The organism is Campylobacter sp. W0014, from assembly GCF_020135975.1.
Lineage (GTDB): Bacteria > Campylobacterota > Campylobacteria > Campylobacterales > Campylobacteraceae > Campylobacter_D.
On record NZ_JACHTR010000009.1, the window covers coordinates 1 to 56,443 of the forward strand.

The window sequence follows — 56,443 nt, forward strand, 5'->3', positions numbered from 1 at the left end:
ATTTTCTAGATTGATTTGACCGAGTTCGATTTCCCCACCATATTGATCAATGGTAAAGAAGCTGATACCATATAAACCAGCTTCTATAGTGCCTTTATTTGTTAAAGTTTCTATTTTATTACCTGCTTCGATTAAAATACCACTAGCATTATCGGCTTTAATTGTTCCAGAGTTGGTAAGAGTTTTAATAACACTTGCTTGCCCACTCAAATTTGAAACTGAAATTGCCGCTCCAAATTTATGCTTAGATGTTGATTCGATTAATCCTGCATTCTCAAATTTATCAATGCTTGTACCTGCCATCTTTATACCAAATTTTCCATAAATAGAGCCTGTATTTTCAAAGGTTTTTACACAAGTATCTTTTAATTTTATTCCTGCTGACACGTCAAGCGTACCAGTATCCGTTGGCTCTTTACTTCCACTACTTTGTATTACTCCACTATTTTCGAATTTATCTATAATAGCCTTGCCGCTAATATTGATTCCTTGATATTGATCTGAACTTATAGTTCCACTATTTTCAAATGTACTTATGGTAGTACCACTGCTAATATTTATTCCCTGACCTTGAGTAGAACTTATAGTTCCACTATTTTCAAATGTACTTATGGTAGTACCACTGCTAATATTTATTCCCTGACCTTGAGTAGAACTTATAGTTCCATTATTAGTAAAATTATCTATAGTAGTGTTTTTTATAAAAATACTTTCCTTATCGTTTGAACTTATGATTCCACTATTGTTAAAGTTTGTTATAGTTGATTTAGTGCTATCATCTTTTGCCCAGATTACCACACCAAATTTAGAAGATCCATTACCTATAGTTCCACTATTTTTAAAATTAGTGATGGTGGCACCATTGCCTTTGCTATCACCTATAACAATACTTCCGTAATTATTTCCTCCTACTACTGTTCCTTTATTTTCGAAAGTTGTGGTTGAAGAATCTTTTTGAAAGTCAATAGCGATATTATTGCTTACATTAACTGAGCCACCGCTTTCAATGGTTAAAGTATTACCTGTTCCGCTTACAGTGATTTTATCTGTTTTGCTGCCATTTATGGTGCAATTCCCATTACTACAATCTCCACCACTAATTGTAGCATTAGCGCAAGTTGCTAAAACAGAAACTGCTGCTAAAGAAAATAGGAATTTTTTAGAAAGAGATTTAGAATTTAAATTTTCTTTTGAATTTAAAAAACGGTTTAAAGAATTGAAATTTTCTAAATCCCCCCCCCCGGTTGTTGATTAGATAAATTTTTATTTTTCATATAAATCCTTTCTTAGATTAAAAATCATTTCTAAATATTTAAGAAATAATTTATGCTATTAAAAAGCAATATAATCATTGCAACTTGATTTGATTTTGGAAAAGTTAAAGCTAAAATTATAGGGATTGCTTGTTAGCTTTAACCTATGGTTTAAAAGTTTAAAAAATAATTGGGATTATAATAAAATATAACTAAAATTGTCAAATTAAAATTTTTTATTATTATTGATAAATAAATTTTATTATTTTTTAGTAAGTGATTTTGCTTAGATAAAGACCATTGGATGGAGCTAAGAAGTGATTGTGTTTTTTTATAGCTTTTATTTGCTCGATCAGTTCTTCTTGAGTCATTTTTTGTTCCAAAACTTTTAAAACACTCGCGACAATAAGACGAATTTGACCTCTTAAAAAGCCATTGGCTTTAAAATGAAAAATCGTCATATCCTTATAAACATAAGCATGAGATTTAAACATATTTCTAATCGTGCTTTTAACATCACTTCCGCTTTTGTAAAAATACTTAAAATCATGCTCTCCGATAAAGTGTTTTAAAATTTCATTGGCTTTTTTAATGTCTATTTTTGGATAAAAATACACGTATTGTGACATAAAGGGATTAAATTTGCCATGATGAAAAATATAGCGGTATTCTCTACTTTTAACATCGTATCTCACCTCAAAATTTAAAGGCATGAATTCTAATTTTTTGATGTGTATGTGAGGATGAGAAAATTTGTTGATCTGCTTTGTAAGATAATTTAGATCTTTAAAATGATCCCCACACTCAACACAAGCCACCGCAAAACTTGCATGCACTCCTTTATCTGTCCTTGAAGCCATATAGGTTTTAGAAAAAATTCCAAGATGGCTTAAAGCATTTTCCAAGGCATCTTGAACGCTTTTTTTATGTGGCTGCGTAGCAGAGCCTAAAAAAGCTGATCCATCGTAAGAAAAAACAAGTTTTAATTTCATTAATAACGACTCAAAATCATTTTCTTAAAACAAATAATCGAAGCGATGAAACTAAACACAAAGACACTAAAACACGCTAATAAAGGTGGTTTATAAAACAAGCTTAAAAGTCCAAAATATACCACAATAACACCGAACATCCCTACATATACGAAGCCTTTTTCATAGCGATAAGTGACAATACCAAATGAAAGTGCAAAAAGTGTGCTTGCCAATGGGAAAAGCGCTATGGTAGTATATATCACAAATTCTTTAGCACGTTTTGCATCGGTATTAATATCTAGCCAATATTCATAAAATTTTTTGATTTTAAAGTTATTGTTGTTAAATTTAGTATTTAAGGTGAGATTTTCAAATTCTCCTGTAAAAAGCATACTAGATTGCTCGAAATTATACATCCTACCCTTAGAAAGTTTAAAGGCAAAACCTGTGCTTTCTTTTTGTACAGTGGCTTCTTTAGCGATGATGAGTTGCTCTTTATCGCTTTGTACTCTTTTTGGATGATACATGATGATATTTTCATACTTATCGCCATCTTGTTTTTCTATAAAAATCATCCAATCTAAAAATTTTTGTCCAAATTCTCCTGTTTTATAGTTAAATTTCACCTGTGTTTTTTTATAATCAATAAAATTATCTTGAAGTTCAAGCACCAAAGGTATCATTACTAAAGATGTAAACAACATCAAAGCACTCATTAAAGCAGAAATTTTTAAAAACAATGAAGCCAAGGTTTTTGGGGAAAACCCTAAGGTAAAAAGAACTATACTTTCATTTTCTCTAGAAAGTCTAAATAAAGTCAAAGTTAGCGCTATAAAAAAAGATATAGGCAAGGTAAAAATCAAAATTCTAGGCAACATAAAGCCATAAAGTTCGAGTAAATCTAAAAAGCTGATTTCTATACTTGAGGTTAATTTAGCAAGTTGGATAAAAAACACCATAGAAACAATACTAAAAAGCACAAAAAAAATGGAAAGATTAGTGCTTAAAAATTGGTTTAAAATATATCTTGAAACAAGCTTCATGTTAAGTCCTGATTAAAAATTAAAAAAATGATATAACCGATAAAAGCAGTATTGATAAAAGGTAAAAATGCTAATTCTCTTTTTTTACCAAAAATAAAAAATGGTAAAGTCAATAAAGCCCCGAAAAAAAGAATGATAAAACTTGCTTTAAATCCAAAAATTCCAGCTATACTAGCACACACGATTATATCCGCATCTCCTAAATTTTCTTGTATATTTTTTGATTTGAAATTCTTGATATAGGCTGTCAAATTTTTAAGCAAAAACAAAAAACCCGCAAAAGAAAAGGCTTGCACTAAAAAGCCATTTTTAAAATCTTCAAAAATAAGAAAATAAAAAATTTCATTTATATCTAGCTTTGAAATCAAAGCTAAAAAAAATAAAGCCCAAAGCAAAACTTGCGGAACTGCTTTAAATTTGATATCTATATAAGAAAGCATCCAAAAAACAAATAAATATAATGAAAAAACTAGGAATTCTAATAAATTTTTACTAAAAAAATAAGCAATAAAAACAAAAAACACGCCTAAAATTTCAGCTAAAAATAGTTCGATGGGAATTTTTTCCTTGCAAAATCTACATCTAGCTTTTAAAAATAAGTATGAAAAAAAAGGTATAAGATCTAAAATACTAAGTTTTTTGCCACAAGAAAAACAATAAGATCTTATACTTAAAAAGGATTTATTTTTACAAAAACGACTTAAAAAACACATGCAAAATGAGCCTAAACTCAAACCAAAAATAATCAAAAAAGTAAATTTTAGAAAGCTTTGTGTAAAAATTTCACTTTCCAAATGTTCTCTCTCTTTTTCTGTATTCTTTTATGATTTTTTTAAATTCTCTTTTTGTAAGCCCAGGAAATAAAGTTTCACTAAAATAAATTTCTGCATAAGCGCATTGCCAAAGTAAAAAATTTGAAAGTCTTTTTGCGTTACCCACGCGAAGCATCAAATCCACATCCAAAGGAAGATCTAAATTTTCACTGATATTTTTTTCATTGATTTCTAATCCTTTTTCTACAACGCGACGCGTAGCGCGAACGATTTCATCTTTTGCGCCATAGCTAATAGCTAGATTAACACAAAGCCCTTTGCAATGCTTGGTCTTTTCTTCCACTAGAGCGATTTTATCCCTTAAAGTTTTATCCAGTCTTGTTAGGTCGCCGATAGCTCTTAAGCGGACATTATTTTTTTCAAATTTTTCCAAAGCTTCGTTTAGACAACGATCTAAAAGTTCAAAAATGAATTCAATTTCATCTTTAGGTCTATTCCAATTTTCAGTGCTAAAAGCAAATAAGCTCAAATTAGAAATTCCTTCTTCAACGCAAGTCTCCATAAGCTTTTGCATAGTCTTTACTCCTTGAGAATAACCCAATTTTGCCAAAAAGCCCTTAGCCCTTGCCCAGCGTCTATTACCATCCATAACTATGGCAAGATGTTTTAAATCGTTCATTTTCACCCCTTAAAATCAGATAATTTTTTAAATACAAATAAAGGAGCAATTTTATTATCTTGTGTGACGTTAAAATTCAAATGCTCATTTAAAAATTTTTGCACTTTAAAAAAAGGAGTAAAAATTGAAATTCCGTGATTGTCGATGAGTATTTTTAAAGCACCAAAAACACTAAAATAAAGATAAATTTCTAAAAATTTAGTCCTCTTTTTCATCTGAAATAAACAAGCTTTGTTTTCAAAAATAAAAGGAATATGATAAATATTTTCAAAACTTGCAAAAAGCATTTCTTTTAAAATTTGATATTTTTCTCTATTTTTACATTCCATAAGATTTGAAATGATGTATTCTTTATAATTGATCTTATTTTCTAAGATCGCCACTATCAAAGGCAAACCTTCTTCAAAAGGTGTAAAAACCGGTCTTTTTGATAAATGTTTAAACTGTATCGCTCCACCTTTTTCTTTATAAATTTCAGCCAAATATTCCGCACCAATTTCTAGATCAATCATGCTTTTAGTTTGAATTTTTTTATGATTTAAAAGCAAGGTATAATGACCATATCCTGTTTTTCCTAAAACTTTCATTTGGATGGGTAAAGTAGCATTAATCATAATTTTTCACACCAAGTAATCAAATCAAAAGCTAAATCTTTTTTATCTTTTAAGCCGCTTTTTTCACAAGCGTCTTTACTTATAAAATAAAATTCGTTTTGATCACTTCCAAAAGTATTTTTTTCATTTAGGATATTTAAGCATACTAAATTTAAGTTTTTCTCCACTAAAGATTTTTTAGCGTTTTCTATGGCATTTTCTGTATCAAATTCCATTTTAAAGCCTATTTTTTTGCCTTTAAAATCGATATTTTTTAGCAAATCTTCATTAAGGTTTAAGTGAAGATCTAAGCCTTTTGAAAATTGATTTTTCTTGATTTTTCCTTTTTGAAATTGTGGGATAAAATCACTCACAGCAGCCGCCATAATCAAAAAATCATTTTCGCAAAATCTTTGCAATAACTCCTTTAAGTCTTTTGAATCTTCAAATTTGTAAATTTCATAAGGGGTTTTAAAATCTATAGAACTTAAAAATATAACCTTAGCTCCTAGAAAATAAAAGGCATCAGCGATTGATTTTGCCATTTTTCCGCTTGAAAAATTACTGATGCAACGCACATCGTCTATTTTTTCTCTTGTGCCTCCACCGCTGATCACCACACTTTTATCAAGCCAAAATTTCTTTTTAAAAAGCTCTCTTTTGGTAATATTAAATATATCCTCAACCTCCGCTAAAGCTCCTACTCCTTCATCCTTACAAGCTAAAACTTTAGAAATTGGAGGGATGATTAAGGCTTTATTTTTTTGAAGTAATTTTAAAGAATTTTGTGTGCTAAAATGATGATACATGTTTGTATTAGCCGCTGGAGCGATGATTAAAGGTTTAGTGCAAGCGATTAAAGTTTGGATAAAAAGATTATCCGCTATACCAAGGGCTAATTTATTGATCGAATTGACACTCGCGGGCGCAAAAAGAACAAGATCGCAATCTTTGCTAAAATCTATATGATTTTTTTTATTTTCCCAACTTTCATTTTCTTCGCACAAAATTTCATCTGCCAAAGCTTCAAAGCTTAGTTTATTTGCAAATTTTAAAGCTCCTTGGCTAAGTAAGACTTTAACTCTAATCTTCTCTTTTTTAAATAAAGAAATAAGCTCATAAGCTTTATAAAAAGCTATACTACCACTAACCGCTAAAAGTATGGTTTTCATTTTTTAAATTTTTTATAAAAATAATCTTTAATTACTTTTCTATTAGCTCTATTGATAAACAAAGAACCACTAGAAACATTACAATCAACTGAACTTCCAGCCGCGATAATAACATCATTTTCTATATTGACAGGAGCGATAAATTGCGTGTCTGATCCCACAAAAACATTCTTGCCGATAATAGTTTTATGTTTTTTAATCCCATCATAATTACAAGTGATAGTCCCACAGCCTATATTGGTACCGCTATCGATTTCGCAATCGCCTAGATAGCTTAAGTGCCCTGCTTTTACGGTATTTAATTTTGCATTTTTGCATTCTACAAAATTACCTATATGGGTATTTTTTATTTCACAATTTGGACGCAAATGTGCCAAAGGCCCTACATCGCTATTTTCAACGATAGAATTTTCAATCACACTAGAACTTTTGATGATGGAATTAACGATCTTGCTTTTTCCTTCAATTCTCACATTTTCATAAACTTCACATTCTCCTACAAATTCAACATCCAAGCCTATAAAAGTGCTATGAGGTAAATGAAAAATCACTCCTTGTTTCATCCAATGCTTTTTGATTTTTTCTTGCATTAAATTTTCAGCTATACTTAACTCGGATTTATCATTGATGCCCATAAATTCATTTTCATCCACATAGATAGCTTTAATGATTTTATTTTTATCCTTAGCTAAAGCTATCATATCGGTTAGATAGTATTCTTTAGCGGCATTATTGTTATCAATTAAAGGCAATATTTCTGATAAAAGTTCTGATTTTATCGCATAAACTCCGGCATTACAAATATCGATTGATCTTTCTTTTTCATTGGCATCTTTAAATTCTATGATTTTTTCCACTCTATTATTTTCTATCAAGACTCGCCCATAAGTTTTTGCATCCTTAGCGCAAAACACCGCTAAGCTTAAATCGGCATCATTTTGCAATAACTGCTTTAAGCTTTCACTTTCAACTAAGGGCATATCTCCACAAAGAATTAAAACTTTTTCTTTATCTGATTTGAAATTTTTTAAAGCGCCTGCAGTTCCAGGGTAATTTTGCAAATCTTGTTCTAAAATTTTTGTTTTTGGAAAAGAAGAGAGAATTTCTTTTTCAACAAGCTCTTTTTGATGAGACAAAACCACACTTACATCATTACTTAATTCATAGGCTTTTTCTAAAATATGCAAAATCATGCTTTTTCGGCAAAGTTCTTGCAGAACTTTTGGTTTTTGTGATTTCATCCGAGTACCGAGTCCTGCTGCTAAAATTAAAATTGAATTTTTCATAATCTTTAAAGCCTTTATTTTATGATAAATAATTTTATTCTATTTTAACATTTTAAAGTTAAGTTTTGGATATTTTAAACAAAAGTTTTAAACTCTTTTTTAGTCATCAAAAGTTAAAATAAAGCCTATTTTTAAAATCAATAATCTAAGGTTAGCATTTGAAAAAAATATTTTTTTTATTGATAATGAGTGCCTGTTTTAGCACTCTTTTTGCAGCACCTGAAGCAACAATTCCTACGGTAAATTTAAGTCTTAGTGCTCCAAATACTCCCAATCAGCTTGTTACAACTTTAAACATAGTCATAGTATTAACGATCTTAGTGCTTGCTCCGAGTATAGTTTTTGTTATGACTTCTTTTTTACGCTTGATCGTTGTTTTTTCTTTTTTACGTCAAGCTATGGGAACGCAAAGTATGCCACCAAATACTATATTAGTAACCCTTGCTTTAATTTTAACCTTTTTCATCATGGAGCCTGTGGCTACAAAATCTTATAATCAAGGTATCAAGCCTTATTTAGCAGAAAAAATTGGCTATGAAGAAGCCTTTAATAAAAGCATCAAGCCCTTTAAAGATTTTATGTTAAAAAATACTCGCGAAAAAGATCTAGCTTTATTTTATCGCATACGCCATTTGCCAAATCCTAAAACGATTGATGATGTTTCTCTAACCGTTTTGGTACCTGCATTTATGATTTCAGAACTTAAAACAGCTTTTGAAATAGGCTTTTTAATCTACTTGCCTTTTTTAGTTATAGATATGGTTGTGAGTTCTGTTTTAATGGCTATGGGTATGATGATGCTTCCGCCTGTAATGATTTCTTTACCTTTTAAACTTTTAATTTTTGTTCTTGTTGATGGTTGGAATTTATTGATTCAAAGATTAGTAGAAAGTTTTGTAACGTGATAAAGAAAAGACTAAAAAGTCTTTTCTTAAAACTTAAAAGAAGAATTGTAAATGATTCTTTTTAAAAGTGTCTTTAACATCTTTTAAATATTTTTCTCCAAGCGAGTCAAAAAATCCGTCTTTTTTACTTTTGCTGATAAAATCATCTAGTTCTTTTTTAAGCTCCATATCGCCTTTTCTTATAGCTATACCCCAAAATTCTGGACTTTTTTGAAAAGGCGCTAAAATAGTTCTTGTAGTGTCTTGATGTTTTTGCCAAGTTCTATAAATAGTCAGTTGATCATAAAAAAATCCATCTGCTTTGCCTTGTATGACTTCCAAAATCGCCGCACTTTCTTTATCGAAAAGATGCATAGTTGCATTTTTAAGATTTTTACTTGCATATAAATGCCCTGTAGATCCACGTTTTAAAGCTAAAATTTCTCCTTTTTTATCCAAATCTTTTATGCTTTTGATCTTTGAGTTAATAGGAGTTAAAATTGCCAAATTAGCCTGTGCATAAGGGATAGTAAAATCCACAACCTTTTTACGTTCATCAGTAATCGTCATAGAAGACATAATAAGATCTATTTTTCCAGTTTTAAGGGCAGGTATCAAACCATCCCAAGCTATATTTTTAACTACGAGTTTATAGCCGTGTTCTTTAGCGAATTGATCCAAAAAATCAACACTGATCCCACTTGCTTTTCCGTTTTTATCGCTCATTTCAAAAGGTGGATAACCCAGTTCCATACCCACAACCAGATCTTTTGCCATCAAATGCAAGGCAAAAAACATTGTTAAAAAACAAACAATTTTTTTCATTGTCTCTCCTTAATTAAAATTAAAAATATGTATTAAAATACATAAAATTTTACTCATTTATTTAAGTAAAATTTTACAAATTTTTATAAAATTTCAAAGCCTTTTCATAATCTTCTTGAGTATCAATTCCCATACTTTGAGTACTAATTTTCAGCATTTTGATTTTCTTTCCATTTTCAATCGCCCTTAATTGTTCTAGTTTTTCAGTTTTTTCAAGCATTGAATTTTTTAAAGCGCAAAACTCTCTTAAAGCTTCTACACTATAAGCATAAATTCCCAAATGTCCTTTAAAATCATCTTGATAATCTTCTCTTTCATAAGGAATTTTTGATCTTGAAAAATATAAGGCAAAATTATCTTTATCGCAAACCACTTTAACTAAATTAGGATCATCGGCTTGTTTTTTATCTATGCTTTTATAGCAACTTGCCATAAAAGCTTCTTTATTTAAGCAAGAATGTGCAAATTCTTTAAATAAAAGCAAATTTTTACTTTCTATAAAAGGTTCATCCGCTTGTACATTGATGATAATTTCATCATCCTTTAAAGCAAGTTTTTGACAAGCTTCATTGATTCTATCTGTACCGCTCTCATGTTCTTTACTCGTTAAAACCGCTTTAAAATGATACTTTGTAGCAAGTTCTAAAATTTCTTCATCATCAACAGCTATACACACCTCATCGACTTCTTGTACTTGTTTAGCAGTCGCTATAAACATAGGAACGCCACCTATATCACAAAGAATTTTTTTAGGAAAACGCGTTGAGTTTAATCTTGTAGGTATAATAATCATTTTTTCATCCATTCTAAAATTTCATTTTCAACTTCTTCGCTTTTGTATACTCTTTTATCTTGCAAATTTAAATCAAAAAGTTTAGAAATTTCTTCCTTTACCTCTAGATTAAAATTTTTAGCTAAAAGTTTAAAATCTTCTTTTTCATCTTTACAATCTCTATTAAAGATCGCCTTAATCATACTTGGAGTAAATTTTGTCCATTCAGCTGTTGAAGTGATAATGCTTGGTTTTGAAGTATCTAGCATTTTAAAGCAAGTTGCAGTGTGTGGATCGATTAAAGTTTTATTTTCTTTGATAAATCTCATGCACTCATTATCTTCGCAAAAATCAGCTTCAAAATCTTCTTGTAAGCTTTGCAATTCTTTTTGATCAAGAATAAAATAATTTTGATTTTTAAGCGAATTCATTAACTCATTAGTTCTTAAATCGCCCAATTTATCAAAAAGCAGTCTTTCTATATTGGAAGAAATAAGAATATCCATAGCTGGAGATATAGTTTTTTTAAGAGTTTTACCTCGCAAATCATAAATGCCTTTATTAAAAAATTCACTTAAAATATTATTTGCATTGGATGCGATTTTTATTTTTGCAACTTTAGCACCCATTTTTTTCGCATAATAAGCCCCCAAAGCATTTCCAAAATTTCCACTAGGAACAATAATTTCAATCTTTTCTTTAAATTCGTTCCATAATTTTAAACTCGCATAATAATGATAGATTATTTGAAACAAAATGCGTCCAAAATTGACAGAATTTGCAGCACAAAGCTCATAATCTTGCATTTTTAATTTTTCTCTAAACTCTGCTTTTGCTAATAGATTTTTTAAAATACGTTGCGTATCATCAAAATTGCCTTCAATCGCCAAAACTTTTAAATTATTTTTATCCAAAGCTCTCATTTGAAGTTCTTGTAAAGAACTTGTTCCACCATTTGGATACATACAAGTAACTTTAATATTTTCTAAATTTTCAAAGCTTTTAAGCGTAGCTGGGCCTGTGTCTCCACTTGTGGCACACATGATTAGAATTTTTTTATCTTTTGAAAATTCATTTAAAAGCACTCCAAAAGGTTGCAAAGCCATATCTTTAAAAGCTCTTGTAGGTCCATGCCAAAGCTCGTTAATATAAACCCTATCTTCGATTTTTTTTAAATTTATTGCAAAACCATGATCAAATTTTTCATAGCTTTTCAGGGCTTTTTTAAATAATTCTTCATAGCCAAATTCAAAGCTTTCTATCAATTTTAAAGCAAAATCATTATAAGAAAGTTCGCTGTATTTTTCCCCATCAAAATAAGGTAAATTTAAAGGTGAATAAAGCCCACCTTGCGGTGCATTTGGATTAATCAGTGCTTCTTTAAAATCTGCTTTATTGTGAATATTTCTACTTTCAACTAAAATCAATCAAAACTCCTTACATATTGATGCAATTTCTCTTTAAAATTTTCTTTTAATTCTATATTTAATTCTATAATTTGACACTTAAAACCAAAATCTTTCACTTTAACATAATCCTTAAAAGTAAGCATCAAAGTATCACAATTATGCTTTTTAAGTAATTTTTCAAGCTCGTCTTTTTTAAATTCATAATGATCCTTAAAAAAATAACAAGCCCTAGCCTTTATAAAATGCTCATAAAGTCTAAAAGGTTTAGCAATAGCCGTAACCAATATAGCCTTAGGATTTTCTTTAGTATAAGAATAACGGATAAAATCCCTATTTTCAAGTGCTATAAAATCAGCTTTTTTGCTATAAAATTTTGGCAAACGATACGCCCCGCTAGGTAAAGTAAAGTTAAAATAAGGCTTTACTTCACTCTCTAATAAAATATCGAATTTTTGAATATAAAATTTAGAAAAAGCATCATCTAATAAAACTATCTTAGCGCCCAAATCAAAAGCTTTTTTGATCCCTTCTGCCCTATTTTCACTGACAATTACGCCTGAAATTTTATCCTCAAAGGCATATTCCATCGCTTCATCACCACTTTGCACAACATCGGCTAAAATTTTATGATTGTATTTAATAACAAGCAAGCCTTTGCTTTTTCTTTTATAGCCTCTAAGTACGATAAAAACACCTTCAAATTCCCTTGCTATTGCCTTACAAAGGGGTGTTTTTCCATTACCTCCAAAACTTAAATTTCCAACACTGATTACAGGCTTTTTAAAATCTATTTTTTTAAACAACCAAGTATTTATGATGGCTAATAATGTATAAATAAAACTCAAAGGTAGTAACGCATACGCTAAACATTTTTGAAAAGAGCTAGGTTTGAAAAAATAATGATCTAGCCAAAGTTGATATTTTTTATCTTCACTCACTTAAATTCCATTAAATTTGCGATTTTAGGCATAGATCTTTTAAAGGCATTGTTTCTAATACGAGTTTTTAGCATTTTGAGTAAATTTTCATCTAATTTATCCATAGTTTGCTTATCATTATTTTCTATGGCTTTTAAACCTAAGTCTATTTGCTCATAAGTAAAACCCAATTCCTTTTCATCGCTTTGTTTTTCCCAAAGATCTGCACTCGGACTTTTTTTAATAAAATTTTTATGAATCTTTAAAAATTTAGCCATTTCGTACACTTGCGTTTTATAAAGATCACCTATAGGATTAAAAGCACAAGCTAAGTCTCCATAAATTGTTCCATAACCCAAAAGCAACTCGCTTTTATTGGAAGTGCCAATTACAAGGGCATTTTTAAGCGCAGAATAATCATAAAGCAAACTCATTCTAATGCGTGCTGCATAATTACCTATACGAATTTTATCTATGTTTTGACTTTGTTCAATAAAGGTATTAAGAATTGTCTCAATAGAAATAATTTTATGTTCTATATTTAAATCATGGCAAAGCATCAAAGCATCATTTAAATGCTCTTTGCTTGAATATTGTGTAGGCATTAAAAGCGCAAAAACATTTTTATCTAAAGCTTTTTTGCAAAGTGTAGCTACCAAAGCAGAGTCAATCCCTCCGCTAAGTCCTAAAATAACATTATTTTTACCACTTTTTAAAAGTTCCTCTTTTATAAAAATACACAAATTTTCTAAAATTTGTTCACAATTCATAACTTACCTTTACAATAATTCGCTAATATAATTATATATAAAAATTCAAAAAAAAGGCTAAAAAATGCAAATTACTCAACAAGCTTGTGGTCCTTATATGACCAATTGTTATATTCTATCAACACAAAAAGGCGAGATCATCATAGATCCAGGTTTTGAAGCTTTAAAATTCATCAAAGAGCATGTTAAAAATCCTTTGGCTATTTTAAACACTCACGGACATTGTGATCATGTTTGGGATAATGCAAAAGTCAAAAGAGAATACAACATCCCTATTTACATACACAAAAATGATGAATTTATGTTAGATGATCCTATGGATAGAGGATTTGAACCAAGCAAAGCAGATTTTTTAGTCGAGGATGAAAATATTCTTAATATTTGTGGGACTGATTTTAAATTTCATTTTTTACCAGGACATACCCCAGGATGCACCATGATAGAACTTGTAGGACAAAATTTAATGTTTAGCGGAGACTTTTTATTTTATAGAAGTATAGGAAGATGGGATTTTCCTTTTTCTGATCCAAAACTTATGAAAGAAAGTTTGCAAAGAGTATTGGCTTATGAAAATGATTATAGACTTTTACCTGGACATGGAAAAGAAACAACGCTAAAGGATGAACAAGCACATATTCCTTCTTGGTTAAGATATTTCTAGGAATAAATTTTGGATAACTTAGATCTATTTTTAGTTTATTTTTTTATATTTTTAAATATTTTTGCCCTACTGGGTTTGTTTTTTGGAAAAGGCAAAAAAAATCAATTCAATGAAAAAAAATTTTCTAGAATTTGTCCTTGTAGGAAAATGGCTGAAAATGGCTCTTTAAGCACAATTTGTATTTATTGTGCTGTAGGTGGGCTTTTTTATAGCGTTCTTTCTATAGGGTTTATAGGATTTAAAAACTGGGCTTTAGATCTTATCTTAATTCTTTCTATTTCAATGGCATTTTTAGGTTGGAAATTAAAAATCGATTAAGCATATGCTAAATTTTGCTCCGTCGTTTTCATTGCTTGCCAATAAACTGCCTTTGAAATTTTTCTCAATAATCACCTTACTCATATACAAACCTATACCTGTTCCTATATTGGCATGTTTGCTGCTGATATAGGGTTCAAAAATTTTTTCTATAGGCGATATAGTAATACCTTGTGCATTATCGCAAATTTCAATAATAATATTTCGTCCTCTTTTAAAAGCTACTATTTTTATATAAGGATTTTTTATCCTTCTTTCTATAAAAATATCTTTGGCATTGCAAAGTATATTTAAGACTGCTTGGCAAAATTGAGTTTCAAAACCATAAAATTGGATCTTTTTTTCAAAATTTTCTTCTATTTTTATAAAATTAAAAGAACTTTCTAGCAACTTTAAGGTTTTACTCAAAGCTTGATCTATGTAAAAATAATTTTTAGAAACATTGGGTTTGAAAAAATTTCTAAAATCATCTATAGTTTTTGACATATAAGAGATTAGACTCTCGGCATTCTTTTCAAGTCTTTTAAAATTTTGATAATCTATTTTTTCAAATTCTAACATAAGGCTTATGTGTGTTAAAATGGTATTTAGCTCGGTTAGAGGTTGTCTCCATTGATGCGCGATATTTCCTATCATTTCACCCATGCTAGCCAAACGACCTTGATGCATTAAAATTCTTTCGTGCTCTCTTCTTTTTTGAAGCTCGAGTTGAATTTTTTGTTCTAAATTCGCATTTAAATTTTTTAAAGAATTTTCACTAAGCTCAAGCCTTTTAATAAGCACCTTAAAACCATAATGCAAGATGATAAAAATCACACAAAATAAAACTAAAGACAATAATAAAGCCTCATGAAAAGATTTTGTAATAATCTCTTCTTGCTTTGTGATGTCTTGATAAAAAACCATTTTTGCTTCATTAGTTAAATTAAAAGAATGTATGATAAAAAATTTACTATCCTTTTTAATTGTATCTTTATTTTTATAATTTTTATCAAAAATAATCCTGCCTTTTAATTTTGAAAAAGCTTCTATCTCCTTTAAAAAATATTCAGCTCCAAAACAAAATTCAATCCAAGCTAATAATTTACCATTTTCATAAAAAGGGGTTAAGATATGGTAGGTTAATCTGTTTTTATCAAGAAGAAAATATTCGCTTTGGTTTAAATTTAAAGACAGGCTTTCTTCGCCTAAATAGGTTAAAAGTTTTCCTTGATGATCAAAAAATTTCATACTGATTAAATAAGGATTTTCTTCTTTTAAAACTTGAAATCTTACTAGGGTTAATTTGTTGATTTTTTCTATATCTTGTTTTTTGATATAGGTTTTTATATTATCAGATTTAACATTTGCCTTTGCCCTATTCATGTAAAATTCTTTAGTACGTTTTAGGGTTGTATTGTAAATATTTTCAATTTCATTTCTAAAATCTTCTTTGGAAAGATTGATTAAATTTCTAATATCAAATTGCCTTAAAAGACTAAAAACCAAACAAGTTAAAATAAATAAGGCTATAACCAAAATCATTGTTTTGGTTTTGGTTGAAAAATTTAAAGACAAACGCATTGATAACCAAAACCAAAAACATTTTCTATAATTTTACAAGGAATTTTCTTGCGTAATTGTTTAACAATCGCCTTTAAGGCTTCTTTGTGATCATTAACATCATTATAAAGCTTGATTTCGAGTTCATCAAAACTTATCGCCCTGTTTTTATTTCTTAAAAGATATTCAAACACTTGTTTTTCTTTTTTTGTTAAAGTAAAGACATTTTGATGGTGAAAAATCTTTGATGTATTGGGCTCATAAAAAACATCTTCTTGTAATTTTATTCTATAATTATCTGTATATTCATACATCCACTGGGCTATATGTTTAAGCGTATTAATAAATTCGTCCCGACTAAAAGGCTTAATTAAAAATTTACAAATGTGAAGCTCTATAGCCTTTAAAAAATATTCTTGCTCACTATAAGCACTTACAATTACAATAGGAATTTTCTTGTGCAAATCTTTTATTTTTTTAAGCACTTCAAGACCATCAAATTTAGGAATGCAAATATCCATAAAAATAACATCAGGATTTTTTTCAAAAAATAAATTTAATGCCTCTTCTCCATCTTTTGCTTCATAAACTTCTTTAAAGAAAAAGGATAAATTAGCACTCAATGATTTTCTAACGCCTTCTTCATCCTCGACATTTAAAACAGTTAAATTGCTAAATAAATTCAAAATTTCTTGCATACGTTATTATAAATTATTTTATTTTAAATTTTTCATTAATTTGATAAATATTTAAAAAATATAGATAAATTAATAATACATTTAAAAATATCCCTATTTTCTCCCTATTTTTTTCTAAAATAACCCTATTTAATCATTAAGGAAAATTTATGAACAAAAGACGTTTTTTTCTTAAGCAAGGTGCTGCTAGCATAGCCTTACTTTCCAGCGCTAAGGCTTTTAGCTTAAAAAATCCTAGCAGAAATGCCAAAAATCCAGAAGCTTTAGGTCAAAAAGATAAAAAATTTGCAATGCTAATTGATCTTAGAAAATGTGTGGGGTGTCATGCTTGTACTGCAAGTTGTAAGGTTGAAAATCAAGTTCCCAAAGATCAATTTAGAACCAATGTTGCTGAATTTGAAATAGGAACTTTTCCTAATGTTAGAAAGGCTTTTTTACCACAACTTTGCAATCATTGTGAAAATCCACCTTGCGTAAGCGTTTGTCCAACGGGTGCAACCTTTAAAAGATTAGATGGTATTGTTGTTGTAGATAATCAAACATGCTGGGGATGCGGATACTGTGTTAATGCTTGTCCTTATGATAAAAGATTTATCAATTCTCAAACTAAGGTGGTAGATAAATGTACCTTTTGTGCACATAGACTTGATGCGGGGTTACTTCCAGCTTGTGTTGAAACTTGCGTTGGAGGCGCAAGAATCATAGGAAATTTAAACGATAAAAATTCTTTAATCTATCAACTTTTAAACCAATTTCCAAATTTTGTTTTAAAACAAAAAAGCGGAACCAAACCTCAAGTTTTTTACATAGGTTTAAATGGAGAATTACTAGACAATGTTGTCTCAATGGATGATTTAGACGATGCATTAAAATCAAAAAATGAAAAATTATTATGGCAAAGCGAAGGAGTTTAATATGGATTTAAGTGTTATTCACTCATTAGTCAGTATAACCCCTGAAAGGCCTTGGGGTTTAAATATAGCCAATTATTTATTTTTAACAGGAATTTCAGCAGCTAATTTTATTTTTGCTAATCTTTATTTTATCTTCAAACAAGAAAAATTAAAAAATATAGCCTTCTTAGCTCTTATAATTTCTTTTGTTTTTTTAATGGTAGCACCCTTAAATTTGATTGATGATTTAAGCCAACCTGGAAGAATGATTAATGTCTTTTTATACGGATGGGAAAATTTCTTCACTAGTCCTATGAAATGGGGAGTTTTGTTATTGATTTCTTTCTTTATTGTTACATTTTTTGAGCTCTATTTAGCCTATCAAGTGCTTTTTAAAAATCAATCCAAAAAACAAAAAATGCTTTTTTATTTTGGAGTTTTAGGACTTATTTTAGCTTTTGGGATCGAATTTTATACTGCGTATTTGATTGCGATTTTAAGCTCATTTGTGTTTTTACACACTCCTTTAATGCCGCTTTTGTTCTTAGCGTCTGCTTTTGTAAGCGGAATAGGAATATTAATACTTATAACACAACTTTATCTTAAATTTTTCACTGATGAAAAATTAAACACTTCTTTATTTTCAACCTTGGCAAAATGTTTAGCCTTTTTTGCTATGCTTGATATTATTTTAAGAATTTTTTGGTTTAGCTTTTTACTAGTCTTTAATACAGATGATAGATTTGTAGCTCAAATTTTCTTCCAAAAAGAAGGATTTTTTATCATTTTCATAGATATGGGACTCTGTCTTCTTTTACCTTTAATCATAGGTTTTTCAAAATTAAACCAAAAACTACCTTTTGTGATTTTAGCAGGATGTTTGGGTGTGCTTGGAAGTTTAATGTTTAGATATACTCTAGTGATCAAAGGTCAATCTTTTCCAAAAACTACACCTTCTTTTTTAGAATATCACATAGATTTTTCAAATCTTATAGGCATAATTTGCAATTATGGACTTTTAATCGCACTTTTTTGCTTTGCTTTAGCATTTTTTAATAAAAATATATTGATAAAAGGAAAATAAAACAATGAAAAGAAGAAAATTTTTAATCGGATCGGGATTAAGCATTGGTGCAATTTCAGCGCTTGGATATTCTGATACTTTAAAACATACATTGACTTTTTCAGATAAAGGGAGTAAAGTAAAAAATACCATCTATGCAAACGCACAAGAATGTGAAGCATCCTTGGATAAAAATGAGATTAAATTTAATGATAAATTTAGCATCATGCCAAGTGTTTGCAATGGTTGTGTAACCTTTTGTTCTGTGCGTGCTAAAATTGATAAAAAAAGCCAAAAAGTACTTAGAGTAAGTGGGAATCCTTATAGTTTGCTTTCAAGCGATCCTTATCTTGATATGAATACACCTTTAAAAGAAAGTTTTATCGCTTTATCAAATCATAATGAAAATGGCTTAAATATGCGTTCTACATGTTGTGTTAGAGGTAATTTTATCCATCATAAACTTGATGATGAATTTAGGATTACAAAGCCTTTAAAAAGAGTAGGAAAACGCGGAGAAAATAAATGGAAAAGTATTAGCATCGAAGAATTGATCTCTGAAATTGTAAATGGTGGCGATCTATTTAATGAAGGACATATTGAAGGGCTTAAAACATTTTGTGATACAAAAACTTTAATTGATGAAAAAAATCCAGATTATGGTCCTTTGGCAAATAAATTATGTATTTTAGGCACAGGAGATGAAGGAAGGCAAAATTTTATCACCCACAGATTTGCTCAAAGTTTTGGAACGATAAATTATTTAGGACATACTGCAATCTGTGGTCTTTCTATGCGTGCGGGTGAGGCTGCTTATTTAAATGATTTTCAAAAATATCCCCATTTAAAACCTGATTTTGAACACTGTAAATTTCTTCTTAATATAGCAACCGCACCCGCACAAGCTGGAAATCCTTTTAAAAGACAAGCGCATTTACTCGCAAAAGCTAGAAGTGAAGGAGAAATGAAATACGTCACTATAACTCCAAATTTAACCAACGCCGATACCTTTGCAGTGGAAAATAAATCAAGATGGATACCTATAAAACCAGGGAGTGATCTTGCTTTTGTCATGGGGATGTTAAGAGTGATCATAGAAAACAAACTTTATAATCTTTCTTATTTAAAAATTCCAAGTTTAAAATCTCAAATAGCTCTTAATGATGTTAGTTTTACTAATGCAACCCATCTTGTCTTGCAAGATGAAACAAACTATGGTACTTTTTTAAGAGATGAAAATAATCAAATTTTAGTCCTTGAAAATGGCATTCTTAAAAATGCTGATGAAGTCAAACAGGCTGATCTTGAATTTAGTGGAAGCATAGAATATAAAGGTCAAACGTATCAAGTAAAAACTAGCTTTGAAATTTTAAAAGAAAATGTTTTTGAGTATAGTTTGGAAGAATATGCACAAAAATGTGAAATTGAACCAAATATTATTGCTGATTTAGCAAAAGAATTCACTTCATATGGTAGAGCTGTGGCAACTGATTGCCACGGAGGAACCATGCATACAACGGGATTTTATACCGCTTATGCGATCATGATGCTAGGAAGTATGGTGGGAAATTTAAATCATAAAGGAGGTATGAGCATAGGAGGTGGAAAATTCAATAGTTTCAATGGAAAAATGTATAATCTTTTAGCCTACGAAGGTAAAAAGAAACCTTATGGAACAAGGATAGATCGTGCAAGAAAAGCCTATGAAACAAGTACAGAGTTTCAAGAAAAAATCAAAAACAATCAAAATCCGTACCCTGCCAAAGATCAATGGTATCCACTAAGCAATGCTTTAGAAAATGAAGTTTTAACAAGCAGTGCTAATGCTTATCCATATAAACTTGGCGCCTTAATAACTTGGGGAGCTAGTCTCGTTTATGGACAAAATTTAAATTCAAAAACTATTGAACTTTTAAAAGATCCTAAAAAATCAATTCCATTATTTATAGCTATAGATCCTTTTATCAATGAAACAAGTTTATATGCTGATTATATTATTCCTGATAGTGTGCTTTTTGAAACTTGGGGAGTGTTGTCTCCTTGGGCTGGATACACCACAAAAACAACCCATTTAAGGTTTCCTATTATCCAAAGTCCAAATGAAAAATTTAAAAACGGTCAAAGTATATGTATGGATAGTTTTTTAATTGAACTCGGAAAAGCTTTAAATTTACCTTCTTTTGGAAAAGATGGTATTAAAGATAAAGATGGAAATTATTATCCTTTAGACAAACCGGAGGATTTTTATTTAAGAGCTTTTTTAAACGTTGCGTTAGATACCCAAAATCCTGCAAATGATATCAGCGATGAAGAATTTAAAATAAGCGGTTTGCAAAAATATGAGAAAATCTTAAAAGAAATTTGCAAAGAGCATTGGAGAAAAGTAGCTTTCATAATGAGTCGCGGAGGAAGATTTTCAAGTAAAGAAAGTGCTTACAAGGATAATGCTTTAAGCAATTCTTATAAAAAAGCTATCGCAATTTATAATGAAAAACTAGCAACAACCAAAAATGCACTCAGCGGAGAAAGACACAGTGGAACTATAAAATATTATGATGCAAGATACGCCAATGGAGAAAAAATTATCAAAAAAGAAGGTTTTGATCTTTTAGCATTTAATTATAAATCCAATGTTTTCTCTTCTTATTCTGCTATCCTTGAGCCTTTAAAAGAGATCAAATATAGCACCTATATAGATATTAATTCACAAAGTGCAAAAAAATACAATATCAAAAATGGCGATAAAGTAAAATTAAGCACTTACGAAACTTCGATTATAGGTTATGCAAGAGTTAAAGAAGGCATTCATCCATGTGCAATTGGCCTAGAACACGGAGGCGGAAGGGATGCAGAAGGAGCAAAAGATCTTAGTATAGATGGAAAAACACTTAAGGCAAAAATCAGACGAAAAACTGGAATTGCTTATAGTCAATTAGGCTTAAGGGATATTACAAGACCAAATAGTCCTAATTTAGGCGATTTTGTTATAGGATCTAATGCAAGACAAGCATTTATAGTAAAAATAGAAAAGATTTAACCTTTATCATCTTGAATATTCAAGATGATTAATTTTATTTAAAAGTAGTTCCACCATCCACAATGAAAGTATGTCCAGTTACCCAACTTGCCTTTGAAGAGCAAAGAAAAAGACAAGCACCTGCTAAATCTTCAGGCTGCCCCATACGATTAAGTGGACTTAAATCAATGGTAGCTTGTTTAACTTCCTCATAATTTGTAAAAGCCCTTAAAGCATCTGTTTCAATAGGACCACCGCTGACAACATTCACACGGATATTTTTTTCTCCAAGTTCAGTGGCTGCATATCTTGCCATAGCTTCTACAGCTGCTTTTGCTGTTCCATGGCCTGCATAATTTTCTATATAAACTAAATTTCCAGTAGAAGAAATAGAAATAATACTTCCTCCCCCTACTTTTTCCATTCTCTTAGCCGCCTCTTGAGCGCCAACAACAAAAGCATTGACCGTTGCAGTAAAGATATTATTAATTCCTTTAGGTTTTAATTTCATAAATTTAGTGTATCCACCAACTACCGCACGGCCAGAAATAATCGCATTTGAAATAAAATAATCTATACGATCAAAATCTTGATCGATTTTTTCAAAAAGTTCTTTATAGGTTTCTGGTTCTAAAATATTAAATTCATAGGCTTTTGCTTTAATTTTATAGTTTGTTTCTAAATCTTTTATCATTTCTTCTGCGATTTGTGCATTAGAATTATATGTAAAAGCTACGTTGGCACCCGCTTTAGCAAATTCATATACAATAGCTTTGCCAATTCCACGCGTTCCGCCGCTAATCACTAAAGTTTTTCCTTGAAATTCTTGATTCATCAAAATCCTTTAATATTATATTGTTTCATCACTTCTTGTATTTTAGCATAGTTTTCTTTACTAGGAGGACAAAGTGGAAGTCTAAATTCTAAATTTTCTATCAAACCAGCTATATGCATCGCTGTTTTTATAGGAATTGGATTACTTTCGCAAAATAAAATTTTATTGATATTATAAAGCTCATCATTGATTTGCTTGGCTTCTTTGTAATTTTCTTCCAAAGCTCTATGTGTTAGCATACTGATTCTATCAGGCAATAAATTTGAAGTTACTGAAATTACCCCTTTTCCACCATTTGAAAGTATAGGATAATTAATCGCATCTTCACCGCTGATTAAAACCATTTTAGGTTCATGTGCAAGCAAATCCACGCACTTATCGATACTTCCACTCGCTTCTTTAATCCCATAAATATTTTCACAAGTTCTAAAAAGTTCAATAGCAGTTTCAGTAGCGATATCACAACCGGTTCTTCCTGGAACATTGTATAAAAGAACAGGAATATCCACACTCATTGCGATTGCTTTATAATGTTCATAAAGTCCTTTTTGGGTTGGTTTATTATAATATGGAGTCACACTTAAAATACCATCAGCTCCACAATCTCTTGCAAATTGCGCCAAATCAACAGCTTCATGCGTTGCATTGCTTCCAGCTCCTGCTAAAACCTTAACTTTTGTATTTTTGCAAACCTCGACTGCAATTTCAATACAAGCCTTATGTTCATCATGAGTTAAAGTTGCACTTTCCCCAGTTGTTCCTACAGGTACTATAGCATCGATTCCATTATCGATTTGTCTTTGGATTAGTTTTGCATAACATTGCTCATCAATTTTATTATTTTTAAATGGGGTAACAAGCGCTGTCATCGCGCCAATGATGACATTTTTATCCATTTTAGTCCTTTCTTAAAATCAAAGTTGTAGAATTTTCTTCACTAAAATATTTTTTAGCACATTTTTTCAAATCTAGTAAAGTTAATTTTTCTATTTTTTCTTCATAACTTAATAAAGGTTTTAAATCCCCTTTTGCTAGATAAGAACCATAAATATTAGAAACCGCACTTGCTGTATCAAGAGAAAAAATAAAATCGCTTTTAATATTATTTTTAACTTTTTGCAAATCTTTCTCTGTAAATTTGCCTTTTTTGATCTGCTCTAAAATTTTCCAAAGTTCCTTTTCAACTTCTTCAGCTTTAATCCCTACATTGCAATTGCAAATAAAAATAAATAAATTTTCATCAATGCAATCATTAGCAAAGGCGTAAAAATCATTAATCAAATGAAGCTTATCCACTAAAATTTCATTTATAATGGAACTTTTTCCACTTCCTAAAAGTTCTGATAAAGCATTTAAAGCTGGAATGTCCTTATGTTTAAAATTTGGAATTTTAAATCCTAAGGCAAGAATTTGAGTTTGAGTTTCTTTTTTGATAATAATTCTTTTTGCACCATCTTGCTTAGGTTCTTGTGTATGAATTTGTGGGATAGTTTTTGTATTTTTAATGTTTTCAAAATGTTTTTTAGAAAGTTCAAAAACTTCTTGATGTTCTATATCTCCACTAACAAGTAAAATAGCATTTTTGGGTTGATAATATATACTATGAAAATCTCTAATATCTTCAATAGTCCAATTTTCTATATCTTTATAAAATCCTATCGGAGTCCAATGATAAGAATGATACATAAAAGCATGATTAAAAAGTCTAAAATATAAATAACCAAGCGGATTATTATCTGTTCTCCATCTACGCTCTTCTAAAACAACATTTCTTTCAGGCTGAAATTCTTCATCTTTTAAACTTAAATTAGCCATTAATTCAGCAAAAAGCTCTAAAGCTTTATCTAAATTTTTTTTAGCGCATTTTATGTAATAATGTGTATAATCAAAGCTTGTACTTGCATTATCCAAACCTCCAAAGCTTTTAACGATTTCATCAAATTCGCCAGCTTTAAGGTTTTTTGTGCTTTTAAAATTTAGATGCTCAAGCATATGAGCGATTCCACTTTTACCCATGATCTCATTTCTTGAGCCAACTTTATAAAAAATATCGACGCTGATTACATCACTATTTTTATTTACAGGAAAAGAATAAACCTCGAGTTTATTCTTTAGACGAATTTTTTCAAAATGAATCATTTAAAATTAGCTCCTACAGCTTCACTGATATGCATAAAACCATCTTGTCTTAATAAAGAAATCAATTCTTGATTGATATTTTTAACTATACTTGGTCCTTTAAAGATTAAAGCGGTATAAATTTGAATCAAATTAGCTCCATTTTTAATACGCTCATATGCTTCTTTTCCGCTATCAATACCCCCGCAAGAAATTAAAAGAGTATGAGAGAAAAGCTCTTTGGCCAATTCTTTAAAGAAAAGACCATTTTTCTTTTGAATAAGCTTTCCACTAATACCCCCAAAGGTTCGCCCATTATCAATTAAAGAATAATCTGTGCTTGTATTAGCGATAATAAAACCATCTGCACCTTTTTCTATAGCTTTTTGACAAAGAGCTATAGCTATAGGAATATCCAAATCAGGCGCTATTTTTATAAAAATAGGCTTTGAAGTGATTTTTTTCGCCTCTGTTAATAAATCACTTAAAAATTGATCATTTTGCAAATCTCTTAAATTTTTAGTGTTTGGAGATGAGATATTTATAGCAAAATAATCGCACAAATCTTTAAATTCTCTTAATAAAATAAAATAATCTTCCAAAGGATTTTGACTGTCCTTGTTTTTACCTATATTTGCACCCAAAGGCAAAGCGAAAGGATAAGCTTTTGAAACATGTGAGCGAACTTCATACGATCCTTTATTATTAAAACCCATAGCATTTTGTATACTCTCTTGTTTTACCAAGCGAAACACTCTTGGTTTTTCATTTCCTTCTTGAGGTCTAGGAGTAAAAGTACCGTACTCTAAAAAACCAAAGCCTAAAGCACTCAAAGGCTTAATCATAGTTCCATTTTTATCAAAACCACCCGCTATACCTACTGGGGAGTTAAAATTAAGTCCTAATAAATTTTGTTTTAAGCTTGCATCATTTATAACAAATTTTTTAGCCATCAAACCTAATGCAGCTGGAAAAATAGCATTAAGTCCTCTTAAGGAATACTCTACTAAATAATGAGCTGATTCTGGTTGAAGTTTAAAAAGCAAGGGTTTTATTTGTTCGTACATGATAATTCCTTGAAATAAAAAAATAATAAAAATTTTAACAAAATTAAAATAAAGTTAGGCTTTCATTTCTTTTTCTTTATTTTTAAATTTTCGATAAAGCTCACAGGTATCTAAAAGCTCTTTGTCTTTTCCTATGGCTAAAACTTTCCCTTTGTCAATAACAACGATTTTGTCAGCATTTTCAACCGTACTTAATCGATGTGCAATCATTAAAATCAATCTTTCTTTTTTTAGATTTTCTATAGTTTTCATTATAGCCTTTTCACTTTCATTATCAAGTGCTGACGTTGCCTCATCAAAAATCAATAAATCTGGGTTTTTATATAAAGCTCTAGCAATGGCGATACGTTGTTTTTGTCCTCCACTTAAATTTTTTCCATGTTCTTTTACTTCAGCATAAATTCCACCCATTGATTCTACAAATTCATAAGCGTTAGCAAGTTTTAAGGCTTCGATCACTCTTTTTTCATCTAAATTTTCACTATAAGCCACATTTTCAGCAAAGCTATCATTAAAAAGATAAATATTTTGAGTCACAAGTCCTATTTTATCTCTTAAACTTTCGATATTAAAGTGATGAATATCTACATCGTTAAATAAAATTTCACCCTTATTTTTTTCATAAAAATACATCAAAAGATTAATAATAGAAGATTTTCCGCCGCCACTCATACCTACAAGCGCAAGTGTTTCTCCTTTGCTAAATTCAAAATCAATTCCATTTAAAACCTTTTTAGAAGAATTAATATAAGCAAATTCCACTTTTTTAAATTGAATTTTTTTTATACTTTTTAATTCTTTATCTCCGCCTTTAATTTCAGGCTCTAAATCCAACAAATAAAAAGTTCTTTCACTTGCTGCTATAGCCCCTTGAATACCTCCGTATAAATTCGAAAGCCTTTTTATAGGCGTATAGGCCCAAAAAAGTGCTGAAATAAAAGAAAAGAAGCTTCCAACACTCATAGTTCCTTTAATCACTTCGTGTCCACCGACTATAATCACAACAGCAACACCAATAGAACCTACAATCTCCATTAGAGGACTCGTTAAGGATCCTATTCTTGTACTTTTTAAAATAATTTTACAGAAAAATTTATTTTCTTGATCAAACTTTTGCCTTTCTTTTTCTTGTGCATTATTGGCTTTGACTAATTCTATATTTGAAAAGATTTCTCCTAAACGAGATAAAAGATCAGAATTTTTTTCTTGAATATTTCTTGCATAAAGTTTTAGTTTTTTAACGAGATAAAATAAAGGAATAATAGCAATTGGTAAAACGATCAAGGCAAAAAAAGCTAATCTTGGGCTTTGAATCACAACCACACTTAAAAGCCCTATGGCTGTAATTAGTTGAGTTAAAAAATCTGGAATAATATTAGAAACTATGCTTTGTAAAGCACCTATATCATTGGTACAACGACTTATCAATTCTCCACTTCTATGCTGTTTAAAAAAATCCATATCTAAACGCAAGATATTTTTTAACACCTTAGAGCGCAAAACTCTTAACATATCTGTACCAATATAAGAGATATAATAAGTTTGCAAATAAGAACCAGCATTTTTAAGAAAATAAACCAAAATAAATAAAAAAGGGACAATATAAAGCATAGTTTCTTTTTTTTCTATAAAAATTTGATCTAAAATAGGTTTTATCATATAAGCAGTTGCTGAAGTACCGCCACTTGCTAAAAGCATACCTATGCCAACAATAACAAATTGTCTCCAATATCTTTTGTAAAACGGCTTAAAGCGAATTAAAACTTCTTTTAAATTCATTTCTTTATGCATTTTCATACTCCCAAATCGTTCCACTTGGCGTATCTTGTAGCAAGATACCTTCCTTAGCTAAATTTTCTCTTATTTCATCAGCTTTTTTAAAATCTTTTTCTTTTTTTGCTTCATTTCTTTTCAAAATTTCATTTTCAATAAAAGTTTTTTTATCTTCACTTACTCCCCATTGAAAATATTTTTTTATGCTCATAAAACCGAAACCAAAAATTTTAGCTAATTCATTTAAAGAATTTTTAATATCTTGTTTTAAAGTTTTATTTTTTTTATCTAATTCTAAATTAGCATTATTGATAAAATCATCCAAGCAAGCTAAAGCTTTAGAGATATTTAGATCATCATTTAAAATTTCTAAAATTTTTTGTGCAATATCGCTTTGAAATGTTATATTTTGCGTCATATCAAAATCTAAAATTTCTTCCATATCTAGTCTCTTTTTAAGACGATAAAATTTATCAAGACGTTTTTTGGCAGCATGCAAATCTTCCAAAGAATAATTAAAATGCGTTCTATAATGTGAGTTTAAAAGATAAAATCTCAACACCTCGCCCATAAAATCTTTAAGTGCATCTTTTAAAAAAAAGCTATTGTTAAGGCTTTTACTCATTTTTTCATCATTGATTTTAACAAAACCATTATGAAGCCAAATTTTAGCCAAAGTTCTTTCACAACCGCAACGACATTGTGCGGATTCATTTTCATGATGCGGAAAAAGCAAATCAATTCCACCCGCATGAATATCAAGTGTGTCTTTAAAAATAGAATCAATCATAGCCACACATTCTGTGTGCCAACCTGGGCGACCTTTGCCAAATTTACTTTCATAAAAATTTTCATCAAATTTCCAAAGTACAAAATCGCTTTCATTTTTTTTCTTAATATCGCTATCAAGACGAGAAATATTTTCATCCAAACCTCGCTTAGAAAGACTTAAATAATCTTTATCTTTACTTGTATCAAAATATAAACCATCCTCCAAAGCATAAACAAAACCTTTTTCTTTTAATCTTGAAATCAAATCAATCATTTCCTTGATAAAATGAGTTGCTCTAGGCTTTAAATTAGGATCTAAGACGTTTAATTTTTTCATATCCTCTTCATAGCTTTGTATGTAAAATTCTGTTAATTCCCCAATACTTTTCCCGCTTTCAGATATTTTTTTTAAAATTTTATCATCAATGTCTGTATAATTTCGAACAAAATTGACTTCACAGCCTTGAGCGATTAAAACCCTACGCAATAAATCAAAACAAACACTACTCCTAGCATGTCCTAAATGCGCATCATCATAAACAGTAGGGCCACATAAATAAATATTGATTTTTTTCTGACCTAAATGAATTTTTTCTTTTTTAACACTATCCATTAATTTCATCAAATTATCCCCTTAAATCCCATGTAAATCCAAATAAATATATTTAAAACATAAGGCTTTGTCAAATAAAGTATTGCAGTAAAAATTACTAAAGCAATTATGATTAAAAAGTAAAATTTAAACGATATTAAACCAAAAAATTTCTTAAAACCAAATTCTTTAATATTGGCTCCAAGCAAATAAAAAGCACTTAAAGAACTCGAAAAAGCTACCCCTATAACTTTCAAATTTTCATCTTTGATTAAAATTATAAAAGCAATCGAACACAAAAGACTTATAAATAAAGCTTTAAAGGCTATAAAAGCAGCAGTTTTTTGTTTGAATTTAGCATAAAGCCATAATGAAAGAAGCTTTTGCAAACCAAATGGAAGAAGTCCTATGAGATAAGCTATTAAAACATAAGCGGTTGTAATGCTATCTGAATGGGTAAAATTTCCTCTTTGAAACAGAAGCTGACAAATTTCTAAAGAATAAACAGAACCCACAATACTTGAAACAAGCAATAAAACGCTTAAAATTATCATCGCTCTTTGCATGAATTTTAAAGCTAGATTTTCTTGGTTACTTTTTAAATGCTTTAAAATCTTAGGAAAAGAAACTTGAGTTAAGGCTATAGCAAAAAGCGCCAAAGGAAGCTGAAAAACCCGATTAGCATAATACAAATAGGAAATACTTCCGCTAATTAAAAAACTCGCTATTGTAGTATCTAAAAGAGAGCTAATTTGAGTTGCAGAAGAACCTAAAACTCCATGAAAAAAATTTCCATAAAATGATTTCATTTTTGTTTTAGCTTTTTTTAATCTTATACTTAAAATCATTGCTTTAATAACGGGATTATTTTTTAAGATAATTAAATGTAAAATCAATTGTGCCACACCACTTAAAACCGTTGCGTAAGAAAAATAATAAAGTGTTTTTAAAGGTTCATTTTTATCAACAAAAAATGCGGCAATAACTATGCTTAAATTAAATAAAGCGGCACTAAATGAAGTGATAAAAAATTTTTGTTTATAATTTAAAATTGAACCAAAAAAAGTAACTAAAAAAATAAAAAGTAAATACCAAAAATTAATCGCTACTAAAGGCGATGCGATATCAATAGTTTTTTGATCAAAACCAAAAGCAAAAATTTTAGTAAAAAAAGAAGAAAAAAAACTCACCAAAAGACAACATAAAAAAACAATTGAGCTAAACTGAACCATAATGCTAACGCAAAATGCTCCTTTTTTCCGCGCTTTTACAAAATTAGGTAAAAAACTTTGCCCAAAAGCTCCTTCTGCAAAAATTCTTCTAAAAAAAGCAGGCATTTTTAAAGCCACAAAAAAAATATCACTATAAATTCCAGCTCCTAAAAAAAGAGCGATTAAAATATCTCTAGCTAATCCTAAAACACGGGAGCAAAAAATTCCCAAGGCGTTAATAATAAAATTTTTAAATACTAAATTTTTCATTGTTTTTTTGAAATTTTTTCATGATTTTTTTAAATATAAAGATTTTATTTTAACTAAAATTGATTAAAAATTGACTATAATTTAGATTGAAATAATGATTTAATTACGAGGAAAAAATTTGGGGTTAGATGAAAAAATTATTTCTTATACCGAAGATCCAAATCAAGAGCTTTTGGAAGTATCATCTAGAACAAATATCGATTTAAATGAACTTGATTTTAATCTTTTGGCATTTTCAACCCGATACTGTTTCAATGATAATAATTGGGAGAAAATTTCAGAAAAAGATTTAAATCTTTTTGAAAAAGATGAAGTATTTCTAAAAAACGATTTGCAAATCAAACAAGAATATAAAATAGAAATTTTTCATCGGATAAATGAAGATAAATTAGCGCATGCAGTAAAACTTATCGCTAATAAAAATCTTACAAAAATAGTCGCGCAAATTGATTTTAGTTCTTTAAAGTTTCATGAAAAATTAGCCCTTGAGCTTTTGCAAAATATCTATAAAAAAATGCTTAAGCTTAAATTTTTAATAGGAATTCGCATTTTTGATTTTAAAAAAGAACTTCTTAGTGCTTGCAATAAACACAGATCAAGCCCCTTAAATCAAATTGTGCAAATTAATGTAGCTAGAGGCATTGATCCTGTTCAAAGTCAAGATGAAAAGCTGATTTTACTTTATAAAGAAAAGACTAAAAATTACACCATTGATGAAAAAAGATCAGGTATTGTAGTTGTGGATGAAAATGAAGTTGTTTTAAAACATACCAAATTTAAACAAGGAAAAGAAGGTAAAGATCTTAATTTAAGAGTATTAAAGGTTTTAAGCGCCAATGAAAATAAAATCAAATTTACTTGCTCTTCTGCATTTAAAGCAGTTGAGCATGAGGATTTTACAGATTATATTGCCTTAAAAAAAGGTTTTATAGTTGAAGAATCGGATCGTTTTGATATTAATAACCTATTAGAATTTAATGGGATTGATTTTAAAAATATAGGTATCATACGTGCTGGAATTGATAAAAATGTCAAAATCAATATTAAATTTATCTCCGATATACAAGATGCTGTTAATTCCGGAGTTGGAATAGAATGCGAGGAGTTAAATATCGCTGGAAGCGTGGGTAGCAATACTCACTTAAAAGCTGCAAAAATGAAAATTGATGGTATCACTCATTCTAAGGCTTATATTTATGCAAAAGAAGGCTATATAAAAACCCATAGGGGGTTTGCAGAAGGTGAGGTATTAAATATAGACTTACTTGAGGGCGGAACGGTTAAAGCTAAAGAAGTTAGGATTAAAAAAAGCTTAGGAGGAACAATACAAGCAGAAAAAGTTTATATAGAAGACTTAGAAAACAATAATACCTGTGTTTTTTATAACTGTGCTGTGGTTGAAAGCATGAAAGGGCAAAATAATAGATTTAAGATAAAGGTAAAAATGCTTGATAAAGATTATGATAAGGAAATTTTTGACATTAAAAATAGAATATCCGCGCTTAATCTTAAAATCAGCAAATTAAAACAATTTATATTATCTAATAAAAATGGTATTTTAAATATAGAAAAAAAAGCTTTACAGCTTAAAAATCAAGGACAAAATATACCTCCACAATATGAAAAAGCCTTAAAAGAATTTTCTTTTCAAAATCATGAATTAAATAAAGCGATCAATGAAGAAAAAGAACTTTTAGAGCTTAAAAAACAATTGCATTCTGAATTAGTAGTGCTTGAGCAAAGCCTATTTGAAGCCAAATTTATCAATAAAAGTGGCAAGTGGAATGATATGAATGAGATAAAATTTTCACTGATAGAACCTAAAAAAGATATTTTATATTCTTCTTTTAGTAATGAAAGTGCTAAATTTATTGAACTTCAAAAAAAGATAGAAGATAATCAAGAAATTATAGAAATCAACAAAAAACTCGATTACGATAAAAAGGATATAGAATGGTTGTTGCCATCGAAGGAATCATAACAAAAAAAGAACCGACTTTTGCAGTATTAAAATGTGCTAGCGGACTTAGCTATGGAGTTTTTATATCTCTTTTTTGCTCTGCTAAACTTCAAAGCAATGAAAAATGTGAGCTTTTAATCACTCAAATTATCAAAGAGGATTCCAATAGATTTTATGGCTTTTTGGATAAAAATGAACAAAAAATGTTTGAAATGCTTTTAAAGGTCAATGGTGTTGGTGCAAGTACTGCTATGGCAGTTTGCTCAAGCTTAGATGTGAATTCTTTTTATCAAGCTTTAAACATGTGTGATGAAAGTTTGCTAAAAAAAGTTCCAGGAATTGGAGCAAAAACTGCCAAAAGGATCATAGTTGAATTAAGCGATAATAAAAAGAATCTTGAAAATATCAGCAATGAGAAAAATGAAGCTCTAGCGGCTTTACTTTCTTTAGGCTTTAAGCAGGATAAAATTTTAAATATTTTACGCGATTGCACAGGAACAAATACTAGCGATCTTGTAAAAGAAGCACTTAAAAAACTAGCATAAGGAGAAAAAAATAAATGAATTTTGCGATACTTTTTGGAGGAAATTCATACGAACACGAAATTAGCATTGTAAGCGCTATAGTCTTAAAAAAAGTTCTTAAGACAAATTTAACCTTTATTTTTTGCGATGAAGATAGAAAATTTTATCTCATTCCAAATGATAAAATACATTCAAAAACTTTTAGCACAAGATCTTATAGGAAAGAAAAAGAATTATTTTTAAAACAAAAAGGATTTTATGTTAAAAATTTTATAGGCGAAAGCAAAATCGAAATAGAATGCGTGATCAATCTTATCCATGGAAAAGATGGAGAAGATGGAAAAATAGCTTCTTTGCTAGAATTTTTTGATATTAATTTCATCGGACCAAGACTTGAAGCGAGTGTTTTATCTTTTAATAAAGAATTAACCAAGCTTTACGCAAAAAATGTAGGCGTTAAAACACTTGATTATTCTATGCTTAGAAAAAATTATAATGATAATTTTATTCCAAAATTTCCTTCAATTTTAAAGCCATCGAGACTTGGTAGCAGTATAGGTATAAGTATCGTCAATAACGAAAAAGAATTCGAATACGCTAAAGATGTGGCTTTTGAATTTGATACAGATATTCTTGTGGAAGAATTTAAAAGCAATATTAAAGAATACAATCTTGCCGGTTGTATGATCGATGATGATTTTGTTTTTTCTATCATAGAAGAACCTAATAAAAAAGAATTTTTAGATTTTGAACAAAAATATCTTAGCTTTTCTGGCAATAACGAGCTTATCGAAGCTGATTTAAGTGAAGAATTAAAAACAAAACTTAAAGAAAATTTTAAAAGGATTTATAATCCATTGTTTAAAGGTGCTTTGATACGATGTGATTTTTTCATTTTAGACAACGAAGTTTATCTCAATGAAATCAATCCAAATCCAGGTTCTTTGGCAAATTATCTTTTTAAAGATTTCAATACTCTTTTAGAAAAACTTGCTAAGAATGCCAAAAATGAAAACAAGATCAAAATAAATTACAATTTTCTTCATTCAATCAACGGACAAAAAGGCAAATTATAAACTTTTAAGTCAAAATACGTTAAATTTTACATAAAATTTAACGTATTTACTAGGAAATACTATGCTCACCTTTCAAAAAGATGAAATTTATACAGCCACAGAGGTTGTTCGAAATTTTAGCCCTATTATGGAAAAATTAAAAAAAAGCCAAACCGGAAAAATCGTTATTTTAAAAAACAATAAATTTGAAGCCGTGATGCTTAGCATGACAGAATATGAACGCTTACAAAATGCTATACAACTTTTAGAAAATATTTATAAAAATCAAAAGGTTTAAAATGGCGCTAACTCAAATTATCTATGAAGAAAATACTTATAATTTAAGCTATGAAATTATCAATCAAGATCAAAAAAAAACCTTGCTTATCTTACATGGATGGGGGGCTAATAAAGAATTAATGAAGCAAGCTTTTGCCAAAGAATTTCCTGATTATTGTCATTTGTATCTTGATATGCCTGGTTTTGGAAAATCAAGTATTATAAAGGCTTTTCAAAGCAAAGATTATGTTAATATTATAAAAAAATTTTTACAAGAGAAAAAAATCGATATTGATACTTACATGGGTCATTCTTTTGGTGGAAAAATAGCAGCCCTACTTGCCTTAGAATTTAAAAATTCAAAATTAATCTTACTTTCTAATTCTGGAATTCTTGCTCCAAAATCTTTAAAAATTCGCTTAAAAATTGCCATTTTTAAATTTTTAAAAATCTTTGGCTTGGGTAAATTTTATCGTTATTTTGCAAGCAAGGATGCTTCAAATTTAAACGCTGTGATGTATCAAACTTTTAAAAATGTAGTGGATGAAGATTTGAAAGATGTTTTTTCAAAAATAGAAGCAAAAACTTATATTTTTTGGGGCATTGATGATCAAGCTACCCCATTATCAAGTGGAGAAAAAATGCATGAGCTTATTAAAAATAGCAAATTCTATCCTTTAGAAGGGGATCATTTTTTCTTTTTAAAACATTCTGCTTTTATAGCTAAACAAATAAAAGGATAAAAATGCTGATTAATGCTCTTTATTTTATTAATTCATTATTGTTTAATTTTTGCATATCTTTTTATCTTATTAGTGCTTTACAATGGTATTCTTACAAATTAAATCGTATTGTTTTTCACTATCATAAGCCTTTATGGCATTTATATTTTCTACTTTGTCCTTATTTGATGTTTTTAGTATTTCCTTTATATTCTTTAATTTATTTTGTTATTCTTGCTCCAATTTTGTATTTTTGGAATAAAAGCATAGATAAAAAACTCATCTTTACTAGCAAGGTAAAATGGTTTTTTGTTTTTGTTTTTGTTTATAACACTCTTTTTGCTATCTTAGCCTTAAGATTTTCATTTCTTTTCAATCTTTGCACCCTAGCCTTAGCACTTTTAAGTTTAAAAATTTACGATCTCTTTTCAAAAATATATTATAAAAAACAAGCCAAATCAAAATTAAACCATCTTTCAAATTTAAAAATCATACTCATTACAGCAAGTTTTGGCAAAACAAGTATTAAAAATTTTCTCTATGAGTTATTAAAAGATGATTTTAAAGTTTATAAAACTCCAAGATCTGTAAATACTCTTATGGGAATAGTTGCAGATATCAATAACAATCTAAATGAACAAACTCAAATCTATATCACAGAAGCAGGTGCAAGGCTTAAAGGAGATATCGATGAAATCACTCGCTTTTTAGAGCCACAAATTTGCATCGTAGGAGAAATAGGAAATGCGCATTTAGAATATTTTAAAAGCCTAGATAATATCAGACAAACAAAGCTTGAAGCTCTAAATTCTAAAAGATTAGAAAAAGCTTTTCTTCACACAAGCACACTAAAAAAAGAAGATGAAATCATTACTCTGTATGATGATAAAATAAGTAATATTGATTCAAATTTAGAAGGTTTAAAATTTGAAATATCATTCAAACAAGAATTACATGCTTTTAAAAGTCAAATTTTAGGAGAATTTAATGCTCAAAATTTATGTGTTTGCATACTTTGCGCTCATTATTTAGGTATTAATTTTGAGTCTATTAAGAAAAATATCTTAAATATCAAATCCGTAGAGCATCGCTTGCAAATCATTTCTAAAGAATCAAAATTCATTATCGATGATGGTTTTAATGGCAATTTTAAAGGAATGAGTGCAAGTTATCGTTTATGCAAACTTTATCAAGGACGTAAAGTTTTAGTTAGTCCTGGCATTATAGAGGTTAGCAAAGAAGAAAATATCAAACTCGCACAAATCATTAATGATTGCTTTGATTTAGCTATCATCACAGCCAATGTAAATGCTGAAATTTTTGAAAAAGAACTCAGCATCAAAAAAATCATATTAAAAGAAAAATCCGAACTGGTAAATACTTTAGCCAAAGAAACCAAAAACGGAGATTTGATTTTATTTTCTAATGATGCCCCTAGTTTTATGTAAGAGGCAAAATAAAATAAAAATTTTTAGGCTCTTTTTCAAAGCTTAATTCGCCTCTATGGGCATTGATGATTTCTTTAGAAAGAGATAAGCCTAAACCATTTCCTTTTAACTTTGTCGTCTTAAATGCCTCAAAAACCAAATTTTCATCTTTAATCTTGCAGCCATTATCATAAACTCTCAAAATTAAATTATTTTCTTTAGCTTCTGCTATGATTTTTATTTCTGGATTTTCGCATTCATTTTCTTCTATAGCATCAATAGCATTATAGATTAAATTTTGCAATACCAAACCTAAAAGTGCTTTATCGGCACAAATTTGCATATCTAAAAAATTTAATTCAAATTGAATTGGCGAAGAAAAATTATAAGAACTGATTGCGCTTTCACACTCTTCTTTTAGCTCTAAAAGATTAAAATTTAAAATATTTATATGCACACCTTTAGTAAATAATAAAGTTGAATTAACTATACGCTCTACCCTATCAATGGCTTTTTTCATCTCAAGCACTATATGTTTATTTTTAAGCTCACTCCTAGAAAAAAGAGTGGAAGCAAGTAAAGATATAGAACCTATTGGATTTCTTATTTCATGAGCTAAATGCGCAGCAACACTCCCCATACTTGCAAGTCTTTCATTGCGTTTTTCATCACTGATATCTGTAGCTGAAATAATAGTTTTTTCATTGTGCGCAATAATCTTTACAGCGTAGAATCTTCCTTCAAATTCAAGTTCATCACGCATTTTTTCAAGACTGATACTGCTTAATAATTTAGGATTTTTCAAAGCTTCTTTGTTTTGTAGAATAATACTTTTTTCTTTATCCAAAATCCAAAGTGCACTAGGCAAAACCTCGATAATCTCATCGACCATTGCGCGTAAAGAATTGTAATTTTCATTTAAAACTTTATATTCATTTTCTATGACATAAGTTTGTTCTATTAGGCTTTCTAAACCCTTTTGCAAGGTTTCTTTTTCAGTCGCATCCAAACTTTTTAAAATATTTTCATTCATTATTTTTCCTCTAATAAAATTTTAAAATCATTCATATCCATTAAAAGCAAATTTTGCTTAGCTATTTTGCAAAATTCTTTACTAAAACCATTCTTTGAAATTATAATATAATAATTGGGCGTTAAATTTAAGATTTTTGCTTTCATTTCTAAAAGATTTAAGATGTTTTTGCAAATTTTTTTATTTTTAAATTTAACTTCTCCGATTAAACTCAATTTTTCATCTTGATAATACAAATCTATTTCTAAATCCTTATTCCAATAACTTTGCACTCCTAAAATATCAAGTTTCTTTTCGATCAATTCTCTTGAGAGTTGCTCAAAACAAAAGCTTTGATAAAGTTCAAATTTTTCCTTAATGATTTCTAAAACTCTATCATATTTTTGCTCTAAAATGAATTTTTCATGGGGTTTTAAAAAATAAAAAAAGAAACGCGTAAAATGATTTTGAAATATAAGTTTATCTTGTATCACATAAGATCTTAATTCTTTTTTTAATTTTTCTCTTTTATTTTTAACTTTTTTAATTTCTTTGCTGTATTCAAGCTTTAAAATGCCATTTTTTAAAAGATATCTCAAAATAGCCCAAGCCTTAAAATGCTGTATGTTTTTATTAATAGAAAAGCGTTTTCTATTGTTTTTAGCTAAAAGAGAAAGTGCGTAAGAAGTGGTTTCATCAAAATTAAATTGAGCATTTATTCTAAGATAATCTTTGAGGAGTAAATTTTCTATATTGTAAAAAATATTTTGATTAAAATCGATTTTTTCTAGCATATCAAAACCATCAAAAATACTATAAAAATCAAAAACATTCCCTAAGGTTAAAGTGCTGCAAAAACTCGCAAAATGATTAAATTTAATATTTTTCCTTTTAAACAAATAATTTATAGTATAATTCTATCAAATTTTTACAAGGATTATAATTGCAAATTTCAGATTTAAAACAACAAATTATACTTAAAAAAGGTGTTTTGCATTTTGATTTTGCTGCAAGCGCCTTAGCCTTAAAATGCATAGAAAAACAAATCGGTAAAATATTACCAACCTATGCAAATACTCATTCTGATAGCTCTTTAAATTCTTTTAAAACTCAGCAATTTTATGAACAAGCTAGAGATGATATTAAAAAAAGTCTCAAACTAAATAAAGAATTTGCCCTTATTGCCTGTGGAACTGGATCAAGCAATGCAATAAAAAAATTTCAAGAATTACTTGGAATTTATTTACCTCCACTAGTGAAAGAAAAATATTTTTCCCAAATACAAAAAAATACACTGCCTTTGGTAATTGTTGGACCCTATGAACATCATTCTAATGAATTATCCTTTAGAGAGGGCTTGTGCGAATGCATAAGGATACCTTTAAATAAATTTGGAGAAATAGATTTTGATTTTTTAGAAAAAACCTTAAAAAGTAATAAAAAAAGGCAAATTATTGCTAGTTTTTCTTTAGCCTCTAATGTAACTGGGATATTGAGTGATTATAAGCGTATAAGTAATTTAGTGCGTAAATATAAAGGCATAGTAGCCTTTGATGCTTCTAGTTTTATCCCTTATAAAAATATATCTTGCAAATATTATGATGCTTTGTTTATAAGCTCACATAAACTCATTGGAGGTATTGGTGGCTCTGGACTTTTAGTCATCAAAAAAAATCTTTGTGGAAACAAACCTAGTTTTGCAGCAGGTGGAACCGTAGGATATGTTTCAAGAACTTCTCAATGTTATCTTTGTAATGAAGAAATTTTAGAAGAAGGCGGAACTCCTGGAATTTTACAGCTTATCCGTGCTAGTTTAGCTTTTAAGATAAAGGATTCTTTAGGAATTTCTCAAATAGAAAAAAAAGATGAGGAATTAAAAAAATATTTTTTAAAAGAAATTGAAAAAATACCTGATTTGATTCTTTATGCTAAAAATTTAACCCATCGCTTGCCCATTTTCTCTTTCAATATCAAAGGGATTTCTCCTTATGATCTTGCTTATGAATTAAGCAAAACTCATCACATTGAAACGCGTGCGGGCTGTGCATGTGCTGGACCTTATGGGCATGATTTGCTTGGTTTAAAGGATAATCAAGAGCTTAAAACAAAACCAGGATGGTTAAGAGTTAGCTTGCATTACACACATGAAAAAGAAGATATTGATTATTTTATAAAAGCTTTAAAACAAAGTATAAAAAAACTGAAATTTTAGGAAGTATCATAGAAGTGGCGCAGCGGACGGGGCTCGAACCCGCGACCTCCGCCGTGACAGGGCGGCATTCTAACCAGCTGAACTACCGCTGCACCTAAAAAATGGTGGTCACTATAAGACTCGAACTTATGACATCCACCTTGTAAGGGTGGCGCTCTACCAACTGAGCTAAGCGACCAAAAAACAATGGCGACCCCTAGAGGATTTGAACCTCTGTTTCCACACAGAGAGAGTGTTGTCCTGGGCCACTAGACGAAAGGGTCTAAACCCAAAAAAGTGGTGTCCCGTGTTGGATTCGAACCAACGGCCCCCTCCTTAAAAGGGAGATGCTCTACCGGCTGAGCTAACGAGACATAAGTGGCGCAGCGGACGGGGCTCGAACCCGCGACCTCCGCCGTGACAGGGCGGCATTCTAACCAGCTGAACTACCGCTGCACCTAAGAAGTAAGAAATGGTGGTCACTATAAGACTCGAACTTATGACATCCACCTTGTAAGGGTGGCGCTCTACCAACTGAGCTAAGCGACCAAAGTGGTGTCCCGTGTTGGATTCGAACCAACGGCCCCCTCCTTAAAAGGGAGATGCTCTACCGGCTGAGCTAACGAGACATAAACTAAAAATGAAAATGTGATTATGCCAAAATATATACTCATTTGTCAAGGATTTTTTTCATTTTTGATATTTTCTTTCTAAATAACGCGAAAATAAACCGATCGGCAAGGTTAATATAAGATAAGCTATAGCTAAGATTATATAGCCCTCAAGCGTAGCAAAAACATAAGAATTAACCTCTTGAACATTTTGCGTTAATTCATTTACAGCAATCACACTCAATAAAGAACTATCCTTGATCAAATTAGCCAATTGTCCGCTAATAGGAGCTAAGATATTTTTCAAAGCTTGTGGAAAAACCACATAAAATAAAATTTGCCTTTCACTTAGTCCTAAAGCTCTTGCACTTTCTATTTGGATCAAAACAATGCTAAGAATTCCTGATCTAAAAATTTCAGCCAGATACGCCCCAGAAAACAAAGAAAGGATAAATATCCCTACAAAATATCTATTATCAAAACCTAAATTATTGGCAATAATGTAATAAATCAGCAACACCTGAACAAGCAAAGGCGTTCCGCGAATGATTTCTATATAAAATAAAGCAAAAAATCTCAACACTATAAATCTACTCAAGCTAAAAAAACAAATCACCAAACCAAAAAAAATACTACTTCCTAAAGCAAAAAAGCTGATCAATAAAGTATTTAAAAATCCATTTAAAATTGTTTTTTTGTATTCTAATAATAAACCAAAATCAAAATGATAAACACTCACTTTAAAACTAAAATAAAAAAATAAAGTCAAAAGACAAAGCAAAAGCGTCGCATTTAATAAATAAGCTATTTTAGAAAGTGGTTTTATGGGTCTAAAGTTTTTACGCTCTTGAATAAACAAAATATCCCCCTATTCTTCATAAAAACATTTTTATAATTTCAAGTATGCAAATTTTTTTATAAGTAAAATTTAACTAAAATTTTTAAAAATCATTTTAAAGGTAAATTAATATGCTAATTTTTGGACATCCTCTAGCAAAAAATTTGAATTTTAATTTTATAGAAAAAATTGAAAATTTGCAAAACGATCAAATTTCTTGTTTTTTTTATGATGAAAAAATTATCCAAAAAGCAAAAAATGAAAATTTGGATTTTGCTATTTTTATACAAAATAAAAATGAAATTTTTTTAAGCAATGCATTTGAGGCAAAATTTTTAATCTTTAAAGATGAAAAATTAGCAAAATTTGCTTCAGAAGTGGCTGAATTTTACCTTTTTGATAGCAAAATTTTAATGATGGTAGAAAACTTTGATGATTTGGAAAAAGCTTATGATTTGAGAGTCGATGGGGTTATTTTAAAGGATTTTATAAAGAATTATCATTAAAGTATTTAAATATTTATCATATTTACTATTTTCTTATCTACAATAGCAAATAATTTATCATTTTTCATTAGTTTAAAAATATTTAATATTTTTATCCTTAAACTTGGAACAATCTTTGCTTAATCTTTTTCTAAGCAATGATCTTTGAAAGGAATGATAATGAGAAAAATTTTTCTTATTTTGGCAGTTTTAACAAACTCTTTGTTTGCTAGTGATGAGTTAAACATCGATACACTCTTTAAAAAGCAAATTGGATTAAGAAGTATTACAAGCTTTTCACTTCTTAGCACAGGTAATCCTCATTCGTATTATATTTATCCAACTATTGGGGTAAATGGGGATTTAAACGTTTGGAATGACACTAAACAACTTTATTTAAATCAAACTTTTATTTACACCCTAACACCTAAATTTGATTTACTTATTTCTGGGGGCGGAAATTATTCAAGACAAGAATATAATAATATTATTTCTGGTGCTTTTACAAGCAAAAATACTCTAAACTTTGATTCTTTATGGTTAGGTTTTATTTATACGGGCGATAGCATAGCGGATTTTGTTCCACAAATCAAATTTCAAACTGCCATCATTCAAAGAGAAAAAACAGTTTTTCAAACAAAAAACTTTTACTTTCAATCTCAAAATTTAGAAGCAAGTTTAAGAGGGTATAGCGATCCTGTGGTATATAGCATTTATACAGGATTTGGTTATAATGCAAAAAGAAAATTTAAAATTGCTAATATAGAATATGGACATAGCATTTATATTGGGGGTAATTTATCTATAATTTTAAGTCCTAAAATCACTTTAGATCTAGGAGCTGAACAAAGATTTCAAACTGAACAAAAAATCAATGGAATTAAAAATTCAGAAATCAGATCAATCCCTACAATCAGTGCAGGATCAACTTATAGTATAAACTCTGATACGGCAGTATCCGTAAGTGCTAGTTTAGGAGGAAGTTCAGCCGCACCTGATGCAATTTTTGGATTAAGCCTATGGAAAAAATTCTAAAATTATTATCAATACTCATTATTTTGCCTTTATTTTTAAAGGCAGACTTTATAGTTAAATCTGTAAGGGGTATTTTAAAAAGAACATGTAACTATCCCTAAATAATTTTAGCAAAAATCCCAAATAATAGGATTTTAAAGCTTACAAAAATGACTTTTTATCTTTCCTAATTTAAAGTGTAAAAAATCCCAAATATCCCAAAATGTCCGTTTTGTCCCTAAAAAGTAATTAAATATTGTTTAAAACGCAATTAAAAGCGATATTTGATTTTAAATTTTATATCCCAAAAATGTTTTTACCCCTATAGGATAGTTACATTTTTGCTTAAAGTATTCTTATGTTTTCTTAATGATGTAACTATCCCTATAAAACTCTATATAATCATAGTTTAACCACTTTTTATACAAAAATAATATGTAACTATCTATAGCTTTAAGGTTTGAAGGAAAGTTACATATAAATCTTAAAGATTTTTAAAAATAAACTTAAAAAATTAATCTTTCATTTTAAAATCTTTTCATTGTGTTTTTAAATTTTATGTTTAAATTCTTTGAAATTAAAATCAAGGAATTTTTATGCAAATGCAGGAAGTGATTGAAAAGTTAAAAGATATACTTGCTAGTGAAGGTAAGTATAATTTAAAAACAAAAGATATAGCCAAAGAACTAGGAATTCATCCTGATACTTTTAATTCTATGAAATTTAGAAATTCAATTCCTTATCCACAAATACTCAATTTTTTACAAGAAAGAAATATAAGTATAAATTATTTCTTTTATGGAAGCTCTCCTAAAGATCAATTAGAGTGTGAAAGCAAATATAAAATTCTAAAACTTTATAAAACAAATGCAAGTTTGGGTGGTGGTGGAATCAATGATTTGATAGATTGCTCTGAACTTATTATAGATGAAAAACTATTAAGCTTTTTTGGAAGTAAAGATTGCGAGTTTATCACTTGTTATGGAGAGAGTATGGAGCCAATTATAAAAGATGGAAGCATTTGTGTAATAGATAGAAATAAAGCTTTTAAAAATAAAAGCATTTGCGTGATTAATACTAGAGATGGTTTATATATAAAACAGGTTTTAAAACAAGCTGATGGAGTGATTTTGCATTCTTTAAATCCTTTATATAAAGATATTTTTTATAAAAATGGAGATTTTTTATTAATTGGAGTTGTAATTGGAGAGCTTTCAAAGCTATGACAGCACACATTCAGCTAAACGAAGCTAATGTTGTCTCCATAAAAACAAAAGGAGATAAAAATGAGTAAATTAAAAGAAAAAATCATACAAGATTTAGAGAATGAATTTAAGGCTTTACATAAAAAGCTTTTAAAAGAAAATGATTATCTTGCAAGGGATAATATATTAGAACTTATGACACTTTATAATTTAGGTATTCATTCTTATTTGATCGCTAATGAACTTGAAACAAATGAAAATGAAACTATCATACAAGTTCCTTTATTTGAAAGATATCTTGAGGGTAGAAAATTTGTAGTTAAATACAATGATAAAAAACAAAAATACGAACTAAAAAGCACTTTTTGTGAATTCTAAGGAGTAAAAAATGAAATATCCTAATATTTATGTAAAATTAGCAGGAGAAGATGGTAATGCTTTTAGTATTTTAGCAAGGGTGGCTACGGCTTTAAAAAAAGCAGGCGTGAGCAAAGAGGAAATAAACAAATTTAAAGAGGAAGCCACAAGTAGTGATTATACTCACTTATTATCTGTTGTAATGGAATGGGTTAATACGGATTAATTTTAAAAACAACAGCACACATTCAGCTAAACGAAGCTAATGTTGTCTCCATAAAAACAAAAGGAGATAAAAATGACATTAATTCAAAATGATATCAAAGCACATTTTACTAAAAGATTTGTGAGTGCAATTTGCAATCACGATAATGATCTTGTTTTAGAATATCTCAAAAATGGCATGAGTGCTACTAAAGAATGTATGGGAGATAAACCTATATTTTATGCTATTACTCATAATAATTTTGGAGCCATTTTACTTTTAATGAAATATGGCGCTACTTTAGAAAAAGAATATTTAGAAGATGAAACAAATGTGAGCAAAGAAATTTTAGAATTTTTAACTTCTTTGCTTTAAAAACTAGAGAATATTTTAAAAAACATTCTCTAATTATAGTTTAAAAATTCATAATCAAAAGCTCCTTATTCTCTTTTCTTTTTAAAACATTGTTATTTAAAGAATATCTTACTTTTAACTGCTTAAAATTAAAATCTTTATAAAGCTCTCTTACTAAATCACAATCATTATAAGAAAGCATAAATTTACCTTTGATATTTTTTAACAACTTGCATAAAAGTTCGTGTTCTTTTAAGCCAAAACAAGGCACATTTTTATAATAACTCTCAGTTCCAACATAAGGCGGATCCAAATAAAATAAAGCTTCATTGTAATCATACTCTTTTAAAATATATTCAAAGCTTTTATTTTCTATGCTTGCATTTTTAATTCTTTTTGTATGTAAACTAAAGTCTCTATATAATCTTTTAGGTGCTCTTTGCTTACTCATAGCAAATTGTCCCATGCTTGATCCAAAAGAAGTATTGATAAGATAAAAATAAAAAGCAGCCCTTTCTAAGTCATTTTTTGGCTTGATTTCTTTGTTTTTCAACATACAAAAGATTTTTCTACTTATTATCATAGAATTTAAAATATTAGCTAAACTTTGCGGTTTGTTTCTTATACAAAGGTGTAAATTGATTAAATCATCATTAATGTCGTTAATCACTTCTATTTTTGAAGGACTTTTTTGGTAAAACACACTTAAAGCCCCTCCAAATACTTCTATATAGCTTTTATGTTCTGGCATTAAAGCAATGATTTCTTTGGCTAAATAGTTTTTGCCTCCCACCCAAGCAAATGGAGCTTTTAGTTTAGTTTGAATAGGTTTAGTAAGTGTGCTAGTTCTTAGAAATTTGTCTGCATTTTTCATACAAACTCCTTTCAAAATAAAATAAAAAAGTAAGCTTCTTTAAAAAGAAGTTATAATTTTTTTGCTAGTTCTTAGAAAAGGAGGGCTTAAGGCTTTCCTTGCTATTACTTTTTAATCCTTTGAATAAATTCTTTAGTATCTTGATAAATCACACTTCTTATATCTTTATGTAAAACTTTGTTTTTATCTATAGGCAAAAAAGGACGTGCTGGAATATTTCTCTTTCTATTTCCCCATTGATGAACATAGCCATACTTAAATCCTTTTTTACTTTGAATATTATTAAAAACTTTCACATGGTTTTTTGAGGACTCAATTTGCCAATTATTTGGATCGCTAAGTCCTCCATCTCTTTTTAAAATTCCATTATTCTTTCCTTCTTTGATTTTTTGTTTGATTGTTTTGGGTTTTAAAGGCTTCCATTTTTCTCCAAAAGGACTCGTTTCTGTTTGAAAAGAATAAACAATAGAATTTCTTATACTTTCTCCTACGCTTGCCATGATACTTTCGCCGTGCTTATCCATATTGATTAATTTATCACAAGCTTTAAAAAAGTTTTCAAGCCCTTTAATCTCTATGTATTCACTCATAAATCATCCATAAATTGTAGTGTTAATTTTATTTTGTTCTTGTTTTTTTAAGGCATTAAAGACACTTTTTTGTATAGCTGCTGCAAATTCATTCATATTAAAATTTCCATCTTGCGTTGCGATATTAAAAGTGCCATTAACATTAACATTGATATTTCCATTATTAAAACTTGGATAATTATTATTTGAGTTTATTTTTGCTTGTGAAAATTCATTTGTATTAATAATTTTTTCTTTATCTTGCTTTATATCATTTGATTGAGTTTCATCATCACCTAAACCTATAAAATTAAGTGCATCTTTAATAAAACCGCCCATATAAGAAATTGCATCGCTCACCCATGAAAGTTTATCACTAAACCAATCAAACACTCCTCCAAAAATGCTATAAAAAAAATCTGTAGTGCTTTGCCAAGCAGAATTTAAAATCTCTATTAAAGGAGAGATAATGCCCATAATAGTATCTTTAAAAGTTATAAACACTCCACTGCATTTATCAAATACGGATTTAATAACATTATATATGGGCTCCCAAACTGGTCTAAGCCATTCTATAAAACCCATAAACCAAGACTTAACTTTATCCCAATTAGCAATAACAAGTCCAGCTACTATTGCAATACCTCCTAAAATAAGACCGATGGGATTACTCATCATAGCTATACCTAATGCTCTAACACCAATAGCTACAAGTTTAAAAACCTTACTAAGTCCTCCTAAAACAAAAGATAACACATTAAGAGAAGTTGTGTAAATGTTAGTAGTGATTGTTTTTGCTTTTAAGATGATGTTGGATAATACACAAGAATTACGAAAGGCTAAAAGATGTATTTTTGTTTTAATCAAAGCATTTTTAAGTAAAAGTGTAGAGTCTTTGATATAATTTTTAGCAAAAGCATAAGCTAACATTGCTGGTTTGGCAAGTAAAAAAGTTGTTGTAGCGGTGGCTATAATTGTACTAAGTGTTGGAAATTTTGAAAGTAAAATATCTATTTTATCAATAATAAAATTAAAACCCGAAGCCACTAATTTAATTACAGGAAGCAAGGCATCTGAAAATTTAACCGCTATTGATGAAATATTATTTCCTAAAATTTTTAAAACAGAAGAAGTTGTAGAACATTTGTTAATTAATTCTTTATCCATCGAACCTTTCTTTTCCTCTGAATTTGCCATCTTTAAAAGCTCTTGATAACGATCATAACCATTTACCAAAGTTGCCATAGATCGAATAGTGCCTGCATCATTTCCAAAAATATTAGTAATAACACCAACTCGACTTTCCTTATCGAGCATTTTTATACGAGAAAGTATTAGATTAATAGCTTCTTGAGAATTTTCATTCAAAGCTTTTTTTACAAATGCTCCATTAAGTCCCAATTGTTTAAAAGCTTCTTCGGCTTTATTTCCTAATGTATCGGCTGTTGAAAGCTTGGTAAACATACTAGATAATGCTGTTCCAGCTACTTCTGCTGGTATTTTTACTTCATCAAGAGTTGCAGCAAGTGCGGCCATATTCTCTCTTTGTAAGCCTATAATATTACCCATTCCACCGATTCTGCTAACAATGTCAACTATATTTTTTGCATCTGATGCACCCTTGTCAGCTAAATAATTAATACTATCTCCTAATTCTTTAACACCTTGAACATTAGTTTGCAAATTTGCCATAAGTCCGCCTATGGCTTCTCCAGCACTTTCTGCACTCATTTCAAAGGCTACCCCCATAGCAGTAGCTGTTTTTCCAAATTCCAAGGCATCTTTACTAGCAAGTCCTAATTTTCCACCTTCTGCTACTATATTTGCAATTTCTTTTGCGGTCATTGGTAATTTTTTACTTAAGTCTAAAATATCTTGTTTTAATCCTTCTAAAGTATGTCCTTCGCTAAGCTCTGTTACTTTTTTAACATCGGCTATTGCACTTTCAAAGTCGATGCCAATTTTTACGCTTTTTCCAACAATACCGCCACTTATTAAATTTCCTAATGAAAAAAGCTCATCTTGCAAACCTTTTCTTTGGGTTTTTAATTCTGCTCGCAAATTAGTATTGAGTTTAAGGGTGTCTAGTTGTTTTTGCAATCCACTAATTCCAAGTTTAGTTTTTGCTGCTACTTTTTCTAGATTACTAAAATCTTTAACAACCTTGCCAACAGCACCTGCATTTTTAATTGCCAATCCTAAAATAACACCAATTCCAATACTTCCTGCGTTTTCCATATTCAACCCTTTTTAAGTGATTGTATTTTAAAATCTTTTTATGAAAGTTTTAAAATTTATTAATGATGATACAATTTCACATATTGCTTTATTATTAGTAACGCTTGCACCTGCTTTTCTTATAAGCTATCAAAGTACAAATGATAGTCTTTTTAATACAATAGCCATTTTCATCTTTTCTTATTTTTTATGCGTCATAATAACTGCTATTTTAATGATGATTATACCGCCTATTGCTATATTGCTTGTTTTACCTACTTGGTTTTTTATATTCAGTTTAGATTTTATTTTATATCTTGCTTTAAAAGTAAAATTAAAATTTAAAAGAAAAGTTCATTCTAAAGAGCTTTAGCTTTTAAAAATTCTTTTGAAATTTCCAAAGCTTCTTCAAACTCATCCAAGCTTAAATCTAAAACTTCATTAAATCCCCAATGTAAGGTATGGCTGATTAAGGCTATGTGTCCGATTTCAAAATTCCTGCTTCTGCCAAAAAATCCTTTAAACCATCTTGCAAAGCCTTGAAATCTTTAATATCTAATTCTTCAATTTCACTTTCTTGTTTATTGGTAAGTGTAGCAATCATATAAATGGTTTGCTCCATATCTTTATCACTTCTATTTGTAGCATTTTTTAATACACGCACAGTCGGTACTTTCATAGTTAATTCTTCGCCATTTTCTAATTTGATAATTTTTTCTTTCATTTTTTACTCCTTTTTTTATTGTTTAAATACTGATTAATCAGCATTTAAATAGTTAAATTTGAACGCACATCACTCATTAAATCAACGCCATTAATCATTAAAATAGTGTTTTTATGATCATAAGTGATTATAGGTATATTATTTCTTCTTTGCATGTAAAAATGAACTGCCATCTTCACTTCTGCTTCAACTTCTTTTCCGCTCTCATGATCACTTTCGCTTATACTTATAAACTCTCCTAAAAATTCAGCACTTATACCATAATTTTTACCGCCTTTATGCACGCTTTCTCTAAAAAGTAAAGGAGCTTTAATTTCAGTATAGGTTGTATGAAAAAACGCTGTAAAAAGAACAGGATCAACAATTGCTAGCTTAAAGCTAATTTCTAAGGGCTTTAAAACACCTGTGCTATAGTTTGCTCCCAAAACCCCTTTAGTTTCAATCATTTCTTGCTCTATATCTGGAAGTTTTAAATTTCTTACCACTCCTAAATAACCTTGACCATCAACATAAACATTGGCTTCTTGGATTACTTCGCCTATTAATCTTTTCATTTATCACTCCTTAACTTTCTGAAATACTTTTAACCAAATCATCAGCCCATTCATCACTATAAATAAGCTCGAGCGTGATTTGTTTTACTATAGGATTATTCATCATCTTAATATTAAGATAAAATTTACCCGCGCTGATATTTGCATTTGTATTACGCTCCTCATCCCAGCTCACTTCATAGCCAATTAAGACTTTTGCTCCTTTTAAATCTCTTAAAAGCTCTTCCACGCTTATTTTGATAAAGTAAAGCTCGCTTGCTTTTTTATCAATCGCTTTAAAACTTGCTTTTTGGGCAGCAATTGCAATACGATCAAAGGTTCTTACCCTTGCTAGATCTTGCCAAATCGTATCTTCATCACTTGTTTCTCCACCCCAAGAGCGATAACCTTCATAAAGTATGCAAGTAGAAATATGACTTTTTCTAAGGCGATCTGCATCGCAATCCTGACCCATCACAAAATCAATAAAATGTTCCACTCCAGTAACGCCATTCATCACGCGATTAGAATAAGAATCACTAAAGCCATATTCTGTATCTCCATCTGTATGAGCTATTAAACCTGCGATGATAGGAGATTGTGGAACATAAGCATATTTTCCTTGCGAGTTTAAGATTTGAACTTGCGGCCATGCGGCAACCAATCTTTTAGAACTAAAAGCTTCCATAGTGCTGATAGCTTCTCCTGTATTCTTAGCATATAAATCCACAATAGCAGTGATATTCATAGCACTTGCTATGCTTTCAAGTTTAGCTTTTACACCTGCTTCACTTGAATAATAAGGTGCTATGATAATATCAGGAGTAAAACCTGTGCGATGTTTAGCTTTTTTAAAAGCTTCTATTGCATTTAAACAATTTGTTAGGTTTGTAGCTTCCTCATCACTTTCTTCAAAGAAACTAATAATAATCACACAAGCAACATCTTGATTGTCTATACAAGTTAAAGAATCTAAGAGTCTAAAATCTTGCAAATTGTTTTCTTTGATTAAATCTTTTGTAAAATCAATTGCCTTGCTTGCATTTGAAAAAGCAAAGATTGGCATTTCATCTGTGCTTTCGTATCCTGCTTTTGTATAAAGCATTTCTTTATTAGCACCTTTAATACAAGCAGCAATTCCTATAGGTGTATCACTTTGAACTTTAATAGGACTTGCCGCACCATTGCTAATATTATAATTTACTCCATATTGTGCCGCCATAATTTACTCCTTATTTGATTTTTTTGTATTTTTAGGTTTTTTAGGTTTTGATTCTTTTAATTTTAAATTGGCAGAATCTTGTTCTTGTTTAGAAATTTCAAATAAAAAAGCATAATCTCCATAAGTATTAGAATCAGCTTCTAATTTATTAACATTAAAATCTTCACTCTCAACTTCTTTTTCTCCTACAAAAATTGATTTTTTTGCTTTTACATTAGAAATTTCTGTTTGTCCATAATATCCATTGCCTCTAGCAAAAAGCTGATTTGGCATTTGTGTATTTTCAAGTTCTATGCTTACCTCTCTACTTCCTGAACTAGACCATAAGCAACACTCATCAGTACCACCATTGTATTTTTTAAACACATGAGCAATTTTGTGATAAGTTTCTTGATAAATACCACTTGTCTTAATTGTTCCTAAAATTTGGTTTTCTCCTGCAATAGGATTAGAATCTATAGTAAAATCACTCCTATTAAGTCCATCACCATCTTTAGTCATAGTAAATTTTGCGTTTTCATATTCATCTTGGACTTTATTTGGAGTAGCAAAACCATTTTCAAAACCAAGTCTTAAATCACTCATACAACCACCATATTGTCCACCTGTTGTAGTATTATCAAATGTGATGATGATTTTTTCTTTAGGGATAATATCATTACTTCCATCTCCCAATAAATCCACCCAATTTGTAAATTTTTCATCTTTAGAAATGCAAATAAATAATTGCTTTTTGCTTTCTAAAACAGCCCATATTTCTCCTACTTCAGCTTCGGTTTTATAGGTAGGTGGGGTTTTTGATATTTTTATGTTTGTATTTTGAAAACCCTCATCTTTTAAAATCTCTTGAATGAGACTTTCAAGTTCCTCTTTACTCACCATATCTTCTTTAAAAAGATTTAATTTTTTATCTATAAGTTCATTAACTTTTTGGGTATTAAGCTTATCACTCACTATAGGTTCGCTTGGCTCTTTCGAACTTTGATTGGCATTTGGAATGTAAGAAATTCCGTAATCTTTCATTTTAACTCCTTTTTATGCTTTTACTTTGTGCGAACAAGTCCGCCCAAAGTCGCTTTTTCTAAAGCCCCCGTCCCACTAAAGTGGGTAAGGCTCACCTTTTTATTTGCTTTTTATCAGACATTTTACAAAGTGAAAAGCATTGCAAGCATGGTAAAAAACAAAGCATTTAAACTTAGAACATCCAAGCAATAGCATTGCTTCTTTTAAAGCAAGATCAGCAAGTTTGTAATCCTTTCTTGAATTAGCTTTTTCGCATAAATAATCATGTATCACACAAGCGCTAAAATACTCACTTTTAAAAGGTGGATAAAAACTCCAAAAGATACGTGGGATACTCGCTCCATCAGTTTTAAAACCTTTTGGTATCACTCCATTAAAACTAGCTAAAGTAAAAGCATAATCATTTATCACTTCGAACCTGTCTTTATCAAAAGGTTTTACGCATACTCTTTTTAGCTCTGTTTTAGTCATTTTTAATCCTCCCATGTAATTGAGTTTAATTCTTCCAAAGAAGTGGCGTTTCTAATTTTTTCTTTTAAGTCTTTTGCTCTAAAAATGGTTTGCTGGATAAAATAAGCCATGCTACTTGCAAAGAGTTTAAACTCATCTGCGCTAAATCTTGTAGTTGAATTATCAAGTGCTATCCAATCAATATAAGGAATTAAATTAGGATTAACAAGAGCATTAGTTACTGCCCCATTAATTCTTAGCTGATCTTCATTAGAGCTTTGATAGATTTTGCCTTTAAAAGAAAATCCACCATTTAAAATATTTTCTTTTTTTGTATTAATCTCGTTGATTTTTAACTCTTTTGCCTCGTTTAAAAGCTCCTCTTCGCTTTTAGGAGGATTTATTAAAGCGCTAAACTCTTCTTCGCTGATCGGAGTCATTCCTTCTTTGATTTGCTCATTTGTCACTTCATCTTCATAAGCATAAATTTGATTATTTTGATCTATAAAATATTTCATTATTTTCTCCTTATCTAAGTTCCCACCAATAGCCAATGACACCAATATACTTATAGGTGCTATTAGCTGGAACTATAAAAGTCACTTCTTGTTGATTTTCGGCTCTAAAAAGATTATTTCCATCCACAAAATAATCTGTGATTTGATTTGTAAAATTGCTATCAGCACAGACTAATATAGGTCTTCCAGTTGTGTTTGTATAGGTTACATTTGAAACTCTTGCTTGGGTACAATTTATATATTTTTGTCCTATCCCAAGAACTAATTTTTTTAAAGTATCTAAATTTACCAATTCATTATCTTTACTGGCTTTTATATTGCTTGTAGGTAATTTGGTAAAATTTTTAACTCCATTAATGTTTTGATTTGTAGTTAAAGTAACATATTTAGCAATTTCTGTGTTAAATTTGCTTTCTAAAAGATATTTAGAAAACTCATCCCATACTTTTTTAAGCTCTGTATCAATTTTAAGATTAAGTTCTACCTTAATGGCATCGACATAATCACGACTTGCCATAATCACACTTGGATCTAGTTTTAAAATCACTTCTTCTGCATTAGAAAGCTCCATGACAATTTTTATCATAAGTTCTTTAGCACTGCCTTCTTTTAAGATGGGTTTATAGGTGCGTGGCAAATTTCCTACAGCCAATAAATCTCCCACTTCATCATAAATACCCACAGCATTAATTTCAAAGCCACCCACATCACTTGGTATATAACATTCCAAATTAACATAATTAGGATTATTTTTATCTATACTTTTTGCATTTATATTTGCTTCATAAACAATCTCTTCCAAGCTTTGCATATCTTCATTGGGTAAAATCACTTTAGAACTTAGTTTAAAGCTTTTTAGATTAACACCATTGCCACTAGCACGTGCAGCAATGAATTTAGCAATGCCGATTTTAGTTAAAATGGTATAGTATTCCATTAAGAAACTCCTTTAAAATCAATATTCGTTTTTGAAATTTCACAAATAAGTACACCAAAAGCATTAAAAGTATTTTTGGATGCATTTTCTAAAGCAGTAGTTTGAAAAGGTAAAACTTCTATAGTTTCCCCATCAATTTCTATACAAGCATTAAAGCTATTATTCTTACTTTGTACTTCTATTTCAATTGTTTCTAAAACACTTCTAACATTTTTAAAGTTTTTAATTAATCTTTCTAAAGCATTCAGTGATCTTTCATCAAAGCTAACATTGGTTGTACTTACTTTAACTTTAAAAAAATAAGGTTTTCCGTTGTACTCAAACCATTCCTTAACTACAGCAGTAGGAAATACCGCATATAAAGCTTCTTTAATGGCAAAGGCGGTGCCGTTGTATCTATCTAAAAGTAAGGCTTTAGATATAAGCTTTCTTGCTTCTTTTTCATTTAAACCATCAATACTTACATCATAAGCATTAGCTAGGACACTTAGTAATCTTTCATCACAATTTAGAGCTAGATTTGTGATACTAGCTAAATTTAAATCTTCAAATCTTTTTTTAGCGCTTAAATCAATGGCTTTGCTTTGAAGTGGATGATGATTTAATATTAGTGTATTCATAGCACAGCCTTTTCATAGCTAAGCTCAAAAGAAAGATGTGCAAATTCATCATCAGCTATTTCAATATCTTTTAACTCAAGTTCTTTTAGCTCTTCGTCGATTTTTTCTTTAATGCTTAAAATTTCACTCTTATAAACTCCATCTTGATGTAAGCATTTATATAAAAAGCCAAGTGCCAAATCCACACTCAAATCAAAATCACTTTGTAAAGCATTGATCTTCTCACTGATTTCATTGGCACGGCTTAATTCTAAAAGTAAAAGCTTGGCACTTACGATAAATTCTCTTTTTTTGGCAAGTTCGACGCTCACTTCATCGGTTAAAGGTCTTACTTCATCTGCACTTAAATATTTTTGGACTTCTTCTATAGTATTTTCATCTTCGCTTTTTATAATCACTCTAACTTTTCCAGCACCATTATTTAAAGCTTTTATGGAAGCGACTTTAGCACTTGCACTTAAAGCATGATAAATATAGCCTTTTTCGCTTCCAGCTGTTGAAAAGCGATGCACACTCATTACAGCTCTTTCTCTTAAAGCCTCGTCACTTTCTTCACTTGCTCCACCACTAAAATTTTCAAGTTGTTTGATTTTGGCTACAAAAGGAAGTGGGGTTTGTAAAAATTCAGTTTTACTTTCTTTGCTTTGTACAAATTCATCAAGTTCTAAAACACCTACAGCTTTGCTTTCTCCTTTTTTGATTATCACTTCTTCTTTTAAGGTAGCAATATCAGCTTTTTCATTTGAAAAAATGGCACCTTTTGGAATAATGACATCATAATTTAATAAGGTATTTAATTCAAATTCTACTTTGGCAGTAGGTTTAACCCCTTTTAATCTTTGGATTAAATACCCATTTGCCACAACGTTATCTAAATCGCTTCCGCTAGCATAATGCAAGTAAGTCGCTTTGATACTTTCATTTATTCTTGCTCTTATAATCATTTCTCTATAAGCAAGAGCTTCTAAAATAGCTTTGAAAGGATCAGATTCTAAAAGTTCTACTTCCTCTTTTAAAAAGTTTTTAAAAAGTTCTTCATAATCTTTTAAAAGTTTTTCATAATCAAGCTCTTCTATGATTTTTGGATAAGGAATATCTTTTAAAAAGCTTTGTTTAAAATATGAATTATTGGTGTTTAAAGTTTCACTCATTTATTAAGCTCCAAAGAAAAATCCTTATAATCTTCAAAAAGCAAAGTAATACTTAATTTACCTTCTTGCATTTTATTAAGCCTAACACCCTTAAGCTTTACTCTTTTTTCCCACTTTGAAATAGCTTCTGCTGTGTATCTAGTAAGTTTTACTCTAAAATCATCATCGATTTTTCTATCTATGAGCGTGTAAAGTAAAGAACCATACTCGGGTCTCATTACACGAGATCCTAAAGGAGTGGTTAAAATATCTTTAATACTTTCTTCTATGCTGATTAAATAACTCATTTTATATCCCATTCTCCGCCATCTGCTGTATCAATTGCTTTGGCGTTTTCTTGTATTTCTTCAACCACTGCAGCAGCAATAGCTCTTAAAAAAGGCATAGAATATCTTCTATAACCTCTGCCATTATCTTCATCTTGGACTTTTGTATAACCTTCTTTTGCTAAATATTTTTCCATTTTTGAAACTAAAGAATTTTGACTGATTGCCATGTTTAAAGCCCTATATAAAAATCAAAAATTATTTTTAATGTTTGTAAAAATCCTAAAAAGGTAAAACCTAAAATAAAACCAATAAAAATACTTTTGGCAAAAAATTTTAATTTTAAAAAGGCGTAGAATGCCGACATACAAAAAAGCATAAAAAATACAAGGGAATTAAAAAGTAAAAACCATTCTTTCATATCTTACTCCTAGTATTATTTGATCCATGTGGGTGAGTACTTCCTGTAAAAGCACAAATACACTCAGTGGTAACCACGCCTTTTCCGCCAAGTCCTAAGTCGATACTAGGACTATCAATATTGACTTTATTCGCTTTTATGTTGGCATTTTCACAAGTGATGTTAATATCTTTAATCACATCAAGCTTTAAAGTACTTGTCTTAGAGTTGTATTCTAAGTGGGTACCATCTTCAAAATCCACATTAAAAGTATTTGTATCTGTATTTTTAGCCTTGTATTTTTCTTGATAAAGTCCGCGTAAAATCACGCCTGAATTTAAATCACCTCTTATAGGTAAAACCAAAACTTGCTCTCCTATACGCAAAGGCGAAAAACTCACAGCATAAGAATTGGATATAGCTTGAAATACACTTAAAAAGTCAGTCACCATTTTGCCAATAGCAACCTTAGCTTTACCCTCTTTTATGTCGCAAATGATACCTAGTTCATTCATCATAGTT

The 56,443-nt window shown here is 29.6% G+C and carries 61 protein-coding genes, 7 tRNA genes and 2 pseudogenes (1 of these 70 cut by a window edge); 21 read left to right on the forward strand and 49 right to left on the reverse strand.

What is annotated here, in order from left to right:
* Positions 1-798: pseudogene (locus tag H2277_RS04150) on the reverse strand (autotransporter outer membrane beta-barrel domain-containing protein); the annotation flags it as partial.
* Positions 799-976: 178 nt separating this feature from the next.
* Here H2277_RS04150 and H2277_RS04155 point away from each other — a divergent pair.
* The gene (locus tag H2277_RS04155) at positions 977-1,255 is read left to right on the forward strand and encodes a hypothetical protein (RefSeq protein ID WP_337201111.1); all 279 of its coding nucleotides are present in this window, start codon (positions 977-979) and stop codon (positions 1,253-1,255) included.
* 267 nt (positions 1,256-1,522) lie between these two features.
* Here the strand turns inward: H2277_RS04155 and truA are convergent, their stop codons facing one another.
* Genes truA through glmU form a run of 7 tightly spaced genes read right to left on the reverse strand, consistent with a single transcriptional unit; the run spans position 1,523 to position 7,773 of the window.
* Positions 1,523-2,245 (reverse strand): tRNA pseudouridine(38-40) synthase TruA, encoded by a 723-nt coding sequence (truA, locus tag H2277_RS04160; protein ID WP_337201112.1) that lies wholly within the window; start codon positions 2,243-2,245, stop codon positions 1,523-1,525.
* Positions 2,245-3,270, reverse strand: coding sequence for an LptF/LptG family permease (locus H2277_RS04165; protein ID WP_337201113.1), 1,026 nt, complete (start codon positions 3,268-3,270; stop codon positions 2,245-2,247). Before H2277_RS04165 ends, truA begins: the two co-directional genes overlap by 1 nt.
* Positions 3,267-4,064 carry a prepilin peptidase gene (locus H2277_RS04170; protein ID WP_337201114.1) on the reverse strand — a complete coding sequence of 266 codons (798 nt, stop codon included), beginning with the start codon at positions 4,062-4,064 and terminating at the stop codon, positions 3,267-3,269. The genes H2277_RS04165 and H2277_RS04170 overlap by 4 nt, the downstream gene beginning before the upstream one ends.
* A complete protein-coding gene (gene uppS / locus H2277_RS04175; RefSeq protein WP_337201115.1) occupies positions 4,054-4,722 on the reverse strand; it encodes a polyprenyl diphosphate synthase in 669 nt (222 codons plus the stop codon). Before uppS ends, H2277_RS04170 begins: the two co-directional genes overlap by 11 nt.
* Positions 4,723-4,724: 2 nt before the next feature.
* On the reverse strand, positions 4,725-5,336 hold the full coding sequence (locus H2277_RS04180) for a hypothetical protein (RefSeq protein ID WP_337201116.1): 612 nt from the start codon (positions 5,334-5,336) through the stop codon (positions 4,725-4,727).
* Positions 5,333-6,487, reverse strand: coding sequence for a bifunctional phosphopantothenoylcysteine decarboxylase/phosphopantothenate--cysteine ligase CoaBC (gene coaBC / locus H2277_RS04185; protein WP_337201118.1), 1,155 nt, complete (start codon positions 6,485-6,487; stop codon positions 5,333-5,335). Before coaBC ends, H2277_RS04180 begins: the two co-directional genes overlap by 4 nt.
* Positions 6,484-7,773 carry a bifunctional UDP-N-acetylglucosamine diphosphorylase/glucosamine-1-phosphate N-acetyltransferase GlmU gene (gene glmU, locus H2277_RS04190; RefSeq protein WP_337201119.1) on the reverse strand — a complete coding sequence of 430 codons (1,290 nt, stop codon included), beginning with the start codon at positions 7,771-7,773 and terminating at the stop codon, positions 6,484-6,486. The genes coaBC and glmU overlap by 4 nt, the downstream gene beginning before the upstream one ends.
* Before the next feature lie 185 nt (positions 7,774-7,958).
* Here glmU and fliP point away from each other — a divergent pair, with 185 nt between their 5' ends.
* The gene (gene fliP, locus H2277_RS04195) at positions 7,959-8,678 is read left to right on the forward strand and encodes a flagellar type III secretion system pore protein FliP (protein ID WP_407920021.1); all 720 of its coding nucleotides are present in this window, start codon (positions 7,959-7,961) and stop codon (positions 8,676-8,678) included.
* A 33-nt stretch (positions 8,679-8,711) separates the two neighbouring features.
* On the opposite strand, the gene H2277_RS04200 is transcribed toward fliP, so the two are convergent.
* From H2277_RS04200 to H2277_RS04220, 5 genes are all read right to left on the reverse strand, one after another.
* Positions 8,712-9,482, reverse strand: a complete 771-nt coding sequence (locus tag H2277_RS04200; RefSeq protein WP_337201120.1) for a transporter substrate-binding domain-containing protein — start codon at positions 9,480-9,482, stop codon at positions 8,712-8,714.
* A gap of 73 nt (positions 9,483-9,555) precedes the next feature.
* Positions 9,556-10,275 (reverse strand): 3-deoxy-manno-octulosonate cytidylyltransferase, encoded by a 720-nt coding sequence (kdsB, locus tag H2277_RS04205; RefSeq protein WP_337201121.1) that lies wholly within the window; start codon positions 10,273-10,275, stop codon positions 9,556-9,558.
* The gene (gene thrC, locus H2277_RS04210; protein ID WP_337201122.1) at positions 10,272-11,681 is read right to left on the reverse strand and encodes a threonine synthase; all 1,410 of its coding nucleotides are present in this window, start codon (positions 11,679-11,681) and stop codon (positions 10,272-10,274) included. The genes kdsB and thrC overlap by 4 nt, the downstream gene beginning before the upstream one ends.
* Positions 11,678-12,601, reverse strand: a complete 924-nt coding sequence (locus tag H2277_RS04215) for a tetraacyldisaccharide 4'-kinase (protein WP_337201123.1) — start codon at positions 12,599-12,601, stop codon at positions 11,678-11,680. The genes thrC and H2277_RS04215 overlap by 4 nt, the downstream gene beginning before the upstream one ends.
* Positions 12,598-13,350, reverse strand: a complete 753-nt coding sequence (locus tag H2277_RS04220; protein ID WP_337201124.1) for an NAD+ synthase — start codon at positions 13,348-13,350, stop codon at positions 12,598-12,600. Before H2277_RS04220 ends, H2277_RS04215 begins: the two co-directional genes overlap by 4 nt.
* A gap of 64 nt (positions 13,351-13,414) precedes the next feature.
* Between H2277_RS04220 and H2277_RS04225 the strand changes: the two genes are divergently transcribed.
* Together H2277_RS04225 and H2277_RS04230 are read left to right on the forward strand one after the other, a co-directional pair.
* Positions 13,415-14,011 carry an MBL fold metallo-hydrolase gene (locus H2277_RS04225; RefSeq protein WP_337201125.1) on the forward strand — a complete coding sequence of 199 codons (597 nt, stop codon included), beginning with the start codon at positions 13,415-13,417 and terminating at the stop codon, positions 14,009-14,011.
* A 9-nt stretch (positions 14,012-14,020) separates the two neighbouring features.
* Positions 14,021-14,329 (forward strand): hypothetical protein, encoded by a 309-nt coding sequence (locus H2277_RS04230; protein WP_337201126.1) that lies wholly within the window; start codon positions 14,021-14,023, stop codon positions 14,327-14,329.
* Here the strand turns inward: H2277_RS04230 and H2277_RS04235 are convergent.
* The gene (locus tag H2277_RS04235; protein ID WP_337201127.1) at positions 14,315-15,892 is read right to left on the reverse strand and encodes a cache domain-containing protein; all 1,578 of its coding nucleotides are present in this window, start codon (positions 15,890-15,892) and stop codon (positions 14,315-14,317) included. The two genes, H2277_RS04230 and H2277_RS04235, sit on opposite strands and share 15 nt — an antisense overlap.
* The gene (locus H2277_RS04240) at positions 15,877-16,569 is read right to left on the reverse strand and encodes a response regulator (RefSeq protein WP_337201129.1); all 693 of its coding nucleotides are present in this window, start codon (positions 16,567-16,569) and stop codon (positions 15,877-15,879) included. Before H2277_RS04240 ends, H2277_RS04235 begins: the two co-directional genes overlap by 16 nt.
* 149 nt (positions 16,570-16,718) lie before the next feature.
* Between H2277_RS04240 and dsrO the strand changes: the two genes are divergently transcribed.
* Genes dsrO through H2277_RS04255 form a run of 3 tightly spaced genes read left to right on the forward strand, consistent with a single transcriptional unit; the run spans position 16,719 to position 21,562 of the window.
* Positions 16,719-17,483 carry a sulfate reduction electron transfer complex DsrMKJOP subunit DsrO gene (gene dsrO, locus H2277_RS04245; RefSeq protein WP_337201130.1) on the forward strand — a complete coding sequence of 255 codons (765 nt, stop codon included), beginning with the start codon at positions 16,719-16,721 and terminating at the stop codon, positions 17,481-17,483.
* 1 nt (position 17,484) lies between these two features.
* A complete protein-coding gene (gene nrfD, locus H2277_RS04250; RefSeq protein ID WP_337201131.1) occupies positions 17,485-18,546 on the forward strand; it encodes an NrfD/PsrC family molybdoenzyme membrane anchor subunit in 1,062 nt (353 codons plus the stop codon).
* A gap of 4 nt (positions 18,547-18,550) precedes the next feature.
* Positions 18,551-21,562 carry a molybdopterin-dependent oxidoreductase gene (locus tag H2277_RS04255; protein ID WP_337201132.1) on the forward strand — a complete coding sequence of 1,004 codons (3,012 nt, stop codon included), beginning with the start codon at positions 18,551-18,553 and terminating at the stop codon, positions 21,560-21,562.
* A gap of 34 nt (positions 21,563-21,596) precedes the next feature.
* Here the strand turns inward: H2277_RS04255 and H2277_RS04260 are convergent, their stop codons facing one another.
* The 7 genes from H2277_RS04260 to murJ are packed head-to-tail and all read right to left on the reverse strand — an operon-like array spanning position 21,597 to position 30,178.
* Positions 21,597-22,376 (reverse strand): enoyl-ACP reductase, encoded by a 780-nt coding sequence (locus H2277_RS04260; RefSeq protein WP_337201133.1) that lies wholly within the window; start codon positions 22,374-22,376, stop codon positions 21,597-21,599.
* The gene (gene dapA / locus H2277_RS04265; RefSeq protein WP_337201134.1) at positions 22,376-23,272 is read right to left on the reverse strand and encodes a 4-hydroxy-tetrahydrodipicolinate synthase; all 897 of its coding nucleotides are present in this window, start codon (positions 23,270-23,272) and stop codon (positions 22,376-22,378) included. Before dapA ends, H2277_RS04260 begins: the two co-directional genes overlap by 1 nt.
* 1 nt (position 23,273) lies before the next feature.
* Positions 23,274-24,515 carry a pitrilysin family protein gene (locus tag H2277_RS04270; RefSeq protein WP_337201135.1) on the reverse strand — a complete coding sequence of 414 codons (1,242 nt, stop codon included), beginning with the start codon at positions 24,513-24,515 and terminating at the stop codon, positions 23,274-23,276.
* Positions 24,512-25,564, reverse strand: coding sequence for a quinone-dependent dihydroorotate dehydrogenase (locus H2277_RS04275; protein WP_337201172.1), 1,053 nt, complete (start codon positions 25,562-25,564; stop codon positions 24,512-24,514). Before H2277_RS04275 ends, H2277_RS04270 begins: the two co-directional genes overlap by 4 nt.
* A gap of 51 nt (positions 25,565-25,615) precedes the next feature.
* Positions 25,616-27,352 (reverse strand): ABC transporter ATP-binding protein, encoded by a 1,737-nt coding sequence (locus H2277_RS04280; RefSeq protein WP_337201136.1) that lies wholly within the window; start codon positions 27,350-27,352, stop codon positions 25,616-25,618.
* Positions 27,345-28,727 carry a cysteine--tRNA ligase gene (cysS, locus tag H2277_RS04285; protein WP_337201137.1) on the reverse strand — a complete coding sequence of 461 codons (1,383 nt, stop codon included), beginning with the start codon at positions 28,725-28,727 and terminating at the stop codon, positions 27,345-27,347. Before cysS ends, H2277_RS04280 begins: the two co-directional genes overlap by 8 nt.
* A complete protein-coding gene (gene murJ / locus H2277_RS04290; protein ID WP_337201138.1) occupies positions 28,727-30,178 on the reverse strand; it encodes a murein biosynthesis integral membrane protein MurJ in 1,452 nt (483 codons plus the stop codon). Before murJ ends, cysS begins: the two co-directional genes overlap by 1 nt.
* Before the next feature lie 118 nt (positions 30,179-30,296).
* Here murJ and H2277_RS04295 point away from each other — a divergent pair, with 118 nt between their 5' ends.
* The 6 genes from H2277_RS04295 to H2277_RS04320 all read left to right on the forward strand — a co-directional run bounded on the left by H2277_RS04295 (position 30,297) and on the right by H2277_RS04320 (position 36,166).
* Positions 30,297-32,159, forward strand: coding sequence for a flagellar assembly protein A (locus H2277_RS04295; protein ID WP_337201139.1), 1,863 nt, complete (start codon positions 30,297-30,299; stop codon positions 32,157-32,159).
* Positions 32,132-32,683, forward strand: coding sequence for a Holliday junction branch migration protein RuvA (gene ruvA, locus H2277_RS04300; protein ID WP_337201140.1), 552 nt, complete (start codon positions 32,132-32,134; stop codon positions 32,681-32,683). The genes H2277_RS04295 and ruvA overlap by 28 nt, the downstream gene beginning before the upstream one ends.
* A 14-nt stretch (positions 32,684-32,697) precedes the next feature.
* Positions 32,698-33,738 (forward strand): D-alanine--D-alanine ligase, encoded by a 1,041-nt coding sequence (locus tag H2277_RS04305; RefSeq protein ID WP_337201141.1) that lies wholly within the window; start codon positions 32,698-32,700, stop codon positions 33,736-33,738.
* 61 nt (positions 33,739-33,799) lie between these two features.
* Positions 33,800-34,015 (forward strand): type II toxin-antitoxin system Phd/YefM family antitoxin, encoded by a 216-nt coding sequence (locus H2277_RS04310; protein ID WP_200279201.1) that lies wholly within the window; start codon positions 33,800-33,802, stop codon positions 34,013-34,015.
* Position 34,016: 1 nt separating this feature from the next.
* On the forward strand, positions 34,017-34,739 hold the full coding sequence (locus H2277_RS04315) for an alpha/beta hydrolase (protein ID WP_337201142.1): 723 nt from the start codon (positions 34,017-34,019) through the stop codon (positions 34,737-34,739).
* Positions 34,740-34,741: 2 nt separating this feature from the next.
* Positions 34,742-36,166 (forward strand): UDP-N-acetylmuramoyl-tripeptide--D-alanyl-D-alanine ligase, encoded by a 1,425-nt coding sequence (locus H2277_RS04320; protein WP_337201143.1) that lies wholly within the window; start codon positions 34,742-34,744, stop codon positions 36,164-36,166.
* Here H2277_RS04320 and H2277_RS04325 read toward each other — a convergent pair.
* A complete protein-coding gene (locus tag H2277_RS04325; protein ID WP_337201144.1) occupies positions 36,159-37,178 on the reverse strand; it encodes an ATP-binding protein in 1,020 nt (339 codons plus the stop codon). The two genes, H2277_RS04320 and H2277_RS04325, sit on opposite strands and share 8 nt — an antisense overlap.
* Positions 37,178-37,951 (reverse strand): DUF234 domain-containing protein, encoded by a 774-nt coding sequence (locus H2277_RS04330; protein ID WP_337201145.1) that lies wholly within the window; start codon positions 37,949-37,951, stop codon positions 37,178-37,180. The genes H2277_RS04325 and H2277_RS04330 overlap by 1 nt, the downstream gene beginning before the upstream one ends.
* 149 nt (positions 37,952-38,100) lie before the next feature.
* On the opposite strand from H2277_RS04330, the gene H2277_RS04335 reads away from it, so the two are divergent.
* Positions 38,101-39,369 (forward strand): aminotransferase class V-fold PLP-dependent enzyme, encoded by a 1,269-nt coding sequence (locus H2277_RS04335; RefSeq protein WP_337201146.1) that lies wholly within the window; start codon positions 38,101-38,103, stop codon positions 39,367-39,369.
* A 15-nt stretch (positions 39,370-39,384) separates the two neighbouring features.
* On the opposite strand, the gene H2277_RS04340 is transcribed toward H2277_RS04335, so the two are convergent.
* The 8 genes from H2277_RS04340 to H2277_RS04375 all read right to left on the reverse strand — a co-directional run bounded on the left by H2277_RS04340 (position 39,385) and on the right by H2277_RS04375 (position 40,818).
* A tRNA-Asp gene (locus H2277_RS04340) sits at positions 39,385-39,461 on the reverse strand.
* Between the two features lie 10 nt (positions 39,462-39,471).
* Positions 39,472-39,547, reverse strand: a tRNA-Val gene (locus H2277_RS04345).
* A 9-nt stretch (positions 39,548-39,556) separates the two neighbouring features.
* Positions 39,557-39,632 (reverse strand) — tRNA-Arg (locus H2277_RS04350).
* A 14-nt stretch (positions 39,633-39,646) separates the two neighbouring features.
* A tRNA-Lys gene (locus tag H2277_RS04355) sits at positions 39,647-39,722 on the reverse strand.
* A gap of 5 nt (positions 39,723-39,727) precedes the next feature.
* Positions 39,728-39,804, reverse strand: a tRNA-Asp gene (locus H2277_RS04360).
* 17 nt (positions 39,805-39,821) lie between these two features.
* A tRNA-Val gene (locus H2277_RS04365) sits at positions 39,822-39,897 on the reverse strand.
* A gap of 4 nt (positions 39,898-39,901) precedes the next feature.
* A tRNA-Lys gene (locus H2277_RS04370) sits at positions 39,902-39,977 on the reverse strand.
* A gap of 61 nt (positions 39,978-40,038) precedes the next feature.
* The gene (locus tag H2277_RS04375; protein ID WP_337201147.1) at positions 40,039-40,818 is read right to left on the reverse strand and encodes an amino acid ABC transporter permease; all 780 of its coding nucleotides are present in this window, start codon (positions 40,816-40,818) and stop codon (positions 40,039-40,041) included.
* A gap of 110 nt (positions 40,819-40,928) precedes the next feature.
* On the opposite strand from H2277_RS04375, the gene H2277_RS04380 reads away from it, so the two are divergent.
* From H2277_RS04380 to H2277_RS04405, 6 genes are all read left to right on the forward strand, one after another.
* Complete coding sequence (locus H2277_RS04380) at positions 40,929-41,303, forward strand: hypothetical protein (RefSeq protein ID WP_337201148.1); 375 nt, start codon at positions 40,929-40,931, stop codon at positions 41,301-41,303.
* Between the two features lie 159 nt (positions 41,304-41,462).
* Positions 41,463-42,317 (forward strand): hypothetical protein, encoded by an 855-nt coding sequence (locus H2277_RS04385; RefSeq protein WP_337201149.1) that lies wholly within the window; start codon positions 41,463-41,465, stop codon positions 42,315-42,317.
* Between the two features lie 575 nt (positions 42,318-42,892).
* Positions 42,893-43,522 (forward strand): LexA family transcriptional regulator, encoded by a 630-nt coding sequence (locus tag H2277_RS04390; RefSeq protein WP_337201150.1) that lies wholly within the window; start codon positions 42,893-42,895, stop codon positions 43,520-43,522.
* A 60-nt stretch (positions 43,523-43,582) separates the two neighbouring features.
* Positions 43,583-43,879: a hypothetical protein gene (locus tag H2277_RS04395; protein ID WP_337201151.1), complete on the forward strand. Its 297-nt coding sequence runs from the start codon at positions 43,583-43,585 to the stop codon at positions 43,877-43,879.
* A 10-nt stretch (positions 43,880-43,889) separates the two neighbouring features.
* On the forward strand, positions 43,890-44,084 hold the full coding sequence (locus tag H2277_RS04400; RefSeq protein WP_070282457.1) for a hypothetical protein: 195 nt from the start codon (positions 43,890-43,892) through the stop codon (positions 44,082-44,084).
* 72 nt (positions 44,085-44,156) lie between these two features.
* Complete coding sequence (locus H2277_RS04405; protein WP_337201152.1) at positions 44,157-44,438, forward strand: hypothetical protein; 282 nt, start codon at positions 44,157-44,159, stop codon at positions 44,436-44,438.
* A gap of 40 nt (positions 44,439-44,478) precedes the next feature.
* Here H2277_RS04405 and H2277_RS04410 read toward each other — a convergent pair whose 3' ends face one another.
* The 3 genes from H2277_RS04410 to H2277_RS04420 form a co-directional block, all read right to left on the reverse strand.
* Positions 44,479-45,291 (reverse strand): DNA adenine methylase, encoded by an 813-nt coding sequence (locus H2277_RS04410; RefSeq protein WP_337201153.1) that lies wholly within the window; start codon positions 45,289-45,291, stop codon positions 44,479-44,481.
* Positions 45,292-45,395: 104 nt separating this feature from the next.
* Positions 45,396-45,881, reverse strand: a complete 486-nt coding sequence (locus tag H2277_RS04415; protein ID WP_337201154.1) for a phage virion morphogenesis protein — start codon at positions 45,879-45,881, stop codon at positions 45,396-45,398.
* A gap of 3 nt (positions 45,882-45,884) precedes the next feature.
* On the reverse strand, positions 45,885-48,098 hold the full coding sequence (locus H2277_RS04420) for a phage tail tape measure protein (protein WP_337201155.1): 2,214 nt from the start codon (positions 48,096-48,098) through the stop codon (positions 45,885-45,887).
* A gap of 40 nt (positions 48,099-48,138) precedes the next feature.
* On the opposite strand from H2277_RS04420, the gene H2277_RS04425 reads away from it, so the two are divergent.
* Entirely contained in the window at positions 48,139-48,450 is a 312-nt protein-coding gene (locus H2277_RS04425; protein ID WP_337201156.1) for a hypothetical protein, read from the forward strand.
* A gap of 102 nt (positions 48,451-48,552) precedes the next feature.
* Here H2277_RS04425 and H2277_RS04430 read toward each other — a convergent pair whose 3' ends face one another.
* From H2277_RS04430 to H2277_RS04495, 14 genes and pseudogenes are all read right to left on the reverse strand, one after another.
* Positions 48,553-48,801: a phage tail assembly protein gene (locus H2277_RS04430; protein WP_337201157.1), complete on the reverse strand. Its 249-nt coding sequence runs from the start codon at positions 48,799-48,801 to the stop codon at positions 48,553-48,555.
* A 44-nt stretch (positions 48,802-48,845) separates the two neighbouring features.
* Positions 48,846-49,355 (reverse strand): phage major tail tube protein, encoded by a 510-nt coding sequence (locus H2277_RS04435; RefSeq protein WP_337201158.1) that lies wholly within the window; start codon positions 49,353-49,355, stop codon positions 48,846-48,848.
* Between the two features lie 10 nt (positions 49,356-49,365).
* Positions 49,366-50,556, reverse strand: coding sequence for a phage tail sheath family protein (locus H2277_RS04440; protein ID WP_337201159.1), 1,191 nt, complete (start codon positions 50,554-50,556; stop codon positions 49,366-49,368).
* A gap of 3 nt (positions 50,557-50,559) precedes the next feature.
* Entirely contained in the window at positions 50,560-51,579 is a 1,020-nt protein-coding gene (locus tag H2277_RS04445; RefSeq protein WP_337201160.1) for a hypothetical protein, read from the reverse strand.
* Between the two features lie 99 nt (positions 51,580-51,678).
* Positions 51,679-52,050 (reverse strand): DUF1353 domain-containing protein, encoded by a 372-nt coding sequence (locus H2277_RS04450; RefSeq protein WP_161645823.1) that lies wholly within the window; start codon positions 52,048-52,050, stop codon positions 51,679-51,681.
* Positions 52,051-52,052: 2 nt separating this feature from the next.
* Positions 52,053-52,547, reverse strand: coding sequence for a DUF4376 domain-containing protein (locus tag H2277_RS04455; RefSeq protein WP_337201161.1), 495 nt, complete (start codon positions 52,545-52,547; stop codon positions 52,053-52,055).
* A gap of 10 nt (positions 52,548-52,557) precedes the next feature.
* Positions 52,558-53,484, reverse strand: coding sequence for a phage tail protein (locus H2277_RS09295; protein WP_407928558.1), 927 nt, complete (start codon positions 53,482-53,484; stop codon positions 52,558-52,560).
* Positions 53,484-54,104 (reverse strand): phage tail protein, encoded by a 621-nt coding sequence (locus H2277_RS04465; protein WP_337201162.1) that lies wholly within the window; start codon positions 54,102-54,104, stop codon positions 53,484-53,486. The genes H2277_RS09295 and H2277_RS04465 overlap by 1 nt, the downstream gene beginning before the upstream one ends.
* The gene (locus tag H2277_RS04470; RefSeq protein ID WP_337201163.1) at positions 54,101-55,255 is read right to left on the reverse strand and encodes a baseplate J/gp47 family protein; all 1,155 of its coding nucleotides are present in this window, start codon (positions 55,253-55,255) and stop codon (positions 54,101-54,103) included. Before H2277_RS04470 ends, H2277_RS04465 begins: the two co-directional genes overlap by 4 nt.
* Complete coding sequence (locus H2277_RS04475) at positions 55,252-55,542, reverse strand: GPW/gp25 family protein (protein WP_161645828.1); 291 nt, start codon at positions 55,540-55,542, stop codon at positions 55,252-55,254. The genes H2277_RS04470 and H2277_RS04475 overlap by 4 nt, the downstream gene beginning before the upstream one ends.
* Positions 55,539-55,751, reverse strand: a complete 213-nt coding sequence (locus H2277_RS04480) for a hypothetical protein (protein WP_070282430.1) — start codon at positions 55,749-55,751, stop codon at positions 55,539-55,541. Before H2277_RS04480 ends, H2277_RS04475 begins: the two co-directional genes overlap by 4 nt.
* A 2-nt stretch (positions 55,752-55,753) precedes the next feature.
* Positions 55,754-55,942 (reverse strand): hypothetical protein, encoded by a 189-nt coding sequence (locus H2277_RS04485; protein WP_161645830.1) that lies wholly within the window; start codon positions 55,940-55,942, stop codon positions 55,754-55,756.
* Positions 55,943-55,977: 35 nt separating this feature from the next.
* Positions 55,978-56,436, reverse strand: a pseudogene (locus H2277_RS04490) (phage baseplate assembly protein V); the annotation flags it as partial.
* Positions 56,436-56,443: the 3' end of a phage holin family protein gene (locus H2277_RS04495; RefSeq protein WP_337201164.1), read on the reverse strand. Its footprint extends 307 nt past the window's final position; the window shows 8 of its 315 coding nt (coding positions 308-315); the start codon falls outside the window, past its right edge — the gene reads right to left on this strand; the stop codon is at positions 56,436-56,438. The gene H2277_RS04495 and the pseudogene H2277_RS04490, both read right to left, overlap by 1 nt.

What these genes read in the sequence shown, in the direction of transcription:
- H2277_RS04445 (WP_337201160.1), bottom strand. Translation starts at nt 51,579, where the DNA reads ATGAAAGATTACGGAATTTCTTACATTCCAAATGCCAATCAAAGTTCG.
- H2277_RS04315 (WP_337201142.1), top strand. Translation starts at nt 34,017, where the DNA reads ATGGCGCTAACTCAAATTATCTATGAAGAAAATACTTATAATTTAAGC.
- H2277_RS04435 (WP_337201158.1), bottom strand. Translation starts at nt 49,355, where the DNA reads ATGAAAAGATTAATAGGCGAAGTAATCCAAGAAGCCAATGTTTATGTT.
- H2277_RS04255 (WP_337201132.1), top strand. Translation starts at nt 18,551, where the DNA reads ATGAAAAGAAGAAAATTTTTAATCGGATCGGGATTAAGCATTGGTGCA.
- H2277_RS04475 (WP_161645828.1), bottom strand. Translation starts at nt 55,542, where the DNA reads ATGAGTTATTTAATCAGCATAGAAGAAAGTATTAAAGATATTTTAACC.
- H2277_RS04280 (WP_337201136.1), bottom strand. Translation starts at nt 27,352, where the DNA reads ATGCATAAAGAAATGAATTTAAAAGAAGTTTTAATTCGCTTTAAGCCG.
- H2277_RS04395 (WP_337201151.1), top strand. Translation starts at nt 43,583, where the DNA reads ATGAGTAAATTAAAAGAAAAAATCATACAAGATTTAGAGAATGAATTT.
- ruvA (WP_337201140.1), top strand. Translation starts at nt 32,132, where the DNA reads ATGGTTGTTGCCATCGAAGGAATCATAACAAAAAAAGAACCGACTTTT.
- H2277_RS04380 (WP_337201148.1), top strand. Translation starts at nt 40,929, where the DNA reads ATGCTAATTTTTGGACATCCTCTAGCAAAAAATTTGAATTTTAATTTT.
- H2277_RS04235 (WP_337201127.1), bottom strand. Translation starts at nt 15,892, where the DNA reads ATGCGTTTGTCTTTAAATTTTTCAACCAAAACCAAAACAATGATTTTG.
- dsrO (WP_337201130.1), top strand. Translation starts at nt 16,719, where the DNA reads ATGAACAAAAGACGTTTTTTTCTTAAGCAAGGTGCTGCTAGCATAGCC.
- truA (WP_337201112.1), bottom strand. Translation starts at nt 2,245, where the DNA reads ATGAAATTAAAACTTGTTTTTTCTTACGATGGATCAGCTTTTTTAGGC.
- H2277_RS04305 (WP_337201141.1), top strand. Translation starts at nt 32,698, where the DNA reads ATGAATTTTGCGATACTTTTTGGAGGAAATTCATACGAACACGAAATT.
- kdsB (WP_337201121.1), bottom strand. Translation starts at nt 10,275, where the DNA reads ATGATTATTATACCTACAAGATTAAACTCAACGCGTTTTCCTAAAAAA.
- H2277_RS04165 (WP_337201113.1), bottom strand. Translation starts at nt 3,270, where the DNA reads ATGAAGCTTGTTTCAAGATATATTTTAAACCAATTTTTAAGCACTAAT.
- H2277_RS04470 (WP_337201163.1), bottom strand. Translation starts at nt 55,255, where the DNA reads ATGAGTGAAACTTTAAACACCAATAATTCATATTTTAAACAAAGCTTT.
- murJ (WP_337201138.1), bottom strand. Translation starts at nt 30,178, where the DNA reads ATGAAAAATTTAGTATTTAAAAATTTTATTATTAACGCCTTGGGAATT.
- H2277_RS04270 (WP_337201135.1), bottom strand. Translation starts at nt 24,515, where the DNA reads ATGATTCATTTTGAAAAAATTCGTCTAAAGAATAAACTCGAGGTTTAT.
- glmU (WP_337201119.1), bottom strand. Translation starts at nt 7,773, where the DNA reads ATGAAAAATTCAATTTTAATTTTAGCAGCAGGACTCGGTACTCGGATG.
- H2277_RS04480 (WP_070282430.1), bottom strand. Translation starts at nt 55,751, where the DNA reads ATGGCAATCAGTCAAAATTCTTTAGTTTCAAAAATGGAAAAATATTTA.
- H2277_RS04240 (WP_337201129.1), bottom strand. Translation starts at nt 16,569, where the DNA reads ATGCAAGAAATTTTGAATTTATTTAGCAATTTAACTGTTTTAAATGTC.
- H2277_RS04410 (WP_337201153.1), bottom strand. Translation starts at nt 45,291, where the DNA reads ATGAAAAATGCAGACAAATTTCTAAGAACTAGCACACTTACTAAACCT.
- H2277_RS04420 (WP_337201155.1), bottom strand. Translation starts at nt 48,098, where the DNA reads ATGGAAAACGCAGGAAGTATTGGAATTGGTGTTATTTTAGGATTGGCA.
- nrfD (WP_337201131.1), top strand. Translation starts at nt 17,485, where the DNA reads ATGGATTTAAGTGTTATTCACTCATTAGTCAGTATAACCCCTGAAAGG.
- H2277_RS04320 (WP_337201143.1), top strand. Translation starts at nt 34,742, where the DNA reads ATGCTGATTAATGCTCTTTATTTTATTAATTCATTATTGTTTAATTTT.
- H2277_RS04450 (WP_161645823.1), bottom strand. Translation starts at nt 52,050, where the DNA reads ATGACTAAAACAGAGCTAAAAAGAGTATGCGTAAAACCTTTTGATAAA.
- uppS (WP_337201115.1), bottom strand. Translation starts at nt 4,722, where the DNA reads ATGAACGATTTAAAACATCTTGCCATAGTTATGGATGGTAATAGACGC.
- H2277_RS04180 (WP_337201116.1), bottom strand. Translation starts at nt 5,336, where the DNA reads ATGATTAATGCTACTTTACCCATCCAAATGAAAGTTTTAGGAAAAACA.
- coaBC (WP_337201118.1), bottom strand. Translation starts at nt 6,487, where the DNA reads ATGAAAACCATACTTTTAGCGGTTAGTGGTAGTATAGCTTTTTATAAA.
- H2277_RS04220 (WP_337201124.1), bottom strand. Translation starts at nt 13,350, where the DNA reads ATGAATTGTGAACAAATTTTAGAAAATTTGTGTATTTTTATAAAAGAG.
- H2277_RS04385 (WP_337201149.1), top strand. Translation starts at nt 41,463, where the DNA reads ATGAGAAAAATTTTTCTTATTTTGGCAGTTTTAACAAACTCTTTGTTT.
- H2277_RS09295 (WP_407928558.1), bottom strand. Translation starts at nt 53,484, where the DNA reads ATGGAATACTATACCATTTTAACTAAAATCGGCATTGCTAAATTCATT.
- fliP (WP_407920021.1), top strand. Translation starts at nt 7,959, where the DNA reads ATGAGTGCCTGTTTTAGCACTCTTTTTGCAGCACCTGAAGCAACAATT.
- H2277_RS04200 (WP_337201120.1), bottom strand. Translation starts at nt 9,482, where the DNA reads ATGAAAAAAATTGTTTGTTTTTTAACAATGTTTTTTGCCTTGCATTTG.
- H2277_RS04390 (WP_337201150.1), top strand. Translation starts at nt 42,893, where the DNA reads ATGCAAATGCAGGAAGTGATTGAAAAGTTAAAAGATATACTTGCTAGT.
- H2277_RS04405 (WP_337201152.1), top strand. Translation starts at nt 44,157, where the DNA reads ATGACATTAATTCAAAATGATATCAAAGCACATTTTACTAAAAGATTT.
- H2277_RS04330 (WP_337201145.1), bottom strand. Translation starts at nt 37,951, where the DNA reads ATGCTAGAAAAAATCGATTTTAATCAAAATATTTTTTACAATATAGAA.
- H2277_RS04440 (WP_337201159.1), bottom strand. Translation starts at nt 50,556, where the DNA reads ATGGCGGCACAATATGGAGTAAATTATAATATTAGCAATGGTGCGGCA.
- H2277_RS04485 (WP_161645830.1), bottom strand. Translation starts at nt 55,942, where the DNA reads ATGAAAGAATGGTTTTTACTTTTTAATTCCCTTGTATTTTTTATGCTT.
- H2277_RS04310 (WP_200279201.1), top strand. Translation starts at nt 33,800, where the DNA reads ATGCTCACCTTTCAAAAAGATGAAATTTATACAGCCACAGAGGTTGTT.
- H2277_RS04400 (WP_070282457.1), top strand. Translation starts at nt 43,890, where the DNA reads ATGAAATATCCTAATATTTATGTAAAATTAGCAGGAGAAGATGGTAAT.
- H2277_RS04325 (WP_337201144.1), bottom strand. Translation starts at nt 37,178, where the DNA reads ATGAATGAAAATATTTTAAAAAGTTTGGATGCGACTGAAAAAGAAACC.
- H2277_RS04260 (WP_337201133.1), bottom strand. Translation starts at nt 22,376, where the DNA reads ATGAATCAAGAATTTCAAGGAAAAACTTTAGTGATTAGCGGCGGAACG.
- H2277_RS04430 (WP_337201157.1), bottom strand. Translation starts at nt 48,801, where the DNA reads ATGAAAGAAAAAATTATCAAATTAGAAAATGGCGAAGAATTAACTATG.
- H2277_RS04415 (WP_337201154.1), bottom strand. Translation starts at nt 45,881, where the DNA reads ATGAGTGAATACATAGAGATTAAAGGGCTTGAAAACTTTTTTAAAGCT.
- dapA (WP_337201134.1), bottom strand. Translation starts at nt 23,272, where the DNA reads ATGGATAAAAATGTCATCATTGGCGCGATGACAGCGCTTGTTACCCCA.
- H2277_RS04465 (WP_337201162.1), bottom strand. Translation starts at nt 54,104, where the DNA reads ATGAATACACTAATATTAAATCATCATCCACTTCAAAGCAAAGCCATT.
- cysS (WP_337201137.1), bottom strand. Translation starts at nt 28,727, where the DNA reads ATGAAATTAATGGATAGTGTTAAAAAAGAAAAAATTCATTTAGGTCAG.
- H2277_RS04455 (WP_337201161.1), bottom strand. Translation starts at nt 52,547, where the DNA reads ATGAAATATTTTATAGATCAAAATAATCAAATTTATGCTTATGAAGAT.
- H2277_RS04425 (WP_337201156.1), top strand. Translation starts at nt 48,139, where the DNA reads ATGAAAGTTTTAAAATTTATTAATGATGATACAATTTCACATATTGCT.
- H2277_RS04225 (WP_337201125.1), top strand. Translation starts at nt 13,415, where the DNA reads ATGCAAATTACTCAACAAGCTTGTGGTCCTTATATGACCAATTGTTAT.